This is a genomic window from Actinoallomurus spadix (genome assembly GCF_024055725.1).
In the GTDB taxonomy this organism is placed as follows: domain Bacteria; phylum Actinomycetota; class Actinomycetes; order Streptosporangiales; family Streptosporangiaceae; genus Actinoallomurus; species Actinoallomurus spadix.
On sequence record NZ_JAMXMX010000040.1, the window covers coordinates 1 to 41,789 of the forward strand.

General features: G+C 72.1%; 40 protein-coding genes and 1 pseudogene. 19 read left to right on the top strand and 22 right to left on the bottom strand.

Annotated features, from left to right (window positions below):
- The first annotated feature begins 309 nt into the window (after positions 1 to 309).
- Positions 310 to 813 (top strand): DUF1877 family protein, encoded by a 504-nt coding sequence (locus NE235_RS35010; RefSeq protein WP_252810811.1) that lies wholly within the window; start codon positions 310 to 312, stop codon positions 811 to 813.
- A 19-nt stretch (positions 814 to 832) separates the two neighbouring features.
- Here NE235_RS35010 and lipB read toward each other — a convergent pair whose 3' ends face one another.
- From lipB to NE235_RS35070, 12 genes are all read right to left on the bottom strand, one after another.
- Positions 833 to 1,516 (bottom strand): lipoyl(octanoyl) transferase LipB, encoded by a 684-nt coding sequence (gene lipB, locus NE235_RS35015; protein WP_252810877.1) that lies wholly within the window; start codon positions 1,514 to 1,516, stop codon positions 833 to 835.
- 74 nt (positions 1,517 to 1,590) lie between these two features.
- The gene (locus NE235_RS35020; protein WP_252810813.1) at positions 1,591 to 2,343 is read right to left on the bottom strand and encodes a Type 1 glutamine amidotransferase-like domain-containing protein; all 753 of its coding nucleotides are present in this window, start codon (positions 2,341 to 2,343) and stop codon (positions 1,591 to 1,593) included.
- 226 nt (positions 2,344 to 2,569) lie between these two features.
- On the bottom strand, positions 2,570 to 3,457 hold the full coding sequence (locus NE235_RS35025) for a TIGR01777 family oxidoreductase (RefSeq protein ID WP_252810815.1): 888 nt from the start codon (positions 3,455 to 3,457) through the stop codon (positions 2,570 to 2,572).
- A 50-nt stretch (positions 3,458 to 3,507) separates the two neighbouring features.
- A complete protein-coding gene (gene sucB, locus NE235_RS35030) occupies positions 3,508 to 4,983 on the bottom strand; it encodes a 2-oxoglutarate dehydrogenase, E2 component, dihydrolipoamide succinyltransferase (RefSeq protein ID WP_252810817.1) in 1,476 nt (491 codons plus the stop codon).
- Between the two features lie 48 nt (positions 4,984 to 5,031).
- Positions 5,032 to 6,405: a dihydrolipoyl dehydrogenase gene (gene lpdA, locus NE235_RS35035; RefSeq protein WP_252810818.1), complete on the bottom strand. Its 1,374-nt coding sequence runs from the start codon at positions 6,403 to 6,405 to the stop codon at positions 5,032 to 5,034.
- Between the two features lie 358 nt (positions 6,406 to 6,763).
- Positions 6,764 to 8,254, bottom strand: a complete 1,491-nt coding sequence (locus NE235_RS35040; RefSeq protein WP_252810820.1) for a leucyl aminopeptidase — start codon at positions 8,252 to 8,254, stop codon at positions 6,764 to 6,766.
- A 308-nt stretch (positions 8,255 to 8,562) separates the two neighbouring features.
- Positions 8,563 to 9,345: an adenosylcobinamide-GDP ribazoletransferase gene (gene cobS, locus NE235_RS35045; protein WP_252810822.1), complete on the bottom strand. Its 783-nt coding sequence runs from the start codon at positions 9,343 to 9,345 to the stop codon at positions 8,563 to 8,565.
- Between the two features lie 40 nt (positions 9,346 to 9,385).
- Positions 9,386 to 10,336 (bottom strand): bifunctional adenosylcobinamide kinase/adenosylcobinamide-phosphate guanylyltransferase, encoded by a 951-nt coding sequence (locus NE235_RS35050; RefSeq protein ID WP_252810824.1) that lies wholly within the window; start codon positions 10,334 to 10,336, stop codon positions 9,386 to 9,388.
- Entirely contained in the window at positions 10,333 to 11,352 is a 1,020-nt protein-coding gene (locus tag NE235_RS35055) for an ECF transporter S component (protein ID WP_252810826.1), read from the bottom strand. The genes NE235_RS35050 and NE235_RS35055 overlap by 4 nt, the downstream gene beginning before the upstream one ends.
- Entirely contained in the window at positions 11,349 to 12,950 is a 1,602-nt protein-coding gene (locus NE235_RS35060; protein WP_252810828.1) for an ABC transporter ATP-binding protein, read from the bottom strand. Before NE235_RS35060 ends, NE235_RS35055 begins: the two co-directional genes overlap by 4 nt.
- Positions 12,947 to 13,999: an energy-coupling factor transporter transmembrane component T gene (locus NE235_RS35065; RefSeq protein WP_252810830.1), complete on the bottom strand. Its 1,053-nt coding sequence runs from the start codon at positions 13,997 to 13,999 to the stop codon at positions 12,947 to 12,949. Before NE235_RS35065 ends, NE235_RS35060 begins: the two co-directional genes overlap by 4 nt.
- Before the next feature lie 64 nt (positions 14,000 to 14,063).
- Positions 14,064 to 14,723: an SCO2322 family protein gene (locus tag NE235_RS35070; protein WP_252810832.1), complete on the bottom strand. Its 660-nt coding sequence runs from the start codon at positions 14,721 to 14,723 to the stop codon at positions 14,064 to 14,066.
- 398 nt (positions 14,724 to 15,121) lie between these two features.
- Between NE235_RS35070 and NE235_RS35075 the strand changes: the two genes are divergently transcribed.
- Complete coding sequence (locus tag NE235_RS35075) at positions 15,122 to 15,334, top strand: hypothetical protein (RefSeq protein WP_252782815.1); 213 nt, start codon at positions 15,122 to 15,124, stop codon at positions 15,332 to 15,334.
- Positions 15,335 to 15,412: 78 nt separating this feature from the next.
- Here NE235_RS35075 and NE235_RS35080 read toward each other — a convergent pair whose 3' ends face one another.
- Together NE235_RS35080 and NE235_RS35085 are read right to left on the bottom strand one after the other, a co-directional pair.
- Positions 15,413 to 16,414, bottom strand: a complete 1,002-nt coding sequence (locus NE235_RS35080; RefSeq protein WP_252810834.1) for an aldo/keto reductase family protein — start codon at positions 16,412 to 16,414, stop codon at positions 15,413 to 15,415.
- 24 nt (positions 16,415 to 16,438) lie between these two features.
- On the bottom strand, positions 16,439 to 17,026 hold the full coding sequence (locus tag NE235_RS35085) for a DUF3043 domain-containing protein (protein ID WP_252810836.1): 588 nt from the start codon (positions 17,024 to 17,026) through the stop codon (positions 16,439 to 16,441).
- Positions 17,027 to 17,149: 123 nt separating this feature from the next.
- Between NE235_RS35085 and NE235_RS35090 the strand changes: the two genes are divergently transcribed.
- The 7 genes from NE235_RS35090 to NE235_RS35120 all read left to right on the top strand — a co-directional run bounded on the left by NE235_RS35090 (position 17,150) and on the right by NE235_RS35120 (position 23,733).
- On the top strand, positions 17,150 to 17,980 hold the full coding sequence (locus tag NE235_RS35090) for a PspA/IM30 family protein (protein WP_289849669.1): 831 nt from the start codon (positions 17,150 to 17,152) through the stop codon (positions 17,978 to 17,980).
- Complete coding sequence (pspAA, locus tag NE235_RS35095) at positions 17,977 to 18,255, top strand: PspA-associated protein PspAA (protein WP_252810840.1); 279 nt, start codon at positions 17,977 to 17,979, stop codon at positions 18,253 to 18,255. Before NE235_RS35090 ends, pspAA begins: the two co-directional genes overlap by 4 nt.
- Positions 18,256 to 18,329: 74 nt before the next feature.
- Positions 18,330 to 19,256, top strand: coding sequence for a zinc metalloprotease HtpX (gene htpX, locus NE235_RS35100; protein WP_252810879.1), 927 nt, complete (start codon positions 18,330 to 18,332; stop codon positions 19,254 to 19,256).
- Between the two features lie 36 nt (positions 19,257 to 19,292).
- A complete protein-coding gene (pspAB, locus tag NE235_RS35105) occupies positions 19,293 to 19,862 on the top strand; it encodes a PspA-associated protein PspAB (RefSeq protein WP_252810842.1) in 570 nt (189 codons plus the stop codon).
- Positions 19,841 to 20,530, top strand: a complete 690-nt coding sequence (locus tag NE235_RS35110; protein WP_252810844.1) for an ABC transporter ATP-binding protein — start codon at positions 19,841 to 19,843, stop codon at positions 20,528 to 20,530. The genes pspAB and NE235_RS35110 overlap by 22 nt, the downstream gene beginning before the upstream one ends.
- On the top strand, positions 20,527 to 21,300 hold the full coding sequence (locus NE235_RS35115; protein ID WP_252810846.1) for an ABC transporter permease: 774 nt from the start codon (positions 20,527 to 20,529) through the stop codon (positions 21,298 to 21,300). Before NE235_RS35110 ends, NE235_RS35115 begins: the two co-directional genes overlap by 4 nt.
- A 159-nt stretch (positions 21,301 to 21,459) precedes the next feature.
- On the top strand, positions 21,460 to 23,733 hold the full coding sequence (locus tag NE235_RS35120; protein ID WP_252810848.1) for an ATP-binding protein: 2,274 nt from the start codon (positions 21,460 to 21,462) through the stop codon (positions 23,731 to 23,733).
- Between the two features lie 113 nt (positions 23,734 to 23,846).
- On the opposite strand, the gene nadA is transcribed toward NE235_RS35120, so the two are convergent.
- Complete coding sequence (nadA, locus tag NE235_RS35125; protein WP_252810850.1) at positions 23,847 to 24,998, bottom strand: quinolinate synthase NadA; 1,152 nt, start codon at positions 24,996 to 24,998, stop codon at positions 23,847 to 23,849.
- Positions 24,999 to 25,194: 196 nt separating this feature from the next.
- On the opposite strand from nadA, the gene NE235_RS35130 reads away from it, so the two are divergent.
- Positions 25,195 to 25,548 (top strand): HesB/IscA family protein, encoded by a 354-nt coding sequence (locus tag NE235_RS35130; protein WP_252782826.1) that lies wholly within the window; start codon positions 25,195 to 25,197, stop codon positions 25,546 to 25,548.
- A gap of 166 nt (positions 25,549 to 25,714) precedes the next feature.
- Entirely contained in the window at positions 25,715 to 26,680 is a 966-nt protein-coding gene (locus NE235_RS35135; protein ID WP_252810852.1) for a carbohydrate kinase family protein, read from the top strand.
- A 311-nt stretch (positions 26,681 to 26,991) separates the two neighbouring features.
- On the opposite strand, the gene NE235_RS35140 is transcribed toward NE235_RS35135, so the two are convergent.
- Together NE235_RS35140 and NE235_RS35145 are read right to left on the bottom strand one after the other, a co-directional pair.
- The gene (locus NE235_RS35140; RefSeq protein WP_252810881.1) at positions 26,992 to 27,219 is read right to left on the bottom strand and encodes a sulfurtransferase TusA family protein; all 228 of its coding nucleotides are present in this window, start codon (positions 27,217 to 27,219) and stop codon (positions 26,992 to 26,994) included.
- Between the two features lie 81 nt (positions 27,220 to 27,300).
- Positions 27,301 to 28,440: a cysteine desulfurase family protein gene (locus tag NE235_RS35145; protein ID WP_252810853.1), complete on the bottom strand. Its 1,140-nt coding sequence runs from the start codon at positions 28,438 to 28,440 to the stop codon at positions 27,301 to 27,303.
- A 153-nt stretch (positions 28,441 to 28,593) separates the two neighbouring features.
- Between NE235_RS35145 and ctaC the strand changes: the two genes are divergently transcribed.
- The 3 genes from ctaC to NE235_RS35160 are packed head-to-tail and all read left to right on the top strand — an operon-like array spanning position 28,594 to position 31,467.
- A complete protein-coding gene (gene ctaC, locus NE235_RS35150; protein WP_252810855.1) occupies positions 28,594 to 29,397 on the top strand; it encodes an aa3-type cytochrome oxidase subunit II in 804 nt (267 codons plus the stop codon).
- Positions 29,394 to 31,070, top strand: coding sequence for an aa3-type cytochrome oxidase subunit I (ctaD, locus tag NE235_RS35155; RefSeq protein ID WP_406567662.1), 1,677 nt, complete (start codon positions 29,394 to 29,396; stop codon positions 31,068 to 31,070). Before ctaC ends, ctaD begins: the two co-directional genes overlap by 4 nt.
- Before the next feature lies 1 nt (position 31,071).
- Positions 31,072 to 31,467 carry a cytochrome c oxidase subunit 4 gene (locus tag NE235_RS35160; protein ID WP_252810857.1) on the top strand — a complete coding sequence of 132 codons (396 nt, stop codon included), beginning with the start codon at positions 31,072 to 31,074 and terminating at the stop codon, positions 31,465 to 31,467.
- Between the two features lie 244 nt (positions 31,468 to 31,711).
- Here NE235_RS35160 and trpD read toward each other — a convergent pair whose 3' ends face one another.
- Positions 31,712 to 32,761, bottom strand: coding sequence for an anthranilate phosphoribosyltransferase (gene trpD / locus NE235_RS35165; RefSeq protein ID WP_252810859.1), 1,050 nt, complete (start codon positions 32,759 to 32,761; stop codon positions 31,712 to 31,714).
- A gap of 44 nt (positions 32,762 to 32,805) precedes the next feature.
- On the bottom strand, positions 32,806 to 33,243 hold the full coding sequence (locus NE235_RS35170; RefSeq protein WP_252810861.1) for a response regulator: 438 nt from the start codon (positions 33,241 to 33,243) through the stop codon (positions 32,806 to 32,808).
- A gap of 166 nt (positions 33,244 to 33,409) precedes the next feature.
- Here NE235_RS35170 and ctaE point away from each other — a divergent pair, with 166 nt between their 5' ends.
- The 4 genes from ctaE to qcrB are packed head-to-tail and all read left to right on the top strand — an operon-like array spanning position 33,410 to position 37,690.
- Positions 33,410 to 34,069, top strand: coding sequence for an aa3-type cytochrome oxidase subunit III (ctaE, locus tag NE235_RS35175; RefSeq protein WP_289849670.1), 660 nt, complete (start codon positions 33,410 to 33,412; stop codon positions 34,067 to 34,069).
- A 22-nt stretch (positions 34,070 to 34,091) separates the two neighbouring features.
- On the top strand, positions 34,092 to 34,904 hold the full coding sequence (gene qcrC / locus NE235_RS35180) for a cytochrome bc1 complex diheme cytochrome c subunit (RefSeq protein ID WP_252810865.1): 813 nt from the start codon (positions 34,092 to 34,094) through the stop codon (positions 34,902 to 34,904).
- Positions 34,897 to 35,964 (top strand): cytochrome bc1 complex Rieske iron-sulfur subunit, encoded by a 1,068-nt coding sequence (gene qcrA / locus NE235_RS35185; protein WP_252810867.1) that lies wholly within the window; start codon positions 34,897 to 34,899, stop codon positions 35,962 to 35,964. Before qcrC ends, qcrA begins: the two co-directional genes overlap by 8 nt.
- Before the next feature lie 49 nt (positions 35,965 to 36,013).
- Positions 36,014 to 37,690 (top strand): cytochrome bc1 complex cytochrome b subunit, encoded by a 1,677-nt coding sequence (gene qcrB, locus NE235_RS35190; RefSeq protein WP_252810869.1) that lies wholly within the window; start codon positions 36,014 to 36,016, stop codon positions 37,688 to 37,690.
- 140 nt (positions 37,691 to 37,830) lie between these two features.
- Here the strand turns inward: qcrB and NE235_RS35195 are convergent, their stop codons facing one another.
- The 3 genes from NE235_RS35195 to NE235_RS35205 form a co-directional block, all read right to left on the bottom strand.
- Positions 37,831 to 38,118 carry an Lrp/AsnC family transcriptional regulator gene (locus tag NE235_RS35195; RefSeq protein ID WP_252810871.1) on the bottom strand — a complete coding sequence of 96 codons (288 nt, stop codon included), beginning with the start codon at positions 38,116 to 38,118 and terminating at the stop codon, positions 37,831 to 37,833.
- 146 nt (positions 38,119 to 38,264) lie between these two features.
- Positions 38,265 to 39,014: a rhomboid family intramembrane serine protease gene (locus NE235_RS35200; RefSeq protein WP_252810873.1), complete on the bottom strand. Its 750-nt coding sequence runs from the start codon at positions 39,012 to 39,014 to the stop codon at positions 38,265 to 38,267.
- Between the two features lie 8 nt (positions 39,015 to 39,022).
- Positions 39,023 to 40,774 (bottom strand): DEDD exonuclease domain-containing protein, encoded by a 1,752-nt coding sequence (locus NE235_RS35205; protein WP_252810875.1) that lies wholly within the window; start codon positions 40,772 to 40,774, stop codon positions 39,023 to 39,025.
- Positions 40,775 to 40,943: 169 nt separating this feature from the next.
- Here NE235_RS35205 and NE235_RS35210 point away from each other — a divergent pair.
- A pseudogene (locus NE235_RS35210) lies at positions 40,944 to 41,789 on the top strand (NYN domain-containing protein); the annotation flags it as partial.

The window sequence follows — 41,789 nt, forward strand, 5'->3', positions numbered from 1 at the left end:
CGATCGGGGTCGCGGCGTTCCTGGCCTCGACCCGCAGCAGCTTCCGGCCCTCAGGTGATACGGCTGTCACCTGTTCAGGGTATGTCCGTATTGGCCCGTGTTGCGCAATGCGGTGCCATAGTGGACGATCTTCCGGGAAACGCGCGGCCGCGACCCGAACGGCGTCGGCTCCGTCCCGCACGTCGGCTCGCCGAGACGCCGGCGGGAGGTTGAGATCGGTGTTTTATCTCGTTCTCACCATAAGTAGCTGTCGATCTCTCTAAGGTGACGTGGGTGTCGCGTGCGGATGATGTATGACGGAGGTCAGGCGTGCGAGTGGCCATGACGTACCTCAGGCTTCCGGAGGCCGAGGGCGGAGGCGATCCGGGGGCCCGCGCCCGCGCGGTGTTCGGCGGTGGTAAGTGGCGGGAGAAGCACCCCGTCCTCCCCGTCGCCGGTGCGTGGCAGGCCTTGCACTACCTGCTGACCGGCGATCCCTGGGACGGCCCGCACCCGGCCGCGGACGTGGTCTGCGGCGGGCGGCTGCTCACCGAGGACGGCGCCGACGAACTCGGCGTCGACGTCATCTACCTGAACGCCGAGCGGGTCAAACTGGCCGCCGACCACCTCGCCGCGACCGAGTTCGCGCGGATCGCCGGACGTTATGACGCGGAGCGGATGGCCGAGCTCGGCGTCCAGGGCGCGGAGGACTGGGTGGGCGAGCCCGCCGAGGCGATCCGCGACGGTGAGCTGCGCGTGGTGTACGAGCGGCTCACCCGCTTCTTCGAGGCAGCATCGGCGGAGGGGCAGATCATCTTCAAGGCGATGGGCTGACCCTCACCCGCGGCCGCCGTCAGGCGGTGACGGGACGGCCGAGCATCGCGTCGAGCGAACGGTGCGCGGTGCCGGACGCGTCGAGCGCCTCGGCGAGCCGCACCTCGGTCAGAGCAAGGACCTCCGGCACGGTGACCTCGCGGCCCAGCTCCGCGGACAGCGACGTGGTGCCCGCGTCGCGGATGCCACACGGCACGATCCTGTCGAACCAGCTCAGGTCGCAGTCGCAGTTGATCTCGAAGCCGTGCATCGTGACGCCACGCGACACCCGGATGCCGATCGCCGCGACCTTGCGGTCGGGGACGCCGGGCACCCACACCCCGCTGCGCCCCTCGACCCGCTTGGTGACCAGGCCCAGGTCGGCACAGGTGTCGATCAGCGCCGCCTCGATCGTGCGGACGTACGCGACGACGTCGACGGGCTCCCGCAGCTTGACGATGGGGTAGCCGACGAGCTGGCCGGGGCCGTGCCAGGTGATCTTCCCGCCGCGGTCGACGTCGATCACCGGCGCGCCCGCGTCACCGATCGGCCGGTCCAGCGGTTCGGTGCGCTTGCCGGCCGTGTAGACCGGCGGGTGCTCCAAGAGCAGGCAGACGTCGGGGATCTCGTCGGCGACCCGCCGCTCGTGCAGCCGGCGCTGCAGCTCCCACGCCTCCTCGTACGGGATCGCCCGCTCGCCGAAGCCGGCGTGGATGAAGACCAGGTCGCCGGCGCCGTTGTTCTCAGAGCGGTCGCCGAGGACGGTCGTGGTGGAATCTTCGCTGACGCTCACGACCATCAGCGTACGTCCTTCGCGAACGACGCCAGCAGCCGAGGCTCGATGCGGGTCTCCTTGACGCCGCCGGAGCCGTCCGCGGCGACCTGGTAGGCGCCCTGGCCCTCGACGTACGACACGGCCTGGACGAACTCGGTGCCGACGTAGTGCAGCGCGACCGCCTCGTCGGCGGCGTACCCGTCGGGCAGCGTGCCCTCGGCGACGAGACGCTGCTGCAGCGGCCGGCGCTGCGGGTCGCTGTCGTAGTGGACGCCGCAGGAGTAGGGCAGCAGGCCCAGCCCGTCGGTGAGGGGGCGCAGTTGCGGGCCGAAGGAGTCGGTGGTGCCGCCGACGTGCCAGCACAACGCTCCGGCGCTCTGCCCGCACAGGACGACGCCCGTCCGCCACGCCTCCGCGAACGCCTCCCCGAGGCCGTGCAGGCGCCACATGGCCAGGAGGCCCGCGACACTTCCGCCCGACACGTAGACGAAGTCCTGGGCGAGCAGGTGCGCCGCCGGGTCCTCGTGGTTCGGCATCGGGAACAGCGCCAGGTGGCTCACCTCGGCGTCCGTCCCGGCGAACGCGGCGTAGAAGCGGGCGATCGCGTCGGCGGCGTCGCCCAGCGCGGTCGCGAGGAAGCAGACCCGGGGCCGGTCCTGGCCGGTGAGGTCCAGGGCGTACCGGAGGAGAGGGCTCGGCGTCAGCCCGTGACGGTCGGTGGGGACGAAGCCGCCGCCGCCGATCGCCACGATGTGCGGTTTACCGTCGGTGCTCATCTCGCGCGCTCTCCCCTCGCTGGGCGGCCGGACGTCCCGCACCGCCGACTCGGCCCGCCGCGCCGGGCGGCCCGGTCTCATCGCCCGTTCGCCCTCCGCGCCGGGCGGCCACCCGTCACGGTACGGCCCTGGAGCCGTGCCGCGCAGGGGAGTGGGGCGTTCGTTGCGACTTCCTGGGCGAGACGACACCATCCCCCCCGGGGAGCCGGGAGCGCGCCCCCGGCGTTCAGGAGAGGATCTCGGCGAGCGCGGACGGCAGGTCCGGATGCCGGAAGCCGAAACCCGCCGCGGTGAGGCGGGCGGGGACGACGCGCTGGCTCATGAGGACGCCCTCGTCGGCCAGCCCGCCGAGGGCCAGCCGGAGCGCGAAGGGCGGCACGGCGAACGGGGTCGGGCGGTGCAGCGCGCGGCCGAGGGCGGTGGTGTAGGCGGCGTTGGTCACGGGGGCGGGGGCGGTGAGGTTCACCGGTCCGTCCAGCGGACCGCCGATGAGGAACCGCAGCGCCGCGACCTCGTCGGTGAGGGAGATCCAGCTGAACCACTGGCGGCCGTTGCCGAGCCGTCCGCCGAGCCCCGCACGGAACAGCGGGAGCGTCCGGCCCAGCGCGCCGCCCTCCCGCGCCAGGACGATGCCCGTGCGCGGGATCACGACGCGGATCCCGGCCTCGGCGGCCGGCGCGGTGGCCGCCTCCCAGTCGCGGCACACCCCGGCCAGGAATCCCTCGCCCGGTGGGTCGTCCTCGTCGGCCGTACGGTCGCCGGTGTCGCCGTAGTAGCCGACCGCGGAGGAGGACACCAGGAGCGAGGGCCGGTCGTCCATGGCGGCCAGCGCCCGGCAGAGCGTGCGGGTGCCCTCGACCCGGCTGTCGCGGATCTCCTGCTTGTAACAGTCGGTCCAGCGGCGATCGCCGACGCCCGCCCCGGCGAGATGGACGACCACATCGACGCCCTCCAGAGAGGCCGTGTCCACCTCCCCGAACGGGTCCCACCGGACCTCGTCGTCGGCCGCGGGCCGGTGTCGTACGAGCCTGAGAACGGTCAGGCCCTCGTCGCGCAGCGCGCGGACGAGGGCCTGACCGATGAGTCCGGTCGAACCGGTGATGGCGATCTGCACGACCGCAGCTTAGTTAGCGGACCGAACCAAAGGCGGAGCCGACACAGACCTTAAAGGCCGAGTTCGGCCTCGAAGTTGCCCTCCTCCAGACGATTCTTCACCGTGGTGAGGAACCGCGCGGCGTCGGCGCCGTCCACCAGGCGGTGGTCGTAGGTCAGCGCGAGGTACACGATCGAGCGCACCGCGATGACCTCGCCGAGCTGCGGGTCGTCGATGACCGCCGGGCGCTTGACGACCGCGCCGGTGCCGAGCATGCCGACCTGCGGCTGGTTGAGGATCGGCGTGTCGAACAGCGCGCCACGGCTGCCGGTGTTGGTGATCGTGAACGTGCCGCCCGTGACCTCGTCGGGGCTGACCCGGTTGGTGCGGGTCCGTTCCGCCAGGTCCGCGATCCGCTGGGCCAGGCCGGCGAGGTTGAGCTGACCGGCGTTGTGGATCACCGGCACCATGAGGCCCTTCTCGGCGTCCACCGCGATGCCGAGGTTCTCGACGTCGTGGTAGGTCACCTCGTTGGTCTCGGAGTTGATGACGGCGTTGAGTTTCGGGTGCACCTTGAGGGCCTCGACGGCCGCCTGGGCGAAGAACGGCAGGAAGCTGAGCTTCACGCCCTCCCGCGCCAGGAAGTCGTCCTTGGCCCGCTCGCGCAGCCGCGCGATCCTGGTGACGTCTACCTCGACGACCGTGGTCAGCTGCGCCGACACCTGCAGCGACTCCACCATGTGGCGGGCGATCGACTGACGGGTCCGCGACATCTTCTCCGTGGTTCCGCGCAGACGCGACACCTCGGCCGGGACCGGCACGGCCGGACGGGCGGCCGCCCCGGCCGGAGCCTGCGCCGCGGCCGGGGCGGCCTGCGCGGGCGCCGGAGCGGCCTGCGGGGCCGGCTCGGGCGCCGGCGGCTGCGGCGGCGCCTGCTTGGCCCGCGCGGCCTCCAGGACGTCCTGCTTGCGGATGCGCCCGCCGACACCGGTGCCCTTGACGGTCGCCAGGTCCACGTCGTGCTCGGCCGCCAGCTTGCGGACGAGCGGCGTGACGTAGGGGCTCTCGCCCGACGGCTGCTCGGCGGCCGTCTCCTGCTGCGGCGCGGGCGCCGGCGCGGGGGCCTCCTGACGCGGCTCCGGCTGGGCCTGCGGCGCCGCGGCGGCCGGCTGCGCGGCCGGAGCCGGGGGCCAGGACGGCGCGGCCGGCTGCTGCGGCTCGGGCTGCGGCGCCGGGGCGGCCTGCGGGGCCGGGGCGGGCTCGGGCTCGGCCTGCTCCTGCTGCGGGGCGGCGTCGGCGGTCGCCTCGCCCTCCTGGGCGATGACGGCCAGCTCCGCGCCGACCTCCACGGTCTCGTCCTCGGCGACGGTGATGCTGCTCAGGACACCCGCGGCCGGCGACGGAATCTCGGTGTCGACCTTGTCCGTCGACACCTCGAGAAGCGGCTCGTCGGCCTCGACGCGCTCACCCTCCTTCTTGAGCCAGCGGGTGACGGTGCCCTCGGTCACGCTCTCGCCGAGCTGGGGCATGGTTACGGAGACCGGCATGGTTCTCAGCGACTCCCTGTGAATACTTCGTGTCTTGGTACGGGCGGGTCAGCCGTGGACGTGCAGCGGCTTGCCGGCGAGCGCGAGATGAGCCTCGCCGATCGCCTCGGACTGGGTCGGGTGCGGGTGGATGAGCTGGGCGACCTCGGACGGCAGGGCCTCCCAGTTGTAGATCAGCTGGCCTTCGGTGATGAGCTCGCCGACGCGGCTGCCGACGATGTGCACGCCCAGCACGGGACCGTCCTTGGCCGCGATCACCTTGACCTCGCCCTGCGTACCCAGGATCTTGCTCCGCGGGTTGCCGGCCAGGTCGTAGGTGAACTCGACGATGTCATGACCGCGTTCCCGGGCCACCGCGGACGTGACGCCCACCGACGCGACCTCGGGCTCGGAGTAGGTGATGCGCGGAACACCGTCGTAGTCGATCGGCGCGGGGTCCAGGCCGCCGAGCCGCTCGGCGACGAGGATGCCCTCGGCGAAGCCGACGTGCGCGAGCTGGAGCGTCGGGACCAGGTCGCCGACCGCCGAGATCGTCGGGACGTTCGTGCGGCAGTACTGGTCGACCTTCACGAAGCCGCGCTCGGTCTCGACCCCGACCTCCTCCAGGCCCAGGCCCTCGGAGACGGGACCGCGGCCCACGGCCACGAGCATGAGGTCGGCGTCGATGGTCTTGCCGCCCTGAAGGGTGACGATGACGCCCGACTCGGTGTGCTTGACGCTCTCGAACCGCGCGCCGAGCTCGAACTTGATGCCGCGCTTGCGGAAGGCCCGCTCCAGCCGCTTGGAGCTGGACTCCTCCTCCAGCGGCAGCAGGTGCGGCAGCGCCTCGACGATCGTCACCTCGGCGCCGAAGGACCGCCACACGCTCGCGAACTCGACGCCGATGACGCCGCCGCCGAGGACGACCACGGACTGCGGGATCCGGTCGAGCACGAGGGCGTGGTCGCTGGAGATGACACGCTCGCCGTCGATCTCCAGACCGGGCAGCGACCGGGGCACCGAGCCGGTGGCCAGCACGATGTGCCGGCCCTCGTACGTCGTGTCGCCGACCTGGACCGTGGTGGGACCGGTCAGCCGGCCCTCGCCCTCGACGATCGTGATGCCCTTGGACTTGATCAGCCCGGTCAGGCCCTTCACGGTCGTGCCGACGACCCTGTCCTTGTAAGCGTGGACGGCCGGCAGGTCGATGCCCTCGAAGCGGGCCTTGACCCCGAACGTGGCCGACTCGCGCGTCTGGTCGGCGACCTCGGCGGCGTGCAGCAGCGCCTTGGTCGGGATGCAGCCGCGGTTGAGGCACGTGCCGCCGAGCTTGTCCTTCTCGATCAGTACGACGCTCAGACCCAGCTCGACCGCCCGCAGGGCGCACGCGTATCCGCCGCTGCCGCCACCTAGGACGACGATGTCGTAGGGGCTATTCGACACAGGACGCTCCTTCGATGCCCGCTCGGGCGCCTCCGGCCCGGAGCGATTTCTTTTCCCGCACGCATCTTTCCACTTCCGGCCGCCGGGCCGGGACAGCGGCTCCCGTTCGCGCCGTCCGCCCGGCCGGGCCGGTGCCGCTCGGCCGGGTCATCCGCCCGGCCACGGCGGTGCCGCCCGGCCGCCTCGCCCGCCCGGACAGCGGGGCGCCGTCCGGCCGGTCCGCCCCCCCAGGGCAGGGAGGCGCCGTCCGGCCGGTCCGCCCACCGGACCGGGACGCCAGGCGGGGACGCGCCGTCGCCCGCGGCCGGTCCGGGCCCGTCCGGTGCGCGCCGCGCGCCGGGCCCACCGCGCTCACCGGTCACAGGGCGCCGGCGGCGAGGTCCTCGGCGACCTGGACGAGCGTACGGACGGCGGCCCCGGTGCCGCCCTTCGGCGTGTAGCCGTACGGCTGTCCCTGGTTGAAGGACGGGCCGGCGATGTCGAGGTGCGCCCAGCGCACGCCGTCCGGCACGAACTCCTTGAGGAAGATTCCGGCGACCAGCATGCCGCCCCAGCGCTCCCCGCTGATGTTGGCGATGTCGGCGACGGCGGAGTCCAGGCCCTTGCGCAGCTCCTCGGGCAGCGGCATCGGCCAGGCGGACTCGCCGGCGCGGCCGGCCGCGCCGACGACCATCTCGCGCACGTCGTCGTCGTTGGCCATGACACCGGCCGTCCGGGTGCCGAGCGCGACGAGCTGGGCGCCGGTGAGGGTGGCGACGTCGACGATCAGGTCGGGCTCGTCCTCGCCGGCCCGGACGATCGCGTCGGCCATGACGAGGCGGCCCTCGGCGTCGGTGTTGAGCACCTCGACGGTCTTGCCGCCGTAGATGGTGAGCACGTCGGAGGGACGCTGAGCGGTGCCGCTCGGCATGTTCTCCGCGATGGCGAGGTACCCGACGACCTTGACCTTCGGGCCCAGGGCGGCGATCGCCTTCAGCGCGCCGAGCACGGCGCCGGCGCCACCCATGTCGGACTTCATCCAGTCCATGGCCTCGCTGGGCTTGAGCGACAGGCCGCCGGAGTCGAACGTGATGCCCTTGCCGACGAACGCGACGGTCTTGGTGGCCTCGGGGTGCTCGTAGGCGAGACGGACGAGACGCGGCGGGTTGACCGAACCCTGGCCGACGCCGACGATGCCGCCGTAACCGCCTTCGACCAGGGCCTTCTCGTCGAGGACCTCGACCGACAGGCCGGCCTCCTCGCCGACCTGGCGCGCGGTGTCGGCGAGCGCCTCGGGGTTCAGGTCGGAGGGCGGGGCGTTGACCAGGTCGCGGACCAGGGAGACGGCCTCGGCGATGGTCCGGGCGCGGTCGAGGGCCCCCTGGACCTCGGCGTTCGTGTCCGCCTCGGTCACCACGGTGATGTCCGAGACCGGGCGCTTGTCACCGTCGCCGGTCCGGTAGTTGAGGTAGGCGTAGTTCCCGAGCAGCGCGCCGGTGGCGACGGCCGCCACCTCCTCCGCGGTGGCGGCGGGCAGCAGGACCGTGACCGAGCCGGAACCCGCGAGGGAGCGCAGCGCGGCACCGGCCGCCCGGCGCAGCGCCTCGGCGTCGTACGACTCGCCCAGCCCGACGGCCACCACCAGGGGGGCGGCCAGGTTGCCGAACGTCGGGATCTTGGTGACCTCACCCGGCTTGCCGGCTGCGCCCAACCCGCTCAGCGCGTCGACGAGACGGCCCTGGAAGGCCTCGTCGACTCCTGCGGCACCGGGCGCCAAGGCCGGTCCGGAGTCATCGGTCACGACGCCGACCACGACGGCGTCGACGTCAAGGGAGGCGGATTGAGCGTTGGCAAGGCTGAGGTTCGTCACACAGCCCGATGGTAGTCCTGCCTCGCACTTCTTTGTTCGAGTCCACGGACTTGGGCGATCTTCGGCCGGCACCGGCCGGACCTTCGCCCCCGACCGGTCGATTACCATGCCTCGACTGGCCCCGTCGTCCTGGGACGACCCAGTGCCGCATCTGGCCGAGGGGAAGCGGGCAGCGGCGGCGCGTCTCCGGGACGGCGGCCGGCGGGACATCGGATGCGCCGGGGCCAGGGCGCGTTCCGCACCGGCGCGGGAGCTTCACTCTCGGGACGCTCCCGCGCCTCCTCCGACGCCGTCACCCCGGCCCACGCTCACGCCACCGCCAGCACGACGATCGCCGTGGTCGCGGACGCCTCCACGAGCGCGCCGAGGACGTCTCCGGTGACCCCGCCCAGGCGGCGTACCGCGTGCCGGAGCAGCGCGGCCGAGACCAGGAGCCCGGCCGCCACGGCCACCGGGGCGAGGACGGCCGGGCGCGCGCCTCCGGCGAGCAGCCCCGCGACCGCCGCGGCGACCATGACGGCCGCCGTCGCCGCGGCGGCGTCCCGGCGCCGTACCGTGCCGGCGACCAGGGCGCCCAGGCCCTCCGGGCGGGCGGCGGGAACCTCCGCGCGGCAGGCCCACGTCACCGCGAGCCGCCCGGTCACGGCCGCCACGGTCACGGCGACCGCCCGGTGCGGGGCCTGCGTGAGGGCGGCGACCTGGATCAGCAGGGTGAACACCAGCGTGATGACCCCGAACGGCCCGATGTCGGACCGCTTCATGATCGACAGGGCGTCCTCCGCCGGGCGCCCGCTGCCCAGCCCGTCGGCGAGGTCCGCCAGCCCGTCCAGGTGCAGGCCGCGGGTGAGCAGGGCGGTCGCCCCGGTCGCCAGGGCGGCGCCGAGCAGCGGCCCGGCGCCGAGCAGGCCCGCGACCGTGAGCACCACGGCGGCCGCGACGCCGACGAGAAGACCGGCGACCGGGGCCAGCGTCATCGCCCGCCGGGCGGTGTCCCGGTCCACCCGGCCGCACCGCACCGGGACGACGGTGAGCAGCGACACCGCCAGGCGGAGTCCCTCCGCGCCGTGGACTCGCCGGTTCTCTTCCCTCACGACGTCCTCCGGGCGTCTCCGCCGTCGCGCGTCCCGGCGGTCACGGCAGGTCCAGGACCCGGCCGGCGACGACCAGGGAGGTCTCCTCCGACTCGGCGGCCAGGCGCTGGTTGAGCCGTCCCAGACTGTCACGGAAGGCCCGCCCGCTCGCGGTGCCGGGCACGATCGACAGGCCGACCTCGTCGCTGACCGCGACGACGTGGGCCCGCGTGGACCGCCAGGCGCCGAGGAGCTCGTCCAGGCGAGGCGTCACCGCCTGGGGGCGCTCCCAGGCGCCGAGCTCGTCGAACACCGCCGTCAGCCAGGTTCCCATCCCGTCGATGAGGAGTGTGCCCTGCGCCCGGCGCAGCAGGCCGGCCAGGTCGGCCGTCTCGGCCGTCTCCCACCAGCGGGGGCGGCGCCGCCGGTGCGCGGTGATCCGGTCGCGCCACTCCGGGTCGTCCGCGTGCATGATCCCGGTCGCGACGTACGTCACGTCGGGGTGTGCGATCACCCGGCGTTCGGCCTCCTCGGACTTGCCCGACCGGGCGCCGCCCAGGATCAGCGACCGCCACGGCCCGGACGCCGGACGGACCCACCGCTCCAGCCGGCGCTCCAGCTCGGCCGGGGACGCGACGCGGTGGTCGACGTGGACGGCCTCGATCCGGGTCCGGTCCGTCACCGCACCGGCGCGCCGGAGCCGGCCGAGGTGCGACGGGTCGCCGATGAGGTCCAGGAGCACGGCGTCGTACGGGTCCGGGCCGGCCGGTTCGGGGCGGGCGCCCGGCCCGGCCGCGAACAGGACCCGGTGCCCGCGCGGTGTGCGGACGTCGTATCCGCCGGGTACCTCGCTCCGGCGGCACTCGTCGAGCGGGACCCCGTCGAGGAGGACACGGGTCGGCTCGACACGGCGGCGCGCCGCGCGCATCCGCGTGCAGGAGGAGCAGCGGCAGCCGGGCTCGGGCCAGCCGCGCGGCCCGGCCGTGCCGAGCAGGTCGATCTCCACGCTCACCGCCCGTCGCCCGTCCCTCCGTCGCCCACCGGTCCGTGGTCCGCTCGCCCGCCGTCCACGGGCCCGTCGTCCACCTGCTCCTGATCCGCGCGTCCGCCGTCCACGTGTCCGTCGTCCGCCCGCCCGTGCTGCGGGCGCTCGTGGTCCACGTTCCCGTGGTCCGGCCGCTCGCCGTCCGCCCGCCCGTCGGCGGGCCGGCGGCCGGGCGGAGCCTCGAACGCCGCCCGGCGGGCGGCCCGGCGCAGGGCGAGGAGCACCGGGCGGCCGGTGACGGCCACCAGGATCGCGGTGAAGACCGCCCGTGGCAGGTCGAACCCGAGGGAGGTGGCGAGGTCGAACGCGACGAACCTCCCGAGATTGTCGGTGAGCGGAGCGCCCGGGTGGAAGGAGATCGAACTCGACATCCCGCCGGCGAAGGGCCACAGCCCGAGATTCTGCAGCCAGCCGTAGAGGAACGCGGCGACCGCGCCGTACGCCGCGAGCATCGCGATCTCCAACCGCCCTCGGGGGCGTCGCGGCAGGCACCCGGCGAAGAACCCCACCCAGGCCGCGCCGAGGATCTGGTACGGCAGCCACGGCCCCACGCCCGCCGTGATCAGGGCACTGGCGAACATCGTCACCGACCCCAGCAGGTAACCGAACCCGCGGCCCAGCACCCGTCCGCCGTGGACCAGCACGAAGAACATCGGCTCGAACCCGGCGACGCTCGTGCCGAGCGGCCGGAGCGCCGCGCCGACCGCCCCGAGCACGCCCAGCAGCGCGATCGCCTTCGCGTCGATCCCGCCCTCGGCGACCTCGGCGAGCGCCACCGCGAGCAGCAGCGGAAGGAGCAGCACGAAGATCCAGGGCGCGAACGTCGACTGGGCGATCCGCGCCCCGGGGGCGACCAGTAGCGGCCAGCAGAACGCGACCAGTCCCGCCAGCGACACCAGCAGCAGGGCCGCCCCGGACCGCGCCCGCAGCCGGACCGGGACCGTGGCGGCCCCGGACCGTCCCCGCGTACGGACCGGGCTCACGACAGCGCCTCCCTGACCTGGTCCACCGTGAGGACCGGCGCCGGAGCGAGGATCTTGCCGACCTGCGGGGCGAACGCGGGCGAGGACACGACGACCTCGGCTGTCGGGCCGTCCGCGACGATCTCGCCCTCGGCGACGACCACGGTGCGCGTGGCGACCTCGGCGACCAGCTCGACGTCGTGGGTGGCGAGGACGACCGCGTGCCCACCGGCCGCCAGGTCGCGGACGATCTCCGCCAGGCGTTCCTTGGCGGTGTAGTCCAGGCCGCGCGTCGGCTCGTCCAGCAGGACCAGGGGCGGCCGTCCGGTCAGGATCACGGCCAGCGCGAGGGCCAGCCGCTGCCCCTCGGACAGATCGCGCGGGTGCAGCGCGTCATCGACGCCGGGCGCGAGACGCTCGAAGAGGGAGCGGCAGGTGCCGTGCTCCGCCGCCATGTCGCGGTCCGCGGCCGCGCACTCGGCCGCGACCGTCTCGGCGTACAGCAGGTCGGCGGCGTCCTGCGGGACGAGGCCGGCGGTGCGGACCATGACGCGCGGCGGCGTCTCGTGCGGCGCCGCGTCGCCGACCCGCACCCGCCCGCCCGCCGGGCGCAGGAGCCCGACCAGGGCGCGCAGCAGGGAGGACTTCCCGGCGCCGTTCCGGCCCATCAGGGCGATCACCTCGCCGGAGGCGACGGACAGGTCGACGCCGCGCAACGCCGGCACCGGGCCGTACCGGACCTCCAGGCCGTGGACGGACGCGAGCGTCCGCCGCTCACCGCCCGGCGCGGACGGAACGGGCGGCGGCGCCGTGGCGAGGCGCTCGCGCAGGGGAGCGGCGGCGCGCCGGGCGTCCCGTACGGACAGGGGGAGCGGCGTCCAGCCGGCCAGCCGTCCCAGCCGGACCACGGGCGGCGCCACCGGGGACTCCACCATGATCGCGCCGGTCGGGCCGTACACGGGCGGCCGGCCGCCGCCGGGCAGCAGCACCATCGAGTCGGCGAGGTGGACGACCCGCTCCAGGCGGTGCTCGGCGAGGAGGACGGTGAGGCCGAGGTCGTGCACGAGGCGCTGCAGCGTGGCCAGGACGTCCTCCGCGCCGACCGGGTCCAGCGCGGACGTCGGCTCGTCCAGGACGAGGACCTTCGGATGCGTGGTCAGCACCGAGCCGATCGCGACCCGCTGCGCCTGCCCGCCGGACAGCGTGCCGAGCGGGCGGTCCCGCAGCCCGGCCAGGCCGAGCAGGTCCAGCGTCTCCTCGACGCGCCGGCGCATGACGTCCGGCGCGAGCCCCAGGGACTCCATGCCGTACGCCAGCTCCTCCTCGACCACGTCGGAGACGAACCCGGCGCGAGGGTCCTGGCCGACGTAGCCGACGACGTCGGCGAGTTCGCGGGGCGGGTGGTCGCGGGTGTCCCGGCCGGCGACGGTCACCCGGCCGGTCAGTGTGCCGCCGGTGAAGTGGGGGACCAGGCCGTCGACCGCGCGCAGCAGCGTGGACTTGCCGGTGCCGGTGCGCCCGGCGACCAGGCACAGCTCGCCCTCCTCGATCTCCAGGTCGACGTCCGTGAGCACCGGTGTCCCGCCGTAGCGGAAACCGGCCCGGTCGAAGCGGATCATGCCCGGATCCTCCGCAGGAGCACCGGGGCGAGGGCGACCAGCACGCCGGCGGCCGGGAGCGCCGGCAGGCCGGGGACGGTTCCCGGCACGGGCCGCAGGCCGTCGGTGCCGATGAGGCCGGCGACGGTCATCGCGGCGGCGGCCAGCACGCCGGAGCCGCCGGTGACCCACTCCGGCAGCGCCCACGGGTCCGGCCGGTACCGCGTCCGCGGCGAGCGGCGGCCTCCCAGCCACAGGCCGGCCGCGGCGCACACCGTCCCCGCGAGCAGCACCGGCGTGCCCAGCGCCGCCGGCGCCTGCCCGTCGAGGAGGCCGTAGAGTCCCGCGCACACCGCGAGGAGCCCGCCGAGGACCAGGGCGGCGGTGGCCCGCCGCCGTGCGCGGGGCACCGCGGCGGTACGCCCGTACCCTCGCGCGTCCATCGCGGCGGCCAGCTGCACGGACCGGTCCAGCGCCCCTTCGAGCACCGGCATGGCGAGCCGCCGCAGCGACCGGATGCCCCGGTCGGCGCGGCCGCGCAGGCGCTGCGCGTCGCGGACCCGGCGGACGTGCGCGACCGCCTGCGGCGCGAACGTCATCGCCACGACGACCGCGACGCCCACCTCGTACAGCGCACCGGGCACCGACTTCAGCAGCCGGCTCGGCGCGGCCAGCGCGTTGGCCGCGCCGACGCAGACGAGGACGGTCGCGAGCCGCAGCGCGTCGTACCCGGCGACGGTCAGGCCCTCGGCGGTCACCGGCCCGCCGACCCGCAGCCCCGCCATCCAGGACGGCAGGGTCACCGACGGCAGCGTGACGAGCGTGGTGCCCGGCGCCTGCGCCGCGAACACCGCCCCGAACACCAGCCGCACCACGACCACGAACAGGCCGATCCGCAGGAACATCCCGTACGCCCGCGCCCAGGGATCGTCGGTCCGGCGCACCGCGACCACGGTCCCGGTCACCGCCCCCACCAGGAGCAGGAGCAGCGGGTCGGTCGTCCGGGTGGCCGCCGTCGCGAGCCCCAGCGCCCACAGCCACCAGGCGCCGGGATGCACCCGCCGGGTCATGGCTCCTCCTTCGTCGGAGGGGGGACCAGAGGTGCTGTGCTCCCGATGCGCTCGCCGCGCCCGCTCATCGGCGCGACCGCCGCGCCGCGGCGAGACCGCCGCCCGCGGCGACGACCACGACCAGGCCGATCCCGGCGTACAGCCCGACGGGTGTCCCGGAGTCCTTCTTCTTCTCCGCGGCCGTCTTCGCGGTCGCGGCCGCGGTGGGGGACGGGGCGATCGGTATGGCGCAGGTCCCGAAGGAGTCGATGGCGCAGATCAGGCCGCTCTTGTCCGCCTGCGGGGCGCCCGCCGCGGCGAGGACGTCGGAGCCCGTGGCGTTCTCCGGGACGGTCGCGCAGAACCGCTTCGCGGCGGGCGGCACCTGACCCTTCGGGGCGTCGCCGGCCTCGCCGTAGTCGATGACGACGGCGACGCGCTTCTTGCCCGCCGGGGTGCCGCTCCCGGACCCGCATACGGCGGCGAAGTCCGGCTTGTCGCGGGGCGGGGTCCCGGTGTTCCCGCTCGACTTCGCGAACCGCCACCCCTCGACGGCGCCGTCCTTGGGATGGGCCTGGGCAGGGCCCGTGCTCGCGAAGGCCCACGTGCCGCCCTTGGCCTGCCAGTATCCCCAGAACGCCGCACCGTCGGCGTGCGCGCCGGACATCGGCGCGAACACCAGCGCGGAGGTGAGGAGACCCGTTACGATCTTCGTGGCGGGGCGGCCGGCTGCGATCTTCGGCATGGGCGCCTTTCTGGGGGCGGGTGGTCCCCGGTGAAGCGGGCGCACTCGATGCCGCACGCGCCCGGACTCCATCCGCAGACCACGACGGAACGACGGAGCCGCTCGCGCCGGCCCGGGCATTCCGGCTCGCCGCCGGGCGGGACGCCCGTACGGCCTACGGTTGCGGGTCAGCGCCGGACTTGGACCGGCTTCCCCCGCGACGGCGCGTGTGCTGCTGCCGATGAGTTGACCACGGGGCGGTGAACGGCGTCAAAACGGCCGGCCCCGGTAACCTGCGGATCATGAGGCGGGTCCGCGCGCGACGCCGGCCTCGGAGGCCGCCGCGGCCCGTGGCCGAGGCGGCTCGCGGTCGAGGCGGCCCGCCGAGCCGGGCGAGCCGGACGGGAATGAGGAGAGCGATGCCCTGGAGCTGGCGGTACGAGAAGTCCGACGGGACACCGGTGGAGGCTCCCGGCTTCGGCGAGGAGACCTGGACCACCCAGGCCGACGCGGAGTCCTGGGTGGGGGAGAACTGGCGCGGCCTCCTGGAGGCGGGCGTCGACCAGGTGTCCCTCCTGGAGGACGGGCGGGTGGAGTACGGCCCGATGAGCCTCCACCCCGAGGCCGGCTGAGCGCCGCGCCGGCGGCGCGGTACGCGGCCGCCGGGGTCCGCCGGGTCCCCGGAAGGGGGTACCCGGCGGACGCCGCGGTCACGGACGGCGCGACGGGCTGACGGTCTTGGCCGGGTCGCGTTCGACGACCGGCGCGAGGATCTCGTCGACGCGCTGCAGCAGGTCGGCCTCGAGCGTGACGCCGGAGGCCTTCACGTTGTCGCGCACCTGCTCGGGGCGGGTGGCGCCGATGATGGCCGAGGAGACGTTGGGGTTCTGCAGGACCCAGGCGATGGCGAGCTGCGCCATCGACAGGCCCGCCTCCTCGGCGAGCGGCTTGAGCCGCTGCACGCGGGTGAGCACCTCGTCGTCCAGGAGCCTCTTGATGAACCCGGCGCCGCTCTTCTCGTCGGTGGCGCGCGACCCCGCGGGCGGCGCGGCACCCGGCGCGTACTTGCCGGTCAGCACGCCCTGGGCGATCGGCGACCAGACGATCTGCCCGACGCCCTCCTTCTCGCACAGCGGCACGACCTCGGACTCGATGACCCGCCAGAGCATGTTGTACTGCGGCTGGTTCGAGACGATCCGGTCGAGGCCCATCTCATCGGCGATCTTCAGCGCCCGGGCGATCTCCTCGGCGCGCCACTCCGACACGCCGATGTAGAGCACCTTGCCCTGGCGTACGAGGTCGTCGAACGCCTTGAGGGTCTCCTCGAGCGGCGTCTCGTGGTCGAACCGGTGCGCCTGGTACAGGTCGACGTAGTCGGTCTGCAGGCGGCGCAGCGAGCCGTGGATCGACTCGAAGATGTGCTTGCGGGACAGGCCGCGGTCGTTCGGGCCGGAGCCGGTCGGCCAGTAGACCTTGGTGAAGATCTCCAGGGACTCCCGGCGCCGGCCCTTAAGCGCGCGGCCCAGCACCTCCTCCGCGCGGGTTCCGGCGTAGACGTCCGCCGTGTCGAAGGTGGTGATGCCCTCCTCGAGGGCGGCCTGGACGCACGCCTTCGCGGCGTCCTCCTCCACCTGGGAGCCGTGCGTGATCCAGTTGCCGTACGAGATTTCGCTGACCATGAGGCCACTGCGGCCCAAATGACGGAACTCCATGCCCGGAACCCTAAGCGGGAGAGGTCAGACCTGGTCCTTCTGCCCTGGCTTGAGGCGCGGCTGCGGCATGCGGAACCGGCGGATCTGCATCGACCGGGTCGCGGTGTAGAAGCCGAGGCCGCGGAGGTTGTCGTCGGGGCAGCGCTCCTGGGCGAGCTTCTTCACCCGCCTGCCCAGGTAGATCGACTCGCCGATGATCAGCACGAGCATGACCGGCCAGCCGAACTGGTAGACGTACGCCTTGATCGTCAGCGGCGCGACCATGGCCAGCAGCAGGATCAGCAGGGTGAGGTACATGAAGTACTCGCCGAACGTGCGCCGGGAGTCGACGAAGTCGCGGGCGAGCCGGCGGGCCGGCCCCTGGTCGCGCTTGGGCAGGTAGCGGTCGTCGCCGCGGGCCAGGCCCTCCTTGACCTTCTGGCGGTCCCGCGCCTGGCGCTCGCGGGCCTGCGCGTAGGCCTCCTTGCGTGACTTGGGCGCGGTGATCGGCTGGCGGTTGCGCCTCTCCGCCTCGCGGCGCTTGGGCGTGGGACGGCCCTTCCCTCCCGATTTGGCGACCTCGGGGGTGGCGGAGGGCTCCTCTGTGGCGGTATCGGTACGGCGTCGGAACACGCAGATCAGCCTACCGGCGCTCGCGGCGAACATAATGACTGTCTCGGACGTTAACGCGTAGGGTGGTCAGCGAATACCCCAGCAGCGTTGTTAGGCACCAGCGGAAGGGACCGGCCACGCGCGATGAGCGTGATGAAGAGAATGTCGATGATCTTCAAATCCAAGGCCAACAAGGCTCTGGACCGGATGGAAGATCCTCGGGAGACCCTTGACTATTCCTACCAGCGCCAGCTTGAGATGCTGCAGAAGGTCCGCCGGGGGGTCGCGGACGTCGCCACCTCGCGCAAGCGTCTCGAGTTGCAGATCAACCAGCTGGAGCAGCAGCAGAACAAGCTGACCGAGCAGGGCAAGAAGGCGCTGCAGGTCGGGCGGGAGGACCTCGCCCGTGAGGCGCTGACCCGCCGTGCGGGCCTGGACGGCCAGTTGAACGACCTGCGCGCGCAGTATCAGCAGCTGCAGGGCGAGGAGGAGAAGCTCACGCTCGCCTCCCAGCGCCTGCAGGCCAAGGTCGACTCCTTCCGTACGCGCAAGGAGACGATCAAGGCCACCTACACGGCGGCCGAGGCGCAGACCAAGATCAACGAGGCGTTCTCCGGCATTTCCGAGGAGATGGGCGACGTCGGCCTGGCGATCCAGCGCGCCGAGGAGAAGACCGAGAACATGAAGGCGCGCGCCGGCGCCATCGACGAGCTGCTCGCCTCGGGCGCTCTGGAGGACTACTCCGGCCCGCGCGACGACATCCAGGCCGAGCTCGACCGCATGGGCAGCGGCCCGGGCGTCGACCTCGAGCTCGAGCAGATGAAGGCCGAGCTGGGCATGGGTTCCGCGCCCAAGCAGCTGGACGCCGCGCCCGGCCAGGAGGCGCAGGGCCGGCAGGCGGCTCCGCAGCAGCAGGCCGCCCCGCATCAGCAGCCGCAGCCCCAGCGGCCGTACCAGCCGGGGGAGGGTCAGTGATCGTCCGGCTGATGGGCGAGGGCCAGCTCAACGTCGCCGACGGGGACCTGGCCGCCCTGAACGACCTCGACGCCGACCTCGAGAAGGCCATCGAGACCGGTGACGAGGACCAGTTCCGCGGCGCGCTGCACGCGTTGCTCGAACGGGTGCGCACGGTGGGCGAGCCGTTGCCGCCGGAGGAGCTCGAGCCGTCGGACCTCATCCTGCCGCCCGCGGACGCGACGATGGAGGAGGTCCGCGCGATGCTGGGTGACGAAGGGCTCATCCCCGACTGACCCCATTACGGCACAAGCGGGCCGGTCCGCACGTTCTACCTAAAGAAGCGTCGGACGGGGAGGAAGGGGACATGATGGAGCGCTCGCGCTTCGCACCCGACCGGGGGCTCACATCGCGCATGCTGCTGACGATGTTCCTGCTGGGGCTGCTGTACATCGCCTTCGTCGGGTTCTTCTTCGTGTTCGTGCCACGGCTATGGCTGGTCGTCCTGGTCATCGCCGTGGCCTTCCTCCTGGCCCAGTACTTCTTCTCCGACCGGCTCGCGCTGTTCGCCATGCACGGGCGCGTCGTGTCGGCGGAGGAGGCGCCGGAGCTGCACGGCGTGATCGACCGGATCTGCGCCATGTCCGACATGCCGAAGCCGAAGGTGGCGATCGCCGACACCGACGTGCCGAACGCCTTCGCCACCGGACGCAACCAGCAGAACGCCGTGGTCTGCGTCACGACGGGCCTGCTCCACCGGCTCGACACGGTCGAGCTGGAGGCCGTGCTGGCGCACGAGCTGTCCCACGTCGCCCACCGCGACGTCGCGGTGATGACGATCGCGTCGTTCCTCGGCATCCTGGCCGGCCTGCTCACGCGGTTCGGCCTGGAGTGGGGCCTGTGGGGCGGCTTCAACGACCGGAACCGCAACAACAACGACCAGAGCACCGCGATGGTGCTGCTGGTCGTCATCGGGGTCAGCGCCGCGGTCTACGCCATCAGCTTCCTGCTGACCCGCGCCCTGTCGCGCTACCGCGAGCTGTCGGCCGACCGCGCCGCGGCGCTGCTGACCGGGCGGCCGTCCGCGCTGGCGGCCGCGCTCACCAAGGTCACCGGCGAGATGTCCCGCATCCCGACCAGGGACCTGCGGGCCGCCGAGCCGTTCAACGCCTTCTACTTCGCGCCCGCCCTCAGCAAGGGGCTCAGCATCTCGACGCTCTTCTCCACCCACCCGTCGCTGGACCAGCGGCTCGAACAGCTCGCCAAGATCTCCGCTCAGCTCGGCCGGGGAGTCTGACATGGGCGACACGCTGTTTTCAGCCCAGGAGTCTTAATGGGAATCCTCGACACGCTGCTGGGCCGGTCCAAGCCCAAGAGACCCGACCTCGACCGGCTGTTCGCGCTGCCGACCGCGGCCGTGACCCTGGAGGCCGCGGCCGGACTGACGCCCACGGGAGTCGGCGCGGTCTGCTTCCGGGCCGCCGAGGGCGCGGCGTTCGCCCAGATCGAGCAGGACGTGCGCGAGCTCCTGGACGCCGGTGACGGGCCGAAGGTCGAGCTGAGCACCGACGCGTACGGCTACACCTGGCTGGTGGCCCGGCACGCCCCGGCCGATCTCGAGGGCCTCGTCACGGACCTCCACGCGGTCAACGCCGCCCTGGAGTCCGGCGGGTTCGGCCCGCAACTGCTGTGCTCGCTGGTGGCCTTCACCGGGCCGGACGACAGGCGCTTCGGCCTCGTCTACCTCTACAAGCGCGGCACCTTCTACCCCTTCGCCCCGATGCCGGGCGAGAGGCGGGACAACGCCCTGGAGCTGCAGGTCCGCGGCGCGGTCGGCGCGGACCTGCCCGTCGAGGGCGACCTGAGCCGGTGGTTCCCGGTATGGGGCGCTCCCGGGTTGTGACCTTCGTCCTCGAGGCCGTCGGCGTACGCCACGGCGACGCCGTCATCCTCGACGACATCAGCGTCGCGCTCCGGTCCGGGCGATGCACGGCGATCGCCGGGCCCAGCGGCGCGGGCAAGTCGACGCTGCTGCGCCTGCTCAACCGGATGCTGGAGCCGACCAGCGGCCGTGTCCTCCTCGACGGCACCCCGCTCCCGGCGCTCGACGTGCCGGCGCTGCGCCGCCGCGTCGGCCTCGTCGCGCAGCAGCCGACCCTGCTCACCGATACCGTCCTGGACGATCTGCGGGTCGGGCGCCCCGATCTGACGGAGGACGAGGCGCGCTCTCTCCTCGCCGAGACCGGTCTGCCCCCCGCCTTCGCCGAACGCCCGACCGCCGGGCTGTCCGGGGGCGAGGCCCAGCGCGTCTGCCTGGCCCGTACGCTGGCGCTCCGCCCCGAGGTCCTCCTTCTCGACGAACCCACCTCCGCGCTCGACCACGCCAGCGCCGAGGCCATCGAGCAGGTCGTCAAGGACCTGCGGGCGGCCGGCGGAACCGCCGTCCTGGTGAGCCACGACACGGCGCAGGCCCGGCGGCTCGCCGACGACGTGCTCGTCCTTCATGCCGGGCGGCTGGCGGAGCACGGCCCTCCGGAGCAGATCGCCTACCTGCGGCCCGTGTCCTCGTGAGCGCGCACTCTCAGGTGCACGTCCCGTCGTGGCCGGGCGTCATCGCCTCACTCGCGCTGGTCGCCGTCGCGCTCGGGATCGTCGCGCGGGCACGCCTGCGGATCAGCCGCGAACTCGTCATCGCCGCCGTCCGCGCCGGCGTGCAGCTCGTCGCCGTCGGCGCCCTGCTGCTCGCCATCTTCGAGTACGCCGGGCTCCCCGGGGCGTTCGCCTGGGCGGCGGTCATGGTGGTCATCGCCGGGCAGGTCGCCGGGCGGCGCGGCTCGGGGGTGCCCCGGTCCCGGGTGGCCGCCACCGCGGGCCTGGCGGCGGGCGGCGGCACGACGCTGCTCGCCCTCGTCCTGCTCGGCGTCATTCCCGCCCAGGCGCGCGTCGTCGTCCCCGTCGCCGGAATGATCATCGGCGGCTCGATGCAGGCCGCCGGCCTGGCGCTCCGGCGCGTACGGGACGCGGTGACGTCCGGCCGGGCCGCGATCGAGGCCCGGCTGTCGCTGGGTCTCACCGCCCGTGAGGCGTTCGCGCCGCACACCCGCGACGCGCTGCACACCGCGCTGCTGCCCGTCGTCGACTCCACGAAGGTCGTCGGGCTGATCACCCTGCCCGGCGCGATGACCGGCCTGATCCTCGGCGGGGTCGATCCGCTGACCGCGATCCGCTATCAGATCGTCGTGATGTACATGCTGCTCGCGGCGGCGGCCGTCAGCGCGTACGTCACGACCCGCCTCGCCGAGGCCGCCCTCTTCGACGAGGCCCACCGCCTCCGCTGTTAGCCCTCCTGCCGCCGCTCGGTCGCCCTCGGATCGGCGGTGAGACGCTGTATGGTGGGGTTCAGCCAGAATTCGCTGGTCAGAGCCGGATAAGAGGCTTCGATGACGGTTACTACATCGAGCACCTTGAGGCGGAGACCCACCGCCTGGCTCCCCGCGGAGATGACCACCTTCGTGGGGCGCCGGCGCGAGATGGCCGAAGTCAAACGCCTGCTGTCGCTGTCACGCATCGTGACCCTCACCGGGCCGGGCGGGGTCGGTAAGACCCGGCTCGCCCTGCGGGTGGCCGCCGAGGTGAGACGTGCCTACCCGGACGGTGTCTGGCTGGTCGAGCTCGCGGAGCTGGACAACCCGAAACTGCTCGCCCAGGAGCTGGTCGCCGCGCTGGGGATTCAGAGCCGTTCGGCCGAGCGCCCCGACGAGGTGCTGATCGAGCATCTGGCCGGCAAGCGGACGCTGGTGATCCTCGACAACTGCGAGCACCTCCTCCAGGCGTGCGGCATGCTGGTGCGGACGCTGCTGCGCTCGGTCCCGGAGCTGCACATCCTGGCCACGAGCCTGCAGCCGCTGGGCATCTTCAGCGAGCAGTCCTACGTCGTGCCCACGCTGTCGCTGCCGGCCAACGAATCGGAACAGAGCACCGCCACGTCCGACGCGGTCCGGCTCTTCACCGAGCGGGCCGAGGCGGTGCTGCCCGGATTCACCCTCACGGATCGCAACCGGGAGGCCGTCGAGCGCATCTGCAGGCGCCTGGACGGGCTCCCGCTCGCCATCGAACTCGCCGTGGTACGACTGCGGGCCCTCTCGGTCGAGCAGCTGCTCGACCGGCTCGACGACCGCCTCCGGCTCCTGTCGATGGAGTCGAGCGCCGTCACGTCGCGCCATCAGACACTCCGCGCCCTGCTCGACTGGAGTTACGCCCTGTGCACCGAGAAGGAGCGACTCCTGTGGGCGCGGATCTCGGTGTTCACCGGCAGCCTGGACCTCGAGGCGGCCGAAGAGGTCTGCGCAGGCGACGGCATCGACCGCGCCGAGATCGTCAAACTGGTGATCGGCCTCGTGGAGAAGTCGGTGCTCATCCGGGACGAGGGCCCGGGCGGGGTGCGGTTCCGGCTGCTGGAGACCATCCGGCGGTACGGCCGGGAGCGCCTGGCCGTCTCCGGGGAGAGATCGGCGATCGAGCTCGAGTACCGCGACTACTACCGCAGACTCTCCCGCGCGTTGAAGGCGCGCCTGTTCGGCCCGGAGCAGATGGAGACGCTCAACCGGATGCGGGTGGAGTATCCCAACCTGCGCACCGCCCTGGAGTACTGCTACGCCGAACGCGCCGGACTCTGCATCGACATGGCCAGCGACCTGCTCTACCACTGGGTGACCAGTTACCACCTGGGGGAGGGACGCGACTGGCTCGAGCAGGGGCTCGCCGACTCCGGCGTGCGGGTCGAGATCAGGGCCCGGGCGCTGGCGGCGTGCGGCTGGCTCGCCATCATGCAGGGGGATCCGGAGTCCGCCACCAAGAGGCTCGCCGAGAGCCGGGCCCTCGCCGAGCAGTTCGGGCTGGAACAGGTCCTCGGTTACGTCGCCCAGTACTCCGGGACCGTCGCCATGCACGCCGGGGACGGCGAAACGGCGGTCGGGTTCTACCGGGACGCGCTGACCCACCATCGCGCCACCCAGGACCCCCTCGGCGAGGTGCTGGCGCTCATCCGGCTCTCCCTCGCGTACTCCTCCCTGGGGGACTCCGAGCGGGCCGTCGCCACCGCCGAAGAGGGCATGGCCATCTGTGACGCCCATGGAGAACGCTGGCAGAAGGCGTACGCGATGACGGCGCTCGGCTTCGAGGTCTGGCGCCAGGGCGATCCGCGGCGCGCCGCCTCCCTGGCGCGGGAGAGCCTGCGGACCAATCGCCTGCTGGGCGACCCCCTGGGGATGGGCATCAGCCTCGAGGTGCTGGCCTGGATCGCCGCCGGTGAGGAGGACTACGCACGGGCGGCCGAACTGCTGGGCGTCCTGGGGAACCTCTGGGAGGCGACCGGCGCGCGGATGCCGGGATACGAGTACCTCGCCGTTCACCACGAGGAGTGCGTGGCCCGTACGCGCCGCGGGCTCGGGGACGAGGCGTTCCGTGCGGCCGTCGAACGCGGCACCCGGCTCTCCGAGGACGACGCCCTCGACCAGGCCCTCCTGGAGCGTCGGCCTTCGCCTGCCGCCGGCCCGCCGCCCAAGGCGGGCGGGGACAGGTGGGCGCCGCTGACCAGGCGGGAGACGGAGATCGCCCGGCTGGTCGCGCGGGGGATGAGCAACAAGGAGATCGCGGCGTCCCTCGTGATCGCCCAGCGCACGGCGGAGGGCCACGTCGAGCACATCCTCGCCAAGCTCGGCTTCACCTCCCGCACCCAGATCGCCGCCTGGGTCGCCGAGCACACCTCGCCGTGACCTTTCGGCGCTTCTGATCGTTGAGGCGTGCGCCGTCCCCGGGTCACTGAACCCAGTCGCGCGCACGGGCGGCCGGCGGAAGGGCCGCCCGACCGCCCGTGAGCGGTCGCCGGCTAGGGGAGCGCGAGCATCTGGTCGAGGGCGGCGCGGGCGTAGTGGGCGGTCTCCTCGTCGACCGTGATCTGGTTGACGACCTCGCCGCGGGCCAGGGACTCCAGCGACCGGACCAGGTGCGGCAGGTCGATGCGGTTCATCGTCGAGCAGAAGCAGACGGTCTTGTCGAGGAAGACGATCGTCTTGTCGGAGTGGCGGTCGGCGAGGCGCTTCACGAGGTTCAGCTCCGTGCCGACGGCCCACGCCGACCCGGCGGGCGCCTCGTCGAGCATCCGGATGATGTACTCCGTCGACCCGATGTGGTCGGCCTCCCTGACGACCTCGTGGCGGCACTCCGGGTGCACGAGGACGTTGACGCCCGGGATCCGCGCCCGTACGTCGTCCACGGACTCCTTGCTGAACCGTCCGTGCACCGAGCAGTGCCCGCGCCACAGGATCATCGTGGCGGCGCGCAGCTCGTCCGTGGCGAGCCCGCCGTCCGGGCGGTGCGGGTTGTAGACGACGCAGTCGTCCAGCCCCAGGCCCATCTCGAGCACGGCGGTGTTGCGGCCGAGGTGCTGGTCCGGCAGGAACAGCACCTTCGAGCCCTTGGAGAACGCCCACTCGAGGGCACGGCGCGCGTTGGAGGACGTGCAGACCGTGCCGCCGTGCCGGCCGACGAACGCCTTGATGTCGGCCGAGGAGTTCATGTAGGTGATCGGCACGACGTCGTCGGCGATCCCGGCGTCCTCCAGGACCTCCCAGCACTCCTCGACCTGGTCGTAGGTCGCCATGTCGGCCATCGAGCAGCCGGCGGCCAGGTCCGGCAGGACGACCCGCTGATCGGGGCCGGTCAGGATGTCGGCGGACTCGGCCATGAAGTGCACGCCGCAGAAGACGACGTACGGCGCCTGCGGCCGGGCCGCGGCCTCCTGTGCGAGCTTGAAGGAGTCGCCCGTGACGTCCGCGAACTGGATGACCTCGTCGCGCTGGTAGTGGTGGCCCAGCACGAACAGCCGCTCGCCCAGGGCCGCCTTGGCCGCGTGGGCCCGCTCGACCAGGGCCGGGTCGGAGGCGGGCGGCAGGTCGCCCGGACAGGAGACGCCGCGCTCACTCGCCGGGTCGGCGCCGCGGCCGAGGAGTAGCAGGGGGCTGCCGATGTCGATGGTCACTGGGAGGCTCCCTTGACAGACTTATCGTCTCTTTGACGATACGTCATCGTACGGGCGAGCGGTCAAGCCGCGGGGAGCGGGTGTGAAAGAACCCGCTCATTGGGGAATGCCCCCCGGCAACGGGTACGTTGTGCGAAGAGGCAAGCGACAACATCACGGCCGCCGCGAGGCGACCGGGCCAATCGGGAGTCAGCACATGACGGTTCCAGCCGAGACCGGCACGCAGCAGGGCGTCGTCCTTACGGACGCCGCCGCGGAGAAGGCCAAGAGCCTGCTCGAGCAGCAGGGCGAAGAAGGTCTCGCGCTGCGCGTGCAGGTCCAGCCGGGTGGGTGCTCGGGCCTGATCTACCAGCTCTACTTCGACGACCGCGAGGTCGACGGCGACTTCGTCCAGGACTTCAACGGCCTCGCCGTCCGCGTCGACCGGATGAGCGTTCCGTACCTCGCGGGCGCGACGATCGACTTCGTCGACACCATCGAGAAGCAGGGCTTCACGATCGACAACCCGAACGCCAGCGGCTCCTGCGCCTGCGGCGACTCGTTCCACTGAGCCTCCAGGGCTTCGCGCGATGATGCCCGCGACCGGGTCCACCCCGGGCGCGGGCATCCGGCGTGTCCGGGCCTGGTTAGGCAGTACCCTTGCCGGGTTTGAAACGCCATTCGAGACGGCCCCGCGTCAACGACGAGGCCGCCGAACCGACGAGGAGATCGACGTCGTGCGCATCGCTGTAGCCGGCTCCATCGCAACCGACCACCTGATGAGCTTCCCGGGGCGGTTCGCGGACCAGCTCATCCCCGACCAGCTGCACACCGTGTCGCTGTCCTTCCTCGTCGACGAGCTGGAGATCAGGCGCGGCGGCGTAGCGGCCAACATCTGCTTCGGCATGGGCCTGCTCGGCCAGCGTCCGATCCTCGTCGGCGCGGTGGGCGACGACTTCGCCGACTACCGGTCCTGGCTGGAGCGGCACGGCGTGGACACGTCGTCGGTGCACGTCTCCGACCTGCACCACACCGCCCGGTTCCTGTGCACGACGGACCAGGACCACAACCAGATCGCCTCGTTCTACACGGGCGCGATGAGCGAGGCCCGCCAGATCGAGCTGCAGCCGATCGCCGAGCGGGTCGGCGGCATCGACCTGGTCCTCATCGGCGCCGACGACCCCGACGCGATGATCCGCCACACCGAGGAGTGCCGCGCCCGCGGCATCGCGTTCGCGGCCGACCCCTCCCAGCAGCTCGCCCGGATGGACGACGTGCGGGAGCTGATCGACGGCGCCGCGTACCTGTTCACCAACGAGTACGAGGCGTCGCTGTGCGAGCAGAAGACCGGCTGGTCGAGCGAGGAGATCCTGTCCCGCGTCGGCGTCCGCGTCACCACGCTCGGCCCGAAGGGCGTGCGCGTCGAGCGCGCCGGTGAGCCGAGCCTGCACATCGACGCCGCTCCGGAGGTACGGAAGATCGAGCCGACGGGCGTCGGTGACGCGTTCCGCGCCGGGTTCCTGACGGCGCTCGCCTGGGGGCTGTCCCTCGAACGCGCCGCGCAGACCGGCAACCTCCTCGCCGCGCACGCGCTGGAGGTCGCCGGCCCGCAGGAGTACACACTGCACGGCGAGCGGTTCGTCGAGCGGTTCGCCGACGCGTACGGCTCGGACGCCGCCGCTGAGATCGCCCGGCACATCTGACCACGTCCTCCGTGCCCGCTCCGCCCCTCAGCGGCCGGAGCGGGCGCTCACTCGTTCAGGCAGTCCGTAGCAGCGACCGGAGCGTGAGCGGCGCGCGTCGTCTGGACTGAGGAGCGCAGGGAGCGCAGCAACCGGAGCGTGAGCGGCGCGCGTCGTCTGGACTGAGGAGCGCAGGGAGCGAAGCGACCGGAGCGACGAGGGAAGACGGCGCGTTGGGCGCCGCGAACCGCGCTCGCGGAGCGAGCGCCGTCAGACGCGAGGAAAGACGGCGCGTTGGGCGCCGCGAACCGCGCTCGCGGAGCGAGCGCCATTCAATACGTGCGGCGGATGTGGAAGGCCCAGCCGCGGGGGAGGGTCTCCTCGCGGACGAAGTCCTGGGACTTCATCCGGCACCAGGCGGGCACGTCCGTGCGCGCGGCGACGTCGTCCGCCTGCACCGCGATGATCTGGCCGACCGGCACCTCGCCGATGCGCTCGGCGAGCATGATGATCGGGATCGGGCACTTGCGGCCCAGCGCGTCGATGGTCAGGACCGGCATGGGGCCCTGATACGCCGGGGGCGTCGCCTCCCGGGGAATCTCCCGCTCGGCCCGGCGGCGCCTCAGCCCCATCGCATCTCCCTACTCACTGACTTGAACCCCCGCCGTACGGCGGAGCCGGGCCACGGCACCGGGCAGAACCGCGAGGAAACGGTCGACATCGGTCGCGCTGGTTCCGCGAGGGAGCGATACCCGGACGTTCCCGTGGGTAATCACCCCCATCGCCTCCAGGACGTGGCTGGGACGCAGCGTATCGGCCGTACACGAACTGCCGGAAGAAACCGCGAAACCGAGCCGGTCCAGTTCGGTGAGGAGCGCCTCGCCCTCGACGTACAGGCAGGAGAACGTCACCAGGTGCGGCAGGCGGCGCACGGGGTCGCCGATGACCTCGACGTCCTCGACGAGGTGGGGCACGCGCTCGCGGATCCGGTCGACGAGCGCGGACAGCCGCGGCCCGTCGCGCTCCATCTCCGCGGCGTACGCCTCCAGCGCGGCGGCGGCGGCGACGGCTCCCGGGACGTTCTCGAACCCCGGGACCCGGCGGCCCTCGCGCTCGTCCTCCGGGAGCGGCGACCGCCACCGGGTGTTCTTCCGGATGACGAGCACGCCGACGCCCGGGGGACCGCCCCACTTGTGGGCGCTGGCGGCCAGCAGCGACCAGCCGGCGGGTACCTCGGCGCGGCCGGCGGACTGCGCCGCGTCGACGAACAGCGGGACGCGCGCCGCGCGGCAGGCCTCGGCGACCTCCGCGACCGGCTGCAGCGTGCCGACCTCGTGGTTCGCGGACTGCAGGCAGGCCAGTGCCGTGTCGGGGCGCAGCGCCGCCGCGAACTCCTCCGGGTCGACCCGTCCCGTACGGTCGACGCCGACCGTGGTCACCCTGCCGCCCTCGCGTTCGTGCAGCGCGGCGGTGTGCAGGACGCTGGAGTGCTCGACGGCGCCGACGACCAGGTGCCGGCCGGTCCGACGGCGGGCCGACAGCGCGCCGAGCATCGCCAGGTGCACGGCCTGGGTGCCGGAGGACGTGAAGAACGTCTCGTCGGGGCGTACGCCGAACGCGACGGCGACCTTGGCCCTGGCCTGGTCGAGCAGCAGGCGGGCGCGGCGGGCGTCGCCGTAGAGCCGCTGCGGGTCGGCCCAGCCGCCGTCCAGGGCGGCGACCAGGGCGTCCCGGGCCGCCGGATGCAGGGATTCGGTGGACGCCGCATCGAAGTAGGCCACGGAGAAGACACTAACGGGGGTCCCAAGTGGGTGTCCGCGACCCTCACGCTAATGTTTGGTCGACAAGCGTGAACATCGAACTGATCGCCCGGTGATTCGGGCTTCATCGTGGGAAGGCAATCCGTGAGTCCGACCCGCCGTAGGAAGCGGCACATGCCCGTGCGCCCCGCAGCGCCGAGCCCGCGGCGACGCATGCTGCAGGGCGCCGCGGTGCTCTCCATGCTGGCCCTCGCCACGACGGCGTGCTCCGGCGAAGGCAAGCGTCTCGGTCTGCCCGATCCGGTCACCGAGCAGGCCAAGCGCGTCGTGACCCTGTGGCAGGGGTCATGGATCGCGGCGTTCGCCGTCGGTGCGCTCGTGTGGGGGCTGATCATCTGGGCGGTGCTGTTCCACCGCAAGCGTTCCGACCAGCTGCCGCCGCAGGTCCGGTACAACCTGCCGATCGAGATGCTGTACACCGTCGTGCCGTTCATCATCATCGCGGTGCTGTTCTACTTCACCGCGCGCGACGAGACGTATCTCAACAAGGTCAGCAAGTCGAGCGATCCGGGTCAGGTCACCCTCGTCAACGTGACCGCCTTCCAGTGGAGCTGGCAGTTCGACTACCCGCAGTACCACACCAAGCCGATCGTCGGTCAGCCCACGGGCCCCGACGCCACCAACAAGCCCGTCCTCGTCATCCCGGTCGGGCAGCGGGTACGCTTCCACCTGGTCTCGACGGACGTCATCCACTCCTTCTGGGTTCCCTCGTTCATCTTCAAGCGGGACATCATCCCCGGTGCCCGTTCCGGGCAGGACTTCGAGGTCACCCCCACCAAGACGGGAACGTTCGAGGGACGCTGCGCTGAGTTCTGTGGCGTCGACCACAGCCGGATGCTCTTCCAGGTGAAGATCGTCACGCCGCAGGAGTTCCAGCAGTTCATCTCGAGCCATCAGGCGAGCGGGAGCGCTCAGTGACCACGACCATCACTCATTCCACCCCCTCCGCGCCGGCGTTCCGGCCGCGGCCGAGCAAGGGCCGCGTCATCGTGTCGTGGCTGTCGTCCACGGACCACAAGGTGATCGGGTACATGTACCTGATCACGTCGTTCGTGTTCTTCGGCATCGGCGGCATCATGGCGCTGTTCATGCGCAGCGAGCTGGCCAAGCCGGGCCTGCAGATCATGAGCAACGAGCAGTTCAACCAGCTGTTCACCATGCATGGCACGGTCATGCTGCTCATGTTCGCGACGCCGCTGTTCGTCGGCTTCGGCAACGTGATCATGCCGCTGCAGATCGGGTCGCCTGACGTGGCGTTCCCGCGCATGAACATGCTGAGCTTCTACTTCTTCGTGTTCGGCAGCCTGATCACCCTCGCCGGGTTCCTCACCCCGGGCGGCGCCGCCAGCTTCGGCTGGTACGCCTACACGCCGCTCTCGGACATCGTCCGCTCGCCGGAGATCGGCGGGGACATGTGGATCATGGGTCTGACGCTGTCCGGTCTCGGCACGATCCTCGGTGGCGTCAACTTCATCACGACGATCTTCTGCATGCGGGCGCCGGGCATGACGATGTTCCGGATGCCGATCTTCACGTGGAACATCCTGCTCACCTCGATCCTCGTGCTGATGGCGTTCCCGGTGCTCGCCGCCGCGCTGCTGGCCCTGGAGGCCGACCGTAAGCTCGGCGCGCACGTGTTCGACCCGGCCACCGGCGGTGCGATGCTCTGGCAGCACCTGTTCTGGTTCTTCGGGCACCCCGAGGTGTACATCGTCGCGCTGCCGTTCTTCGGCATCATCACCGAGATCCTGCCGGTGTTCAGCCGCAAGCCGGTGTTCGGTTACATCGGCCTGGTCGGCGCCACCATCGCGATCGCGGGCCTGTCCGTGACGGTGTGGGCGCACCACATGTTCCCCACCGGCCAGGTGCTGTTGCCGTTCTTCTCGTTCATGACGTTCCTGATCGCGGTCCCGACCGGGGTGAAGTTCTTCAACTGGGTCGGCACGATCTGGCGCGGGCATCTGACGTTCGAGACGCCGATGCTCTGGTCGATCGGCTTCCTCGTGACGTTCCTGTTCGGTGGCCTGACCGGCATCATCCTGGCCTCGCCGCCGCTGGACTTCCAGCTCAACGACTCCTACTTCGTCGTCGCGCACTTCCACTACGTGCTGTTCGGCACCGTGGTCTTCGCGATGTTCGCGGGCTTCTACTTCTGGTGGCCCAAGATGACGGGGAAGATGCTCAACGAGACCCTCGGGAAGATCCACTTCTGGCTGCTGTTCATCGGCTTCCACACGACCTTCCTGGTCCAGCACTGGCTCGGCGCGGAGGGCATGCAGCGTCGTGTCCCGGACTACGCCAAGGAGTTCACCACGCTGAACGTCGTCTCGACGATCGGCGCGTTCATCCTGGCCACCTCGATGATCCCGTTCCTCTGGAACGTCTTCATCACCGCCAGGAGCGGCAAGCGCGTGGACGTCGACGACCCGTGGGGCTTCGGCAACTCGCTCGAGTGGGCGACGTCCTGCCCGCCGCCGCGGCACAACTTCACCTCGATTCCGCGGATCCGGTCGGAGCGCCCGGCGTTCGACCTGCACTACCCGCACCGTGACCAGGCCGCCGTGACGGCCGGCGCCGGGAAGGAGGACTGACATGAAGATCGAGGGTTACCTGTTCGTCTTCTGCGCCCTGTTCTTCGCGGTGATGGACCTCATCTACTGGCTGTGGTCGCACGACCCGACCGGTACGACGGCCCTGGCGCTCACCATCGGCCTGGCGGGCCTCACCGGCTTCTACCTGCTGTTCACCGGCCGGCGGATCGACCCGCGGCCGGAGGACGACAAGGACGCCGACATCGCCGAGGGCGCCGGTGAGCTCGGGTTCTTCAGCCCGCACAGCTGGTGGCCGCTGTTCACGGCGCTCGCCGCCGCGACGGCCGCCCTGGGCGCCGTGTTCGGCTGGTGGCTGCTGCTCATCGGAATGCTCGCGGTCGTCCTCGCGGCGATCGGGTTCGTCTTCGAGTACTACCGGGGTCACTTCTCCCACTGAGGCAGACGCACGGAAGGCCGGCACCGCACACGCGGTGCCGGCCTTTTCGTCGTCACGGGCATGCCGGCGATCGGTGGCGCGGGACAGGCGAACCGAGGACGTCAAGCGTCCACAAGGCGGCAGAGCGCCCGGCGGCCGGCGACGGGTGGCCGGGCGTGGGGTCGCGGGCGTGAGGTGGCGCGGTCAGGAGGTGGCGCGGTCAGGAGGCGTGGGGCGGGGCGTGGTCCGGCGTGCGGCCGCGTGGTCAGGCGGCGCGGCGGCGGGTGGCCGCGACCCAGCGGTCGAGCAGGGCGGCGGCCGCGCCGGAGTCGATGGCCTCCAGCGTCCGGGCGTACGCCGCGGAGAGGGTCTCGGTCAGCGCGTCGGCCGGAGGTGCGCCCTCCGCCGCGACGAGCGCCGCGGCGGCGTTGAGGGCCACGATGTCGCGCACCGGGCCCCGCTCCCCGCCCAGGACCGCGCGGGCCACCGCGGCGTTGTGGGCGGCGTCGGCGCCGCGCAGGTCGTCCGGGGTGGCGCGGGGGATGCCGAGGTCGGCCGGGTCGAAGACCGTCTCGGTGGCGGTGCCGTCGCGGACCACCCAGATGACCGAGGTCGACGTCGTCGTCAGCTCGTCCAGCCCGTCGTCGCCGCGGAACACCAGCGACGAGCAGCCGCGCTCGGCGAACACCCCGGCGACGATCCCCGCCATGCGCGGGTGGAAGACCCCGACCGCCTGCGCGGAGGGCCGGGCCGGGTTCGTCAGCGGGCCGAGGAAGTTGAACACCGTCGGCACGCGCAGCTCGGCGCGGGTCTTGGCGGCGTACTTCAGCGCCGAGTGGTAGAGCGGCGCGAAGCAGAAGGTGATGCCGACCTCGTCGGCGACCTCGGCCGTCGCGGCCGGCGGCAGGTCGATGACGACGCCGAGCTCCTCCAGCACGTCGGCGGCCCCGCAGGACGACGACGCCGCCCGGTTGCCGTGCTTGACCATGCGCGCGCCCGCGGAGGCGGCGACGATGGCGCCCATGGTGGAGACGTTGACGGTGTGCGCGCGGTCGCCACCGGTGCCGACGAGGTCGACCGCGGGTCCCGGCAGGCTGATCCGCCGCGCGTGGCCGAGCATGCCCTCCGCGAGCCCCGCGACCTCGGCGACGGTCTCGCCCTTCGCCCGCAGCGCGACGGCGAACCCGGCGATCTGCACGTCGGTCGCCTGGCCGGACATGATCTCGTTCATCGCCCAGGCCGTCTCGTCCGACGACAGCGATTCGCCGTCGATCAGAGCGTTGAGGAGCGCGGGCCACGTCGTACGCGGGTCCATGGGTGCCTCTTCGGGGTACGCCGGCGTCCGCGGCGGGCGGACGGCTACTGGACGGACAGGCGGGGCTCGGCGTCGCCGACGCGCCCTTCCAGGCGGCGGCGCATCAGGTCGGCGACGCCCTCGGCCAGCGCGACCGGGTCGATCGGCTGGGAGGCCACGGCGTCGGCGCGGGACCAGGTCGCGAGCCAGCCGTCGTCGCGGCGGGCGATGATGACCATGATCGGCGGGCAGTGGTAGATCTCGTCCTTGGCCTGCCGGGCGATGCCCATGCCGCCGGCCGGGCGGGCCTCGCCGTCGAGGATCACCACGTCGACGTCGCCCTTGTCGAGGTGGGCGAACACGGCGGGCTCCGTCGCGACCTCGACGAACTCGACCTTCGGCAGGCCGGGCGCGGGGCGGCGGCCGATCGCGAGGCGCACCTCGTTGCGGGTGTTCGCGTCGTCGCTGTATACGAGGACCTTCATGGTCTCTTCGGTGCTCATCGGCTCATCCATGGGTTACGTGGTCGCGTGATACGAGCCCGATGCTACCGGGAGATGGCGCGGCGGCGGAGAGGGCCGTCCGCCTACGGCCTCACCGACCTGCCGTGAGGAGGCGAATCGCCTCTACAGGGGGGTCGTGCACGGAGCCGGGGACGGTGCCGCAATAATGCTGCCCGTGGCAACAGCAACCGCGACAGAAACGGCACCCCGGTCCCACGCCAACCGGCCCAACCTCGTAAGCGTGGGCACGATCGTGTGGCTGTCGTCTGAGCTCATGTTCTTCGCGGCGCTGTTCGCGATGTACTTCACCATCCGGTCGGTGACCAAGGGGGACGGCGGCGCGTGGCCCGAAGCCCACTTGGACATTCCGTACGCCTCGGCCAACACCTTCATCCTGCTGATGTCCAGTGTGACGTGCCAGATGGGCGTGTTCGCCGCGGAACGGGGGCAGGTCGGGCGCCTGGGGTCGCTGTTCAACCTCAAGCGCTGGGGTCTGCGCGAGTGGTACGTCCTGTCCTTCCTCATGGGCGCGGTCTTCGTGGCCGGCCAGCTGAATGAGTACCGCAACCTCATTCACGAGGGCACGACGATCTCCAGCAGCGCGTACGGCTCGGTCTTCTACCTGACCACGGGCTTCCACGGCCTGCACGTGACCGGTGGACTGATCGCGTTCATCTTCATGCTGGGACGCACGTACGCCGCGAAGCGCTGGACACATGAGCAGGCGACGAGCGCCATCGTCGTGTCCTACTACTGGCACTTTGTCGATGCGGTCTGGGTGGGGCTGTTCTTCACCATCTACGGGATCGACAAGATCTTCACCTGACCCAGAACGAGGGATCTCTTCCGTGAAATGGATCACCGCATGGCGACGGCGCCCGTGGGCGGGCTACGCCGTTGTGCTGGCCGCGCTCGCGATCATCGGCGTCGCCTACGCCGGTGTTTCGCCGCGCACTGACCGAGCACAGGCGGCCGCCGCGGCGGCGTCGGACCAGGACGTGGCCAAGGGCAAGCAGCTGTTCAACCAGGCCTGCTCGAGCTGCCACGGAGCCAACGCCGAGGGTACGAAGAACGCCCCCAGCCTGATCGGCGTCGGCGCGGCCTCGGTCGACTTCCAGGTCAGCACCGGGCGGATGCCCGCGATGAACCTCGGCGCGCAGATTCCGCGCAAGAAGCCGGTCTTCAACGAGGAGCAGACGCGCCAGATCGCCGCGTACATCGCCTCTCTCGGCGGTGGCCCCGCGATCCCGTCGAAGGACCAGGTCGACCCGGCGAGCGGCGACGCGGCCATGGGTGGCAAGCTCTTCCGCGCCAACTGCGCGCAGTGCCACAACTTCGCCGGTTCCGGCGGGGCGCTGACCGGAGGCAAGTACGCCCCGCCGCTGGACAAGGCGACGCCCGAGCAGATCTACGAGGCCATGCTCACCGGTCCGCAGGCCATGCCGGTCTTCAACGACACCACGCTGACGCCGGCGCAGAAGCGGGCGATCATCGCGTACGTCACCCAGACCCGCAGCGAGCCGAACCCCGGCGGTAACGGCCTCGGGCGCGTCGGCCCGGTGGCCGAGGGCCTGGCCGGCTGGCTGGTCGGACTTGGACTGATCGTCATCGCGGCGATGTGGATCACCGCCCGGAAGCCCAAGAAGAAGCACAATGTCTGAGACCAACGAGACCCACGAAGCCTCCTCGGAAGAAGAGGAGCGGGCGCCTAAGCGCGTCATCGGTACTCCACCGCAGGTGCAGAGCCATGACCTGCTGCCGTCCGAGGGCGACGGTGGGGAGGGCTCCGGGTACAAGCTCGACCCGGTGAAGGCGCGCAAGGCCGAGCGTGCGGCGGCGTTCTTCTTCTTCCTGACCTTCGTCGCGGGCATCGCGTTCATCGTCTTCTACGCCGTGTGGCCCGGCCACGTCGGCAACGACGACATCGTCCGCGCGATGCACTCGAACTACGCCCTGGGCACCTCGCTCACGGTGATCTTCCTCGGTATGGCCGTCGGCATGACGATCTGGGTCCGTCACCTGATGACGACCAAGGAGATCATCCAGGAGCGGCACGAGCTGGCGTCCCCGGCCGAGGACCGGCAGGTCTTCAACGAGTACTTCCTGCAGGGCGCCGAGGAGAGCGGCATCACGAAGCGGCCGCTGCTGCGCCGCTCGCTGCTGCTGGCGTCCGCGCCGCTGGGCCTGCTCCCGATCCTGCTGCTGCGCGACCTGGGCCCGCTGCCGAAGACGAAGCTGCGCCACACGTCGTGGAAGAAGGGCACCCGGCTCGTCGTCGACGGCACCGGCCAGCCGCTGAAGCCGTCGGACTTCAACTCCCCGGGCGGCATCATCACGGTGATCCCGGAGGGCGCCGAGGACAACCTCGACGAGCTGGCCAAGGCCACGGTGCTGCTGATCAACGTTCCGGAGGACCAGCTCAAGGTCAAGAAGGGCCGGGAGAACTGGAACGTCGGCGGCATCATCGCCTACTCGAAGATCTGCACGCACGTCGGCTGCCCGGCGGCGCTGTACGAGCAGACGACGCACCACATCCTGTGCCCGTGCCACCAGTCGACCTTCGACGCGCTCGACGGCGCCAAGGTCATCTTCGGCCCGGCCGCCCGGCCGCTGCCGCAGCTGCCGCTCGGCGTCGACTCCGAGGGCTACCTCATCGCGATGAGCGACTTCCACGAGCCGGTCGGACCCAGCTTCTGGGAGCGTGGGAGGCCCAAAGCATGACAACTCTCATCGGCGACCGGTTCGATGAGCGAGGATCGGTGAGCGACCAATGACGACGCAAGCACCCCCGAAGGCCGTCGACGGCGCGATCGGCTTCCTCGACGAGCGCTTCGGGACCGCGGGTTTCCTCCGCGGCAAGATGAAGAAGGTCTTCCCCGACCACTGGTCGTTCATGCTGGGGGAGATCGCGCTCTACTCGTTCATCATCCTGCTCGCGACCGGGACCTTCCTGACGCTGTGGTTCAAGCCCAGCATGTCCGAGGTCGTGTACAACGGGCACTACACCAAGCTCTACGGCGTGCACATGAGCGAGGCGTACAACTCGACGCTTCGCATCAGCTTCGACGTGCGCGGCGGCCTGCTCATGCGGCAGATCCACCACTGGGCGGCGGTCCTGTTCGTGGCCTCCCTCACGGTGCACATGCTGCGCGTCTTCTTCACCGGCGCGTACCGCAAGCCGCGCGAGGTCAACTGGCTGATCGGCCTGGGCCTGTTCACGCTGGCGCTGCTGGAGGGCCTGTTCGGCTACTCGCTGCCGGACGACCTGCTCTCCGGCACGGGTCTGCGGATCACCCAGGGCGTCATGCAGTCGATCCCGCTGGTCGGGACGTACCTGTTCTACTTCGCCTTCGGCGGGGACTTCCCGGGTCACGACTTCATCCCGCGCCTGTACACGGTGCACGTCCTGCTGATCCCCGGCATCCTGCTGGCGCTGGTCGGCGCGCACTTCATGATCCTGTGGCACCAGGGGCACACTCAGTTCCCGGGTAAGAACCGCGCGGAGAAGAACGTCATCGGCAAGCCGTTCTACCCGGTGTTCATGATCAAGGCTGGTGCCTTCTTCATGTTCACGTTCGCGGTCATCGCGCTGCTCGGGACGTTCGCCCAGATCAACCCGATCTGGCTGTTCGGCCCGTACACGCCCGACGCGATCACGGCGGGTTCGCAGCCCGACTACTACATGGGCTTCCTCGAGGGCGCGCTGCGCATCATGCCCAACTGGGAGACCAACCTGTGGGGTCACACGGTCTCGTGGAACGTCCTCGTTCCCGCGCTCGTGCCGCTGGGGCTCATCATGACCGGCGCTGCCCTGTGGCCGTTCATCGAGCAGTGGGCCACCGGTGACAAGCGGATCCACCACATCGCCGACCGTCCGCGGAACGCCCCGTTCCGTACGGCCGTCGGCATGACCGCCGTCACGTTCTACGGCCTGCTGTGGCTGGCCGGCGGTAACGACGTCATCGCGGACAAGTTCCACGTGTCCCTGTACGCGACGACGTGGTTCTTCCGGGTCGCGGTCTTCGTCGGTCCCGCGATCGCGTACTTCGTCACGAAGCGGATCTGCCTCGGCCTGCAGAACAAGGACGCCGACATCCTCCACCACGGTGTGGAGTCCGGCGTCATCATGCGGCTGCCGAGCGGCGAGTTCATCGAGGTGCACGAGCCGGCGAGGGACGAGGACAAGGCGGTCCTCACCGGCAAGGTTCCGCTGCCGGAGCTGGCGATCGAGGACGAGGACGAGAACGGCATCCCGTCGCCGTCCGCGCGCGGCCCGCTGGGCAAACTGCGCAAGAACCTCAACCAGGCCTTCACCGCCGACGACGTCCCGGTGAACGGCCACGACGAGGGGCACGACGACACCGGCCCGCACGCGGAGGAGGACCTCCAGCCGGGCGGCGTCGAGCCCGGTGGCACCGGCGGCAGCAGGGCGATCAGCCACCACTGACGCCTCCGCCCGACGCGAGTACGGCCCGCCACCCGATTCCGGGTGGCGGGCCGTCGCGTGTTCCGGGGCGTGCCCGAGGTGCCGCCAGTGCCTGTCTCGAAGTCCCCGTCCGTGGGACGGCGGGGCTTGGGGACAGGCCCTCAGTCGGCGTCCGGCAGGCCGAGGGCGAACGCGGCCTCCAGGTCGTGCTGGGAGTACGTGCGGAAGGCGATGTGGGTCTCGGTGTGCGTCACGCCGGGGACCTTGTTCAGGCCGCCGGGGATGACGTCCGCGATCTGCTCGTACTGGCGCACGCGCACCAGCGCGACCAGGTCGAACTCCCCGGTCACGGAGTAGACCTCGCTGACACCGTCCAGGCCGGCGATGATCTCGGCGACCTCCGGGATGCGCGAGACGTCGGCCTTGATGAGCACGATGGCGGTGATCACGGGAATGCCTCCTGCGGTGGGTTGCGCGATGACGGGTCGCCCGCCGCAAGACTAGTGGAGCGGCTGTGCCGAATCGCGCCCGCTCCACGAGCGCGGCAGCGGGCGCCCAACGCGCGCCCTAGGACAGCGGGGCTTTGAGACAGGCCCTAGTTCCAGGAGAGGGCGGCCGACTTGCGGGCGACGGTGCCCCGCCGGACGAGCAAGCCGACGATCATCCCGGCGACGAAGCCGTAGATGTGCGCGACGTACGCGGTCTGGCTCTGCTGGTCGCCGAGGCTGAGCCACTGGAAGACGAAGAACTGCGCGAGCAGCGTCCAGGAGGGCAGCCGGAACGGGAAGATCGACAGGATCAGCGCGATCGTCCGTGACCGCGGGTAGAGGATCAGGTGGGAGCCCAGCACCCCCGCGATCGCGCCCGACGCGCCGACCAGCGGGGTGTCCGAGCCGGGATAGGTGACGGCGAAGCCGTACGCCGCGATGAGGCCGGCCGCGAGGTAGAAGAGCAGGAACCGGAGCCGTCCGAGGCGGTCCTCGGTCGCCGCGCCGAAGATGAAGAGGTACACCATGTTGCCGAGGATGTGGGCGACCCCGCCGTGCAGGAACATCGACGACAGCGCGGACAGCCACGGCCGTTTGTGGAACGGCTCGGGCCGGCAGGCGCGGTCGACCTCCTCCGGCACCGGGATCTGCCGGTCGGAGACCAGCTCCTTCGGGATGGCGCCGTACTTCAGCATGAAGGTCACCTGCTCGCACCGGCGCTGCTCGACCCCTTCGTCCTGGTGGCCGATCGAGGCGATCGGGGAGAGCAGGAACACGACCACGTTGGCGGCGATGAGGAGGTAGGTGACCAGGGGCGCGCGCCGTGTCGGCTGGTTGTCGTACAGCGGCAGCGCCACACCTGCTCCTATCGCATCGGCCGACCGGCGCGGTCAACCTTACGGGAATCGGGGCGCGCGACGGCGCTCTCGATCCAGGCGCGCACGCTCTCGGCGCCGTGCGGCGGGCAGGTCCAGGTGCCGTCCACCTCGACCAGGCGGACACCGGGGGACTCGAGCCAGCGCAGCACGCACTCCATCTCCTCGGCGGAGGCCCGGGGCGTGGCGCCGATCCCGGGGCGCACGGTCTCGGCGGTGGCCACGAGCGCCTCGACGTACGGGACGGGGTGGGCGTGCGGCGGGACGGTACCGGCGGCGGCGAGGCGCCCGTGGCGCACGACGTGCAGCTCCCAGCCGCCGTCGAACGCCGGCTTGGCCGCGACGAGCTGGGCGAGCCGGGCCAGGGCGGACAAGCGCTGGCAGCGCGCCGCGCCGCGCACGAAGGCGGCCAGCCGGTCGCGCTGCACCGCGGCCTCCTCGTAGCGCAGCTCGTCCGCGAGGCGGTCGATGCGGGCCCGCGCGGCGGCGACGACCGGGCGGACGTCGCCCTCCAGGATCCGCCGGGCCAGGGCGGCGTGGCGGGAGTAGTCCTCCGGCGCCTGCCGGCCCTCGCAGGGCGCGCCGCAACGGCCCAGCTCGGCGAGCGCGCAGGTGGCGGCGCGGCGGGTCTCGATGAGCCGCAGGGTGAGCCGCTGCGTGCACTGGCGCAGGGGGACGGCGTCGTGCACGGCGGCGCGGGCATCCTCGGCCGTGCGGGTGCTGCCGAACGGGCCGAGGTAGGTGGCGCCGTCCTCACGGACCTCCCGGACGATCGACAGCCGGGGGAAGGGCTCGGCGGTGAGCTTCAGCCAGACCGCCCGCTCCGGGTGGCGCGAGCGGCGGTTGTAGCGCGGCTTGTGCGCGGCGATGAGCCGCAGCTCGCGGACCTCCGCCTCGAGCGGGCTCGCGCACACGATGGTGCGGACCCGCTCGGCGATGCCGATCATCTCCCGGACGTGCCGCCGGGTCTCCGACGCGGTGAAGTAGGAGGTGACGCGGCTGCGCAACCGCCCGCTCTTGCCGACGTACAGCACCTCGCCGCGCGCGTCCTCGAAGAGGTAGACGCCCGGCGCGGTGGGCACCCCGTCGGCCAGGTGACGCTTGCGGCGCTGCTCCGGTGTCGGCGCGCGCTGGAAGCCGGTGAGCTCCTCCAGGGTCTCCACGCCGAACGACCCCGCGCGCTCCAAGAGGCCGTGCAGGACGTCGACGGTCGCGCGGGCGTCGGCGAGCGCGCGGTGGCACGGCTCGACGCGGGCGCGGAAGAAGCGGGCGAGGGTGGCGAGCTTGCAGTTGGGGACCTCGTCGCGGGTGAGGACGCGCCGCGCGAGGTCCGCGGTGTCCACGACCGCCGGCGCGGGCCAGGGACGTTCCTGGGCGGCGCAGGCGGCCTTCAGGAAGCCCACGTCGAACGGCGCGTTGTGCGCGACGAGGACCGCGCCTCTGGCGAACTCCAGGAACGCCGGGAGGACCTCGCCGATGCGGGGGGCCGCGACGACCATCTGCTGCGTGATGCCGGTGATCACGGAGATGAACGGGGGGATCGGCATCCCGGGGTCGACGAGGGTGCCGAACTCGCCCACGATCTCGCCGCCGCGCACCTTGACGGCGCCGATCTCGGTGATGGCGTCCTCTTTGGCCGATCCCCCGGTGGTCTCGAGGTCGACGACGACGAAGGTGACGCCGGCCAGCGGAGTGCCGAGGTCATCGAGGGTGCCCTGGACCGCAGGGCCGTGGGAGGCCATGGGCGGAACCGTACGTGGGCGGACCGACATTCGTTCCGGCGGCCCGGCGTGAGGCCGCCTCGCGGTGACCAGTATCGGTCCTGCGGCCGGGCGCGGGGCCAGGGCGGTGACCGGGGCATCGGTTCCGGGGCGCGGAGGCGCGGATACCTTGCGGTATTCGTCGGGGGGATTGCGGACCGTAGGTGGCCGGTGCGTCTACGCTGGGCAGCGACGGCGACACGGAGCCCGGCGCACGCGTCCCGGCGCACCGCCCCGCGACCATGAGGAGCAGACCATCGACACCGGCCCGGGCGAACACCTCGATCAGCCGCTCCCCGAAGCGGTCCGGCAGCGTGTCGTCGAGGCGGCGGCCGGTGTCATCGGCGCGCTGCGGCCCGACGAGATCCCGGCGCCGCTCCGGCGGGTGGCCCGCTTCGAGCCCCGCCGCCGCGCGCGGCTGGCCGCGACCCTGATCGCCGCCCAGCTCGAGGACGACGGCGGGTTCCGTGAGCGTGTCGCCGACGTCGTACGGGAGAGCGAGCCGGTGCTGAGCGAGGCGGTCGGCTCCGGGTCGGTGCCGCCCGCCGCCGACCCGGTCACCGTCGCCGCCCTCGCCTACCTGCTGCGCCCGCCGGGCTGGCCCGATCGGGTCGAGACCGCGCGCCGGGAGCTTGAGCGCTCGGCAGCGGCCGCCGAGGAGGCCAAGGTCGCCCGTGAGGTCGCCGAGCTCCGGGAGCAGGTCGCGGCGGCGAAGGCCACCCGGTCGGAGGAGGTCGAGAAGCTCCGCGCGGAGCTGCGTGAGCTGCGCGCCGAGAGCGCCGAGCTGCGCAAGCGGCTGCACGAGGCGCGCGGCAAGGCGAAGCGGGAGCACGCGCGGGCCGAGGAGCTCGACCGGCGCCTCGGGGACGAGCCTGCCCCGCCCTCCCTCGCGCCGGCCTCCGCCCACGCGGAGCTGCGCCGGCTGCGCAGCCGGCCGGCCCACCCGGCGGCCGCCGCGGAGAGCGCGCGCGGCGCCGACCGCGAGGGGCGCAACGAC

Excerpts from the sequence above, each read along its gene's own strand:
- NE235_RS35020 (WP_252810813.1), bottom strand. The coding sequence starts at position 2,343 with ATGAGCACCGACGGTAAACCGCACATCGTGGCGATCGGCGGCGGCGGC.
- qcrA (WP_252810867.1), top strand. The coding sequence starts at position 34,897 with ATGTCTGAGACCAACGAGACCCACGAAGCCTCCTCGGAAGAAGAGGAG.
- NE235_RS35205 (WP_252810875.1), bottom strand. The coding sequence starts at position 40,774 with ATGGCCTCCCACGGCCCTGCGGTCCAGGGCACCCTCGATGACCTCGGC.
- NE235_RS35065 (WP_252810830.1), bottom strand. The coding sequence starts at position 13,999 with ATGACCCGGCGGGTGCATCCCGGCGCCTGGTGGCTGTGGGCGCTGGGG.
- NE235_RS35075 (WP_252782815.1), top strand. The coding sequence starts at position 15,122 with ATGCCCTGGAGCTGGCGGTACGAGAAGTCCGACGGGACACCGGTGGAG.
- NE235_RS35130 (WP_252782826.1), top strand. The coding sequence starts at position 25,195 with ATGACGGTTCCAGCCGAGACCGGCACGCAGCAGGGCGTCGTCCTTACG.
- ctaC (WP_252810855.1), top strand. The coding sequence starts at position 28,594 with ATGCCCGTGCGCCCCGCAGCGCCGAGCCCGCGGCGACGCATGCTGCAG.
- ctaE (WP_289849670.1), top strand. The coding sequence starts at position 33,410 with ATGCTGCCCGTGGCAACAGCAACCGCGACAGAAACGGCACCCCGGTCC.
- NE235_RS35080 (WP_252810834.1), bottom strand. The coding sequence starts at position 16,414 with ATGGAGTTCCGTCATTTGGGCCGCAGTGGCCTCATGGTCAGCGAAATC.
- NE235_RS35160 (WP_252810857.1), top strand. The coding sequence starts at position 31,072 with ATGAAGATCGAGGGTTACCTGTTCGTCTTCTGCGCCCTGTTCTTCGCG.
- NE235_RS35140 (WP_252810881.1), bottom strand. The coding sequence starts at position 27,219 with ATGCCGGTCCTGACCATCGACGCGCTGGGCCGCAAGTGCCCGATCCCG.
- NE235_RS35120 (WP_252810848.1), top strand. The coding sequence starts at position 21,460 with ATGACCACCTTCGTGGGGCGCCGGCGCGAGATGGCCGAAGTCAAACGC.
- qcrB (WP_252810869.1), top strand. The coding sequence starts at position 36,014 with ATGACGACGCAAGCACCCCCGAAGGCCGTCGACGGCGCGATCGGCTTC.
- NE235_RS35110 (WP_252810844.1), top strand. The coding sequence starts at position 19,841 with ATGGGGCGCTCCCGGGTTGTGACCTTCGTCCTCGAGGCCGTCGGCGTA.
- pspAB (WP_252810842.1), top strand. The coding sequence starts at position 19,293 with ATGGGAATCCTCGACACGCTGCTGGGCCGGTCCAAGCCCAAGAGACCC.
- NE235_RS35070 (WP_252810832.1), bottom strand. The coding sequence starts at position 14,723 with ATGCCGAAGATCGCAGCCGGCCGCCCCGCCACGAAGATCGTAACGGGT.
- sucB (WP_252810817.1), bottom strand. The coding sequence starts at position 4,983 with ATGCCGGTCTCCGTAACCATGCCCCAGCTCGGCGAGAGCGTGACCGAG.
- trpD (WP_252810859.1), bottom strand. The coding sequence starts at position 32,761 with ATGGACCCGCGTACGACGTGGCCCGCGCTCCTCAACGCTCTGATCGAC.
- NE235_RS35060 (WP_252810828.1), bottom strand. The coding sequence starts at position 12,950 with ATGATCCGCTTCGACCGGGCCGGTTTCCGCTACGGCGGGACACCGGTG.
- NE235_RS35170 (WP_252810861.1), bottom strand. The coding sequence starts at position 33,243 with ATGAGCACCGAAGAGACCATGAAGGTCCTCGTATACAGCGACGACGCG.
- NE235_RS35090 (WP_289849669.1), top strand. The coding sequence starts at position 17,150 with ATGAGCGTGATGAAGAGAATGTCGATGATCTTCAAATCCAAGGCCAAC.
- htpX (WP_252810879.1), top strand. The coding sequence starts at position 18,330 with ATGGAGCGCTCGCGCTTCGCACCCGACCGGGGGCTCACATCGCGCATG.